Below are 57,671 nucleotides of genomic sequence, written 5' to 3'. Positions count from 1 at the left end.
CTATTATTGGGGTTGGTCTCCTGCTGCCAATGCTTGGATGATGCAAAACGTCTATGACTACTACAAATTCACCAAGGATGAAACTTATCTAAAAGAAAAGATTTATCCAATGCTCAAGGAAACAGCCAAGTTCTGGAATTCCTTCTTGCACTACGACAAGGCTAGTGACCGTTGGGTTTCTTCTCCATCTTACTCGCCAGAACATGGAACTATCACGATTGGGAATACCTTTGACCAATCTCTAGTTTGGCAGTTATTCCACGACTATATGGAAGCAGCCAATCATCTGAAGGTCGACCAAGATTTGGTGACAGAAGTGAAGGCTAAATTTGACAAGCTCAAACCACTTCATATCAACCAAGACGGCCGTATCAAGGAATGGTACGAGGAAGACAGCCCGCAATTCACCAACGAAGGCATCGAAAACCATCACCGCCACGTTTCTCATCTGGTTGGACTCTTCCCAGGTACTCTATTTGGCAAGGATCAACCTGAATATCTAGAAGCTGCACGCGCAACCCTAAACCACCGTGGAGATGGTGGAACTGGTTGGTCTAAAGCCAATAAGATCAACCTCTGGGCTCGTCTTCTAGATGGAAATCGTGCCCACCGTTTGTTGGCTGAACAGCTCAAATCTTCAACCCTAGAAAATCTCTGGGATACGCACGCGCCTTTCCAAATCGATGGTAACTTTGGCGCAACCAGCGGTATGGCAGAAATGCTCCTTCAGTCTCACACAGGCTACATTGCCCCATTACCAGCCCTTCCAGATGCTTGGAAAGACGGTCAAGTCTCAGGCTTAGTCGCTCGTGGTAACTTTGAAGTCAGCATGAAATGGAAAGAGAAAAATCTTGAAACACTATCTTTCCTTTCTAATGTTGGTGGAGACTTAGTCGTAGACTATCCAAATATCGAATCTAGTATTATCAAGATTAATGGCAAGGAAATTCAAGCTAGTCGCCTCAAAGATAACCGTATCCAACTTGCGACTCAAAAAGGTGATGTCATTACATTTGAAAACTTCCCTGGACGAGTGACTCGCTTATCAGCCCTTCGAAAAGATTCCGTCACAGCTGAACTCGACTTTAACACAGTTGAGGGAGCAACTCATTATGTCATCCGACGAGAAAGCAAGGATGAAAACAGCCAAACTCCTAGCGTTCGTGAGTTCATCACCAACCAAACTCACTTTATCGATCGCTCGATTGATTCTAGTCATGCCTATACTTATAGCGTTAAGGCTATGCTAGGGGATCGTACAACACCAGTTTCAGACGTTGCCTCCATCGATGCCTTCAGTGAGTTGATGGATGACCGTGACAAACGCATCCAGTACGGCTCTGCTTATGGAAACTGGGCTGACTCAGAACTCTTTGGTGGAACAGAGAAATACGCCGATATCTCAAATGGGAATTATTCCGATAAGGATGCGACTGCAACTATTCCATTCAATGGACCAGGTATTGAAATTTACGGACTCAAGTCATCTCAATTGGGACTTGCTGACGTTAAAATCGATGGTAAATCTGTTGGAGAACTTGACTTCTATACAGCAGGAGCAACTGAAAAAGGTGTATTAATAGGACGTTACACAAATCTTTCTTCAGGTTCTCACCTCATGACCATCACTGTTAAGCGCGAGCACAAAGGACGTACAAACGAGCGTGCAAAAATTTCTCTCGATTACTTCAAAGTCTTCCCAGGCCAAGGAGCAACTGTTGAGAAGATTGACGACCGTGACCCTCGTATCCAGTATGGTTCCATGTTTAAGGATTGGAGCGATGCAGAACTCTATGCTTCTACAGAAAAATACGCTGACATCAACGCTGATGATAGCCTTGCTTCTGAAGCCACTGCAACCATCCCATTCTCTGGAACAGGCATCCGAATCTATGGATTAAAAACGGCATCACTAGGCAAGGCACTTGTCACACTGGATGGAAAAGAGATGCCAGCCCTTGACTTCTACACTCCAGGAGCGACTGAAAAAGGAGCTTTGATTGGCGAATTCACCAATCTAGCTGATGGTGATCACGTCCTAACTTTGAAAGTAGATCCAGATTCTCCAGAAGGTCGAAAGAAAATTTCTCTTGATTCCTTTGATATCTTAAAGGCACCATCTGTGTCTCTCGATAATCCAAGCCTTGACCCTATTAAGTCCAAAGATAAGACTGTTACTTTAACCCTACCAACTGGTAATTGGGATGGAATCGCTGTGACCTTCCCTGGTATCAAGGATCCACTTCTACTCAGAAAAGTCGATGATGACCATCTTGTCACATCAGGTGAACAAACTGTTCTAACCATTAAGGATAACAAGGTCCAACTAGACATTCCTGAAACTACAGATCGTAAAGCTGGCAATCCGATAGAAGCTTATGCTATCCAAGGAAAAACAATAAGCAGCTCTGTTGTAACAGTATTTCCTAAGGATGAAACTAGTCCAGTGGAAGAAAAAATCCAAACAAGTAAAGGGGATGAGCCTGCTCCAGTAGTAACCATTCCTGAGTACACAGTTCCTATTGGTACTGCTGGTGAGCAGGAGGCACCTACTGTGGAAAGACCTGAATACACTGGTCCTATCGGAACTGCTGGGGATCAAGAAGCACCTACTGTGGAAATTCCTGAATACACTGGTCCTATCGGAACTGCTGGAGACCAGGAAGCACCTACTGTGGAAAGACCTGAATACACTGGTCCTATCGGAACAGTTGGGGATCAGGAAGCGCCTACTGTAGAAAAACCTGAATACACTGGCCCTGTCGGAACAGTTGGGGACCAGACAGCACCTACTGTGGAAAGACCTGAATACACTGGCCCTATCGGGACAGGTAGTGGTCAAGCCGCGCCAAGTAACACAGTTCCTGAGTTTAAACTCAAAGTATTGAAAGACAAGACTACAAGAGTTCAAGTTATTAGTGGAACAACTGAACTAGGAGGCGCAATCTTCCTCGATAGTCAAAAAGTTGAAAACAAAGAACTCTTGGGCAAGAAATACGATGCTTACACTCTTCAAGTCAAGGATAAAGATGGACAGCCAGTTCAACCAAAAGGTGCTGTACTCGTTCGACTACCAATTTCAGGTGATGTTCAAGAACTCTATCAATTAACTTCAACAAATGATTTAAAACCACAAGAATTCACCCTTCGAGATGGTATGATTGAGTTTATTACTTTTGACGTGAGCACCTACGCTATTGTTTACAAGACAGAAGGCTCAACTGTTAAACCTGTCCCAGCTCAAACGGAAGAAAGAAACCTAGAAACCACAAAACCATTGGTTGAAAGTAATGAAGCCAATGATCAGGTCTCTACGAATGACAAACAACTCCCAGCCACAGGTGAACAAGCTAGCCCTCTCTTCTTTATGGCAAGTCTCAGCCTAGCCTTATCGGCTACCTTCTTACTAAAAGGTAAGAAAGATTAATACTCTTCGAAAATCAAATTCAAACCACGTCAGCTTCGTCTTGCCGTACTCAAGTACAGCCTGCGGCTCGCTTCCTAGTTTGCTCTTTGATTTTCATTGAGATTAAATATTGTCCCCCTAGGAATATTGATTTATTCCGCTATAAAAAAGGATGGAAAATCATTCCATCCTTTTTCTATTTCAATAATATACTACAAACCAAATCCTGTTCACATCTTTTGCAAATGATTTGATGGGGTAGATAATCGGTAGAACAAGTCTTGATGTTCTATCGTTTTTTTCATCCACTACTTCCGTTTTCTTGCGATCAGATGAATCGGTGTTCCTTCAAAGACAAAGGCCTTGCGGATTTGATTTTCCAAGAAACGCAAGTAAGAGAAGTGCATGAGTTCTTCTTCGTTAACAAAGATAACAAAGGTTGGTGGTTTGGTTGCCACTTGAGTCGCATAGAAAATCTTGAGGCGTTTCCCTTTATCTGTCGGTGTTGGGTTGATAGCAATAGCATCCATAATCACATCATTCAAGACAGCTGATGGAATACGGGTATTTTGACTCTCGCTGATTTGCTTAATCATCTCAGGTAACTTGTGGAGACGTTGCTTGGTCAAAGCTGAAACAAAGATAATCGGTGCGTAAGGCAGGTATTGGAACTGCTCACGGATATCTTCCTCCCAGTTTTTCATGGTATGGTTGTCTTTTTCAAGCGTATCCCACTTATTGACCACGATAATCATCCCTTTACCAGCTTCGTGGGCAAAACCTGCGATACGCTTGTCATACTCACGAATACCTTCCTCGGCATTGAGCACCATCAAGACTACATCTGAACGGTCAATGGCACGCATAGCACGCATGACAGAGTATTTCTCAGTATTTTCATAGACTTTACCAGATTTACGCATACCAGCAGTATCAATCATGGTAAACTCTTGACCGTCAGCATCTGTAAAATGGGTATCAATGGCGTCACGAGTGGTACCAGCTACAGGGCTGGCAATGACGCGATCTTCTCCCAAAATGGCATTGATCAAGCTAGATTTTCCGACATTTGGACGTCCAATCAAGCTGAATTTAATAACATCTGGATTTTCTTCTTCAACTTCATGTGGGAGATTCTCCACAATAGCATCCAGCACATCCCCTGTCCCAATACCGTGCACAGATGAAATCGGTAGTGGTTCACCCAAACCTAGAGCATAGAAATCATAGATATCATTTCGCATCTCTGGATTGTCAACCTTGTTAACGGCTAGGATAACTGGTTTATGAGTTTTATAAAGTTTACGGGCAACGTATTCGTCCGCATCTGTAATTCCTTCTTTACCAGATACGACAAAGACGATAACATCTGCTTCTTCCATGGCAATTTCTGCCTGGTGCTTGATTTGTTCCATGAAAGGCGCATCGACATCATCGATCCCCCCAGTATCAATCATACTAAAAGAACGGTTAAGCCACTCACCCGTGGCATAGATACGATCTCGCGTTACACCTTCAACATCTTCTACGATTGAGATGCGTTCTCCCGCGATACGGTTAAATAGGGTTGATTTCCCAACATTGGGACGTCCCACAATGGCAACAGTTGGTAAGGCCATGTTTTCTCACTTTCTACAATAACTTCTTCTGCTCAAGATTTTCTCGAGTCGAGCTTGGTTCTGGATTGCCGAATTGCTCTGCCAAACGTTGACTCCAAGTTGTAGTCGCACGCGCACCTGCATATTCAGTCTGTACACGGTCATAGGCTTCGATTGCCTCAGTCGACTGCTCTTGGTATTCTTCCTCAAAAACAACATTCTCAAGTGGCAATCTTGGTTTTACATCATGCTTTTGATTTGGCACACCTAGTGCAATCCCAAATACTGGATAGGTATAGTCTGGAAGCTTGAACAATTCTGCTAATTCAACAGACTTGTAACGCACCAAACCGATAATCACTCCTCCATAGCCTAGGCTTTCTGCCGCAAGCAAGGTATTTTGCCCAGCAAGCGCAGCATCTACTGAAGTGATGAGGAGTCCTTCCACCCCTTGAGGTTGGAAAACATCCGTATGGAGACGAGCCCCTTTTTCTGCACGGTTTAGGTCACCGACAAAGAGGAGAAAGGCTGCAGACTGGCGAATCGCTTCCTGAGGAACTAGCTCAAATAAGGCATCCTTCTTTTCTTGACTTCTAACTACAATCACAGAATAGGATTGGAAATTTTTCCAAGAAGAAGCCATTTGTCCTGCAGACAAAATGGTATTTAAATCTTCTTGGGGAATCTCTTGCTCCTTAAATCTACGCACTGAAGTATGAGCCTTCATTAATTTGATTGTTTCTGTCATCGGCGGTTTTCTCCTTCAAGTCTTGTTTCCTCTGCTAAATAACGAATGCGTTCCATGACGCGTCTAGCTTCCCAGGTTTCGTCATTTCCATTTTTCCCTTTAGCAAAATGCTTCTCCAAATCTTCAAAGTTGAAGTTGGAGGTGAAAAAGGTCGGTAAATCTTCCTGCATGCGATATTGGAGAATGACCTGCAGAATCTCGTCACGCACCCAAGCTGTTGATTGCTCGGCACCAATATCATCTAAAATCAAGACTTCAGCCAGCTTAATCTCGTCTACCAAGGTCTTAACATTGCCATCACCGATGGCATTTTTGACATCGATGACAAAGCTAGGATAGTGGAGGAGAGTGGATGAAACACCACGTTTTTCTGACAAATCATGGGCTAGAGCAGCCACCATGAAACTTTTACCCACACCAAAGTCCCCATATAAGTACAGACCTTTTCGAATAGCTGGATATTGCTCCACAAAGGCTAGGAGCTTTTCAAAAACCGGCAAGCGCCCCAAATCATCTAAATCAACTTGAGCTAGACTAGCTTTTTTAAGACTAGCTGGAAGATTGATTAGCTTGAGACGGTTTTTAATCGCCGCTTCTTTTTCTGCCGCGATTAGCTCTGGAGTTTCTTCATAAGAGACATCTGCATAGCCATGGTTCATGACTAGGATAGGCTTGTAGCCACGCGCGATATAGTCTGTATCTCCTCGGAGGAACTTATCTCTCTCAGTGATGTATTGGTTAAACTTGGAAATACTTCGGTTCAACTCCTCCCGACTGAGAGATTCTTTCTGGATAAAGGCCGCAACATCAGGGTCTTTCACAATTTGCTGGACCAAATCCTGATACTGAAATCGGCTTGGTTGACGCTTGAGTACGTCTCCGACACTTTCCATCTAGTCTCCTCCTTTTTCTAATCGAGCTAACATTTCTTTTTTCTTACGTTCTAGTTCTAAGCGAGTTTCTTCGCTAGTTTCATTCTTATATTCGGGATTGCTCCATTTAGGCACATTGGTTTTTGCTGGGGCAGTCTGATTCTGTTTTTGCGTTTTTGCTTTTTGGCCACGTTCACGAATACGGAGGACAGCTTCCTCTGCACTACGGATATTTTGATAGGCGTAGTCATTAGACACCTTCATGGCGTATTTTTCATTGATATTGGCCGAATCAACCTTATTAAAGGTTAGGAGCAAGATAACATTGATCACTTCATCCAGCAAACCCAAGGCTGCCATCTGCTGGAGCAGGTCCCGTTCAGTCTGGGTAATACTTCCCTTGCGAGTCTGCTTGATTTCAGCAAGGAACTGCAAGGCTGTCTTTCTCTTAGCCTCTCGAATAATAGTTGCTTCCTTGGGACTAAAGTCAGAAGCAACAGGCTTTTGCGCTATCTTTTCACGGATGCGTTTGACAGAAATCACTTGCGACACTGCTGTCGCTTTGGCTACTTGATAGGTCTCAAACCAGGTCCACTTCTGCTCGTCTGCTATTGCAAACAAGGCCAAAACATCCGAAGTCTCATCTTGAAAACGAAGACCATCACGGGCCATGAGCTGACGGAAATGCTCCAAATCAAAATCATCTGCTGCTGGCTGACTGCTAGAGGTTTCTTGACTCGCAGACTCAGATAACTGAGGAAAGATTTGACTCAAGGCCACCGAAATCGGTTCCCCTTCAACACCTTCCTGCCTCATGGCTGCAACCGCACTATCCCCAATCATTTTTTCTAACAAAGTCCGATAAACTGTATGTTGTAAAAATTCTTGAGTTGATAAGGGAGAATGGAGTAACAAGTTATAGGCCTCTCCCTGCTGATAGAGGGTCACCAATTTCATGGCTGTCAGAGTTTTAAAAGCCTTTAAAAGGGTATCCATCCCAAAATTCAGATGATTGAGCATGGCTGCAAAGAGATGTTCCTTTTGACCACCATCCCAAAAAGTCACAGCATAAAGATAGAGGCTCAGCGCCTCCTGACCGATAATCGGGAGGTAGCACTGCACCATTGATGAGGTATCTTGCGACACCCGATTATTCTTTACAAAAGAAAAACGGTCATTTGGCTTCATTTATTTTTCCTTTTTCTTTTTAGAGGATTGTGTAATCTGCTGGAGTAGGCTTTCAAGCTCACTCACATCCTTAAAGCTACGGTAAACGCTGGCAAAACGTACATAAGTAATCTCATCTAACTCTGCCAACTCTTCCATAACCAAAGAGCCAATAACCTCACTCTGAATTTCATTTTCATTGCGACTACGGAGTTTTTGTTCAATGCGATTGACCACCATGCCAATTTCATCACTGGACACTGGACGTTTCTGGGCTGAACGAATAATCCCGTTAAAGATTTTATCTCTTGAAAATTGTTCCCGTGTACCATCTTTTTTGACTACAACTAGTGTTCTCTCTTCAACACGTTCATAGGTTGTAAAACGATGCTGGCACTCTTCACACTCACGTCTTCTTCTGATTGTATTTCCTTCTTCAGCCTGGCGACTATCGATCACACTTGATTTTGTAGCGCCACATTTTGGACAACGCATGCCTTTCCCTCCTTGTCGTTTTCTTTTCATTATACCATTTTTTAAGAGATTCCCAAAATAATTCTCCTTTTGGCTTGACAAGTTTTTTGTTTTGTTGTATTATTGAATTAACACAAAGGTAAACAGAAAGGAGATCGTGATGTCTTGGACATTTGATAACAATAAACCCATTTATTTGCAGATTATGGAGAAAATCAAATTGCAGATTATTTCCCATAAACTCGAGCCCAATCAACAGCTTCCAACCGTTAGAGAATTGGCTAGCGAGGCAGGTGTCAATCCCAACACCATCCAGCGCGCCCTATCGGACTTGGAGAGAGAAGGCTTTGTCTATACCAAGCGAACATCTGGACGCTTTGTCACAGAGGATTTGGACTTGATCCTCCAATCCCGTAAGCAACTGTCAGAAGAACAGCTGCAACAGTTTGTAACAGGCATGGTAGAATTCGGCTATGAAAAAGAAGAACTACCGACTGTTTTGAGAGATTATATTGAAGGAGTTTAAACTATGACCTTGTTAGCATTTGAAAATGTGTCAAAATCCTATGGAGCAAGTCCTGCTCTTACAAATGTTTCCCTTGAAATTCCAGCTGGAAAAATCGTTGGCCTCCTTGGCCCAAACGGTTCTGGAAAAACAACCTTGATTAAACTAATCAACGGCTTGCTACAGCCAGAGGAAGGGCGTATCCTTATCAACGACATGGAACCAAGCCCAGCAACTAAAGCGATTGTTTCTTATCTCCCTGATACGACCTACCTCAACGAGCAGATGAAGGTCAAGGAAGCTCTCACTTATTTCAAGACCTTCTACCAAGATTTTAATCTGGAACGTGCTCAAGGTCTTCTTCGTGACCTTGGCATCGATGAAAATAGCCGTTTCAAGAAACTCTCAAAAGGGAACAAAGAAAAGGTTCAGTTGATCCTTGTCATGAGTCGTGATGCTCGTCTATACGTGCTTGATGAGCCAATCGGGGGTGTAGACCCAGCAGCTCGTGACTATATCTTGAACACCATCATCAACAACTACTCTCCAACTTCGACTGTCTTGATTTCAACCCACTTGATTTCAGATATTGAACCAATCTTGGATGAGATTATCTTCCTAAAGGATGGAAAAGTCGTCCGTCAAGGAAATGTTGATGATATTCGCTATGAGTCTGGAGAGTCTATCGACCAGCTCTTCCGCCACGAATTCAAAGCTTAGATAAAGGAGATTATTATGTTTTGGAATTTAGTTCGTTATGAATTTAAAAATGTTAACAAATGGTATTTAGCCCTCTATGGTGCTGTACTGGCCCTTTCTGTCCTTATCGGGGCTCAAGCTAGTTCCCTAAAATCCATCGATACTCCCGATCAACAAATGATTATGTTAGTGTTTCTAGGTCTGGTTTTTGGTGGACTACTTATTACCTTGAGTATTTCAACCTTGATTTTAATCATCCGTCGCTTCAAGGGTAGTGTCTACGATCGCCAAGGCTATCTCACTCTAACCTTACCTTTATCTGAACACCAGATTATCTTAGCCAAACTCTTGGGAGCCTTCATTTGGTCTATAATCAGTTCAGCAGTTTTTTTCCTAAGTATCTACATTATCTTTGCAACCATTGACCCAAATATGGTTGATTCCTACTTTTTTGATTACTTATTCGTACATTATATCGAGAATTTCTGGTTAACCTTGATTTCATTTTTCATAAGCACTGTAGCAGGCATCCTTTGCATCTACTTGTCTATTTCAATTGGACAGCTCTTTAATGAATACCGTACAGCCCTCGCTGTCTTAGCTTATATTGTTATCCACATTGTCCTTGGATTTGTCGACATGTTTAGTCCAAGCTTGAATTATAGCATGATGATGTCCGCTGAAATCTTTAAAGACCTAATCCTCAGCGCAGCCTTCTATCTCGGAACCTACTATATCTTGAAAAATAAAGTTAATCTTCAATAATCAATCGACGGCTGGACAATAACTTAATTTTAGCAGAAAATGAAATAGATCTTTCTATGATAAAACGCATATTATCAAGTTTTTTCAACACTTGTTAATATGCGTTTTTTTGATTTTAAAGACTTTTATCCTAGCCTCTTCGTTGTCTAAATACAAAAAGTATACTTAAAACCTCTAACGGCTTTATTTTCGGACATCTTCACCCTAAAATAAAATCGATGCTCCCTACCATCCTTGGCATTTTCCTTGTTCAAGACAAAGTAGTTCTTTTGGTTGATGGCCATGGTTCGTAGAATGTCGTCAATTAGGAAAGTCAAGGGTACATTCATGGCAGAGTATTTTTGGAAATCTTCTTCAAAACGAATGTAGTCATCTGAGAAATAGTCCATCTGTAGTTTGTTTTCATAAAGCTCTTTTCTAGTCATGAACTTCCTCCTGACATAATTGGATTGCGAGAATATCATCTACCCTTATCAATCTATAGCCCTCATCCGTTTTAACAGAGACTTCTTGAGGAGATAATTCTCTTAATTCACCCAATATCGTGCTTTTATGATTTTTCTCCTTGACCACAAAAGAGCCTTTTAGTCGTCCGACGTAGAGCTGGGAAAGTAACAACAACTTCTCAACTGGATTCAAATCAGTCGACAAATCGACACGATTTTTTTCTTCACTGAGCGAGCTCGTATGCTCCGATAAGAAAAATCCCATCCACTTCTGCATTCCTGGATCCTGGTAGTCCCTCGCGGATTGAAAAGGTAAGTAAGAACGATCAATCATTTTAATCCATCTAATCCTCCAGCAGAATGCCCTCCGATCAGCTTACTTCTGGCAATACTTCTCGATGCATCCTCTAAGGCAGTCGCCTTCAAAAGAGAAGTAAATCCGAATTGCTCTCGAATAGAATCAATGGCCGTCTGGAGCCTTTCTTCTTTTTCTAGCTTATCAACATCATCAAAAAGGGAAATCAAAGCAAAGGATTCATCCATAAATCCTGAATAACTGATGGCAACACTCCTAACAGCACCAGAAGTGTATTTACTATGGAATAATTTCAATACATAGCTGACCAAAATACTGGTGTTATTGGTCGGCTCAATCTTCATCTGGGTATGGATGGAGCGTTTTTGTTCCTGCTTAGAAAAACCAAGATGAATAGATACCACTGTCGCCTTTTTACTAGCTCTTCGAAGCCTGATAGCCACCTGCTCAGCCATCTCTCGGAGTATAATTTCGATATCTCGCTGCTTGACATAATCTCTCGGTAAAATTTGCGAATTGCCTAGACCATGAGATTTTGGCTTATAGGGTTTATGAACATTACTCTCGTCAATCCCATTGGCATGAAACCATAAGCGAAGTCCAGCTTGACCAAGTTCTTTCTTCAGGACATCAGGATTGCTATTGGCTAATTCTTTAATCGAATAAATCCCCAGGTTATTCAAGCGCTTCTCCATCCGATGTCCAATCCCCCAAAAATCGGTCATCTTTGGAATGAACCAGACCTTATCTTCAACGTCTTGGTAAGACCAATTGGCTCGCATAGTCGGTGTGCGCTTGGCTTCATTATCCAAGGCCAACTTAGCAAGCAGAGGATTGGCATTAGACATGCCGACCGTCGAGTAAATCCCTGTCTGCCGCCAGATATCCCTCTGGATACGAGCCGAAAGCATATCCAGCTTATCTTTGCGAGCAATCTGCTGGTCTGGGACAAAATAATTAAGTGAACTAGTCAGATCGATAAAACCTTCATCAATAGAGTATGGATAAATATCATCTGGACTGGCATAATTCTGAAAAATTCGTTGGATTTCCATATTAACTGCGATATACTTATCCATCCGAGGAGGGACAATCACGGTCACTTGAGCCCAATCCTCGATAAATTTCACATAGTCTGGGTCTGTCCGTAAGCCTTGTTTCTTGGCATTGTAGTAGGAAAATTTACGCGTCTTGATATCAAAGGGTAGGTCATAGGCACGACCGACATTTGCTTTCCCAAAGACCTTTTTAAACATAGGAGAGGAGGCGAGAATAAGACCAATAGAATTATCCGCACGACTCATAACACAAAGGGAGGTTTTAAGGGGATGGAGTCCTCTTTCCACACACTCAACACTGGCATAAAAGGACTTCATATCGACAAAGACAATATCACTTTTGGGCTCTCTGGAATAATCAAAGTAGCCCATAGCCTATCCCTCCATCGGTAGAAAATTACCCACAATAATGCCCACAATCCGTGGATCTTCCTCATAGGAGATGAAAATGTCCTTGTATTTAGAATTGATGGAGACCAGACGTAAACCTTCTGCCTCTCGATAGACCCGTTTGATATAGGTCTGGTTGTTACAAACCACTGCATAGACAGCGCCATCATAATCAAATCCTGTCTCTCGAATAAGAGCCACGGAACCATTTTGATATTTGGGTTCCATAGAATCTCCAGACACCCAGGAAGCAAAATCGTGAGCTAGTTCCTCATTAAAGTAAACCGTATCAAAATTCCGATCATCATAAACCGAAGCTCCGATACCAGCTGACATGCGTTCATAGACATGATACTCGAAAAGTTTTTCTGGCATAGTTACCACCTTCTTAGCTTGTTCTTCTTGAACCAGGTTGCGAGCATAGACTACCACCTTTTCTTTCCCTTGGCTAGAGAGGCTATTATAGAGACGGACAATCTCAATTTGGGTGAAATAGCCTTCTGGTACTTTTAAGATTTCCTCTAACTGACGAACCTTTTCTTCAGAAGGCTCCTTGACACCACGTTCCCAAGCTGAATAAGCCTGAAAACTAATGCCAAGCTGCTCTGCAATTTCCTTCTGTGTTAGCTTTAGCTCTTTTCTCCGAGCCTTAAGTTTTTCTGGTTGGTACATGACTTCCCTCCTAGTGTGATGTTTCATCGTAGGTTGATTCTATTTCTAAATTTCAACCGTTTTGGTTTAGTTTTATTATATAAAAAAAGTAGACGAATGTCTACTAGAAATATTGAGGTTTGGCAAACGACTGGTAATGATGATGCTATAGATTCCTTGTCTCAAATACTGCCGTATGAATCCACTCGTTATTCATTTGAAAGTCATTTTCTATGATTTTACTAAAGGTAAAACCATTTTTTAAAAGCACTCTCTGAGAGGCCAGATTGCCTGTTGCCGTTCCTGCAATGATTTTATGTAAACCATAAGTAGTAAAGGCCTTTTCTAAAACGAGTTTAACCGCTTCACTTGCATAACCTAAATTGGTAACATTTTCTCCAATCCTATATCCAAGTTCTGCTGTTTTTCTATCCTTCCCTAAAACACTTAAATTGATTCTTCCAACCATAACACCTTGTGCATCTCTAATAAGATGCATATAGACATCATGATTCTCTTGTTCCCTTAACAATTCCCTTGTAATTTCTTTAAAACTTTCTGAATCAAAATAGTGAGCTGGTCTAGGAGGTAAACTTCGCTCAAAATACTCTCTATTTTCTTTTTCAAAAGAATAAACATCTATGCTATTTTCTTCAGACATCAACTCTAAACTTATCATTGTAAACCATCTCCTATCATTCTCTAAATTCAAATGTACTCATGTTCACACAAAGTGACATTTACAAAATTTAAAGAGATATCTTAATTTTTTCATATCGTATCTACATTATAACATACTTATGAAGAAAAATAATATCCATCAAGGACCTCATAAATTCCAACATCTTGCTAAACAAGCAGGTGTTTCTCTTGAAGCCATCTCAGAAGCTCTTACTCATAGTGATAAAGAAATTACAAAAACTTACGTTAATACAAAAGACAAAGTCAATCAAACTGTAGGTGATATTGCGTTTCGTAGTTTAAAAAATTGATGGGGTGAATTTGGGGTGAATTTTGGGGTGAACTTTGATTTTTTTAAACAAAAAAGACATCCAAGAGTAAATTCTTGAATGTCTGTAAACGTTGATATAATCGTGTTGATTAACGTTTTGAGGCAACTGACTTTGTCAGATTGCAGCCACATTTGTAAGCGACTAAAGTCGCAACAACTGTGTCAATTGCACCAATTTAGTAAGAAAATTTAAAAAAGAACACCCCGAAAGGTGCTCTTTGTAAGTATAGTAATTCTTTCGAATTAACGTTTACTAAATTGTGATGCTTTACGAGCTTTCTTAAGACCTGGTTGGGGCATCACTTATTTTATCCAATTTCAAAATGCTTTAAAATCAACGTTTTCATAAGTTTTTAAAAATTAAAATTTCAATTAAGTTCAATCACTTTCATTTAAATAAGGTAAACTTTCATTAAAAATAAGATAAAATCGAACCAGAATATCAAAAGTTTACCTTATTTGGTTTTTACAGATATAGTGAGCTCCCCATTCCAATAAAATGGTATATTGATTTAAAACACTTCCTCCCTGTCCGAATTTGGATAGGGCTTTTCATTATTTAAAACTCGCAGTAAGGTTTCAATACTTGCTTTTAAATGGAATAGTTCAACTTTCATATCACTATGAGAGTGGTTATTTTCTATATGGTAACAATGGCGTTTGATATGCCATAATGCTTTTTGAATGTTATTTTCTTTTATATTTTTCATGGTTATATCATATCAAAAGAAATTATGTGATTACTCTAGTAATTCTCAAATGATTAAAAACAACTCTGAACTGTATATACAGATTATAAACAAGTTTTTTAAAATGTTTTACGGATACAAAAAAACACTCGTATGCAGTGTTCTTATGAATTAAGCAAAGTTTTCCCTAATTTTCGAGTATATTATTGATAGCCATATTTTTTTAAAGCTTCTTGATAAGCCTTGCTATCTTTTTTATAGTAGTCGTGTTTCATCTGAAAATAGGCGTTATATTCCAATAGGATTTATGACACCGGATAATCTTTCTAGTGATGCTATACAAATGATTCCGAATGCCACACTCTACGACTTTGGTATTCTAACTTCTAATGTCCATATGGCATGGATGCGTACGGTTGCTGGTAGACTAGAAATGCGTTATCGTTATTCTGCGAAGATAGTTTACAACAACTTCCCTTGACCAGAAGTAACCGAAGCTCAAAAAGAGAAGATTTCTAAAACTGACCAAGCTATTCTTGATGCACGTGCATTATATCCCGATAGATCCTTGGCAGATCTCTATGATGAGTTAACCATGCCAGTCGAACTTAGACGAACTCACCAGGCTAACGATAAAGCAGTTATGGAAGCTTATGATATGACAAAAATCGTAGACGGAAAAAGAACTTGGTTAACAGAAAGTGAAACAGTAGCAAGACTATTTGAGATATATGAAGAGATAACAAAATAGACCTAAATTAGGTCTATTTTTTGTTTCCTTACCTCTGGACTATATTTTACACATCTAAATATATAGAATCAATATAAAACAAAGATAGAATAAAAAGCAGGACTAAAAGTCCTGCTTAAAAAATGTTATTCTAAATGATCTATTGCATACTGAGCCTCTTCATCAGTAAATTTGTCAAACTGTGTCAACTGATTTTTTAACGCTTCATTTGATAAACCAGCAGTTTTTTGATAACTTTTAGCTTTTTCAACTGCTTCTTGTTTCCAGTCGATACCAGCATTTTCAGCTGCATATTGAGCTTCTTCATCAGTAAATTTGTCAAACTCTGTCAATTGCTTAACCATACCTTCTTTTGAAAGATGAACTGTTTTAGAATAAGACTTAGCTTTTTCAACTGCATCTTTTTTCCAGTCGATACCAGCATTTTCAACTGCATATTGAACAGCATCTTCAGGGAATTTGTCAAATTCTGTCAATTGCTTAACCATACCTTCTTTTGAAAGATGAACTGTTTTAGAATAAGACTTAGCTTTCTTTAAAGCAGCCTTAAACTCAGAAGAAACATTTGGATCTTCTGTGGCAGTTGATGAAGAAGATTGTTCAGTTTTTGCTTCAGAAGCTTTTGAATCTTCTTTTTTCCCAGTATTTGATGAACAAGCAACCAAAGCAATCGAAGCTAATCCAACAAAAAGAATCGTTGTAATTTTTTTCATTTTTTAATCTCTCTATCAGCTTTTAACGTGGCTCAGTTTTTTTGCACGTTTCTTTATCTATTTTACTATATGTTGTTTAAAAATGCAACCGCTAACATCTTAATATTTCCAGTTTATTTCTTAGATTCAAGAACATCTTTATCAAATTTTAGACCTGTAATTTTTAAAATCAAACTCTATTTTTTTGTATAACGGACTCCAATTTGCGTTTTTTCATACAAAAAATACGTATTTTTGATGCTGACATGACAATTCTGAGCGTTTTTCAGATTTCTTCGTAATTAACTTATCGCTAAAAAACCTAGAGCCTCAAGGATATACGCAATTTAATTAAAATAACTTTCCGAAAAATACTTATTTTTCTGAAAGATATCTAATAATCTTTTTTTACTTTACTTATTTTAATTATTTTTTCCGAATTTCATTTTAAACCCCTTATATATTTTTCGTAAAATTCTTTTCTTATAAAAAGTAAACAGTTTTATTAATCCTTTCTAAGTAAAAAGTAGTTATGGATAAACTGATTTAAAGTGAAATAGCTACTGTTTTAAGTGATTTACTTATTATAAAAATATCTCATACCCCAGATGTATCTAATAATTCAGACTTCAATTCAGTTATTACTTTTTCTATTTTATTAATATTACTAGTGTTTCTAACAGTTCTTTTTTTCATATTCAGAATATCTAGATATAATTCTTTGTTGTTTATTGAGTCTTTTGTACTCAGTAAGTCGTCTACTGAATATCGGTTGATAACATCCTTATCAATATTATCAAATTTAGAATGTTGGTTAATGTATTTTATTAGTGAATTTTTTTTGTATTTTCTTTTATCGGAATTTCTCTTAAGTGTCTTTTTTTTGGGAATTTGAATCAGAGATTTCATCTTATCATTTTTTAGAGTTTCGATATTAATTTTACTTGAAAATGAATCCTTGTAGTTTTCGAGTAGTTTTTTAAATGATATTAAGGAAATGGAAGATTTATTCAGTTGTTCGGTGATAAAATCTTTATCTAAAGTATTAAATATTTCTTTATAATGGTTTCTAGAAATCTCACTTTGAACATTAGTTAGCTCTTCCCATAAAATGTTAGGGTTGAAAATATTAAACGGGATTTCTTGATCATCTTGCTTCTTGTAGGCACTTATTATAGATTTGAAAGAACTACTATTAGAAGTAAGGTATGAAATATAAGAATTGTCTCGGGACTCATTGTTGTACGACTCGAAAATACTTTTTGTCATATATAGATTCTCTATTAATAAATTTTTAGCATCTTCGGTATTTAATTTATCATAAATATCTTTATAGCTATCCAATTGTTTATCCTCTAAAATAGATAGAATAGACAAAAATGTAACACTAGTAAATTTAATCTTTTCCTTTTTCCATAAAATCTTGTAAAATTCTTTTCGATTTAGACTAAGTTTCTTGAAATTATTTTGATGAAATATTCTGTTTATTTTATCTATATTATTTATTTTATCTAAAATTAAATCTAATAATTTCTTTTCTAGAGTCTGTTTATCTGCTTCCTTGGAAATATTCTGTATTCTTTCAAGAAGAGTATTAACCCTGACGTCTAAATTGAATGCAAAATCTAAATTTATTTTTTTATCTAGAATTAATAATAGTAATTTTACATCATCATTTATGCTATCGCTTATTTGATTATCTGAAATATAGCTCTTCATTTTGGTGAAGAGATGATCTTCTTGTGGATTTACCAATTTATTATAAAGTATTCTAGATATGCTATTTATATTTAGTGTAATTTTTTGAGGGTCATTGACATCATGAAGGAAGATTATTTTTTTAAAGTAATTTTCTATACCTTTAATAATATTTTCATTGTTATCATAAATTGATTTATTAAAATAATCATAAATTGCTTCATTAAAAAAATTATCAACAGAAAAGTGATGATCAGATAATTTTAAGAAGATTTCATAAATTTTATCCTGTTTGAGAACTTTTATTTTTTTTAATTCTTCACTATCCTTTAATAATACAGACACTAAAAAATTTTTTTCATCTCCACTAAGTCCATTTGGGGATTGTCTAACAAGGTAATCTGTATATGTTTCATTGATAAGATTATTTTTTATCAAAAATTTTGCAATCTCACTCATCGTTATCCTCCAATGATTTTTTTATCTGAGTATACAACTCTCCTTTAGATTTAACTAGATCGTTAAAGTCACTGGAGTTTAGTGTTTTATAGACTATTAGTGCAAGTAGTTGTTTGTAATCTTTTTTAATATTATTTTTATGAATTTCTTTGTAAATTTTAAATTCATTTACTATATTTTTAAGCACTCTAAAGTCATCAATAAATATGGAAATTTGATATAAGAAAGTCTCGAAATCATTTTTATCAGTAATTTCTAGTTCATCTAGTAACTTTGATTTTAGGTAGTCAAATGAATTTGTATTGTTGACAATAGGGACAATTGGAATAATAACATCAAAAAATTTTGTCTTCTCTGTTGCTGAAACATCTTTTTTTCCAGAAAACACTTCATCACTTATTACATAGAAAAACATCAATTTCTTATCGTTTGCAGAATTCCTTCTTTGGTTAGCCATTAAGTTAATTTCTCTTAATTTTTCGAATATTGAATGGTCGTTAAATCTATCTAAGTCTTCAAAAATTACAAAATCTGCATCAGATTCATCAAAAAGATAAATAACATCAGATAGAAAATTATCAAAATATGAGACTGAAGAAAAGTCTTTATTTTCCATGTTTACGTTAATTCCCATACTATTTATTGTTAGCTTTGACCAATTTCCTTTATATATTATGTTCTTAATTGTATTTGATAAAAGGTAGTATAAAATAATTATAGCTATGACAGATATAATGATGAGAACGTAATCAATAAATTCAAGATTAGGTGGGAAATTTTGGATGCTATATGTAATTTTTTCAGTTATAACTGGTAATAAAAATTTAAAATAAAGGATTAAACAAATAATTGATAGTGAATAAGAGATGATTTTATATTTTTTGATATTTTTTTTGGCTAAAAAGTTTGCTTTTGGTATTTTATCTGGTTCGATCTGATTTACTAATTGGTTGACAATTTTCATCTCTAAAATGTTGTCTATCTGACTATTTATTGTCTTATCATCTTGGGGAGTATGAATAGTATTTCCTGCTAAACTATCAAAATGTGCTAATGAGATATAAATACTTGTTTTACTCTTTAATTCATTAAAATAACTATGAATTATTGAGCTTTTTCCAGTTCCATATCCTCCAGTTACCCCAACATTTTTTATAAGCTTATCTTGAATTACACTATTCAATACATCTTTATAAACTTTATAGTAATTTGTTTCAAATTCATCAGAAGCAATTTGAGTGTAGTTTATTGGAGCTAGACTTTCAAGTTCTACACTCGAATTGGGAATATTATCCTTGTTAGAAGGTTCATTTTTATTACCCTCGTTAGAAGGTTCATTTTTATTACCCTCGTTAGAAGGTTCATTTTTATTACCCTCGTCAGAAGGTTTTTTTTTATGAAATAGAGAAGTTAATCCATTGAGCAAATAATTTTCCATTTATGTTGTCCTTAACTAATATTCTTATAGTTAATTATATCATACAATAAGTTGCTAAAGTTATTGTAAAATAAGTTGTGTAGACACAAAAAGAAATTTATTCATAGACATATTATTGACTCAATGAAATCTTCAGAAAGAGAAATAGATGAAGTAGTTGTTGTATATAATATTGCAAATGGTTATGAGATATACTATAGTGATGGGACCTTTAATAGGACATAAACTGATTTAATTTCTTATTAAATTATAAGTTGGGTAAAAATTTTTGTAAGATCTGATTTTATTTAAATCTCTATCTATTTTTCTAAAACTATGGAAAATCTGATATAATAAGATTTATAGGTGAATTATATTTATACTTACAAAACTAAATTATTTCCCTATTTTAAATCTATTAATTCATATTTTATGAAATCAATTAGTAGATATCGTTCTAAAAATCCTTGATATTGCACTGTTTTTAATTCAATTAAAATATATACTTCTCAAACCAGGTTTTAAGTTTATGAAGAATTTTTGGAAAATCTAGATACTGTATGAATCTCTACCTTTTTCTCTACTTTTTTCCGCAGACGGTTATAAAGTCTGACATAATAAGCTTTGTAGGTGTAGGAGTTGATTTTTACAGAAGTGAAATAGTGGGTCATTACGTTTCAGTAGAAACGAACAAACCTTGATTTAACGCGATTCTTGAATTTTCAAATTTCAATGTGTTGCAATAAAAATCAACCGAATGACTACATTTTTTGTGAAATAAATTAGATGTTCAGATATATAGAAAACGCTCTAGTCATATTGTCTAGAGCGTTTTTTGTGTTATTTAAGAAAATTAGACGGAGTATTAGATAATTACATATATTAGAGTGTTGAAATTCAGACTTATGATTTCACTCAACGACTATTCATTTTTAGAAATTTTTTTAGAAGGGAAAAGTTATTTGTAGTATTCTTTTAATTCATCAAAAGTTATATCTAGTCCAACTTTAGCTAGAGCAGCTTTTCTCTCATCATATAACTTTTTAAGAACAGGAGTTTTATCTTCAGCTCTTCCATAGTGCAGTAAATTATGACAGTGACTACATAGAGATACAATGTTTTCCATAGTATCTAAACTACAATTCTCATAGTCAAAATCATTGAATTTACTAATTGGAATTAAATGGTGTGGTTCAGTGTAGCCAATACCTGATTTTCTCAAGAATATTCTATCATTAACATCCACTTCGCATTTATAATCAGCTCTAGCTAATGCATCGGCAGCTACTTTTGGATCTCTTTTAGGTCTAAGTTTATTTGTAGATACAGACATTGTCATTTTCTGACCTTGTTTGATACCGGTCCAACTAGGTCTAACACTAGTATTTGCACTTTCAACTTCAATTAAATTATCAATTTCGTCTTTTTCTACTTGATGATATTCTCCTGACTCATCTTCTCGGATATCAATTAGGGCATCATTTAGAATCTTTCTAGTTTCTTGTGTAGATTGTAGTTTAATAGCTTCTTTTAATAAGTAAAGTGCATGTTGCTCAATAATAGTACACATATACTGTTGTTTTCCTGTTCCATCTCTAGTAAATGCACTTTCTTTACTATAGTGTTTCTTCAGCCAATCCTTATATTTTGCTAATTTGATCGGATTATCTAGCAATTTATAGTCGCAATCAACTCTATACCCATCATTGCCCCAACTGTTTCCTGCTCCTACTTTATAAGATGGCTTATTTGAGTCATAGCAATCGGTTTTAGCAAGACTTATAGCTCTTATTTCACCATTGCAATGATGAATAATAAAGTCCCCTTTTTTTATTTTAGTCATAGTGGAAAAACCTCTGTTTTCTTCCCCTTTTTTATTTAATTTAGGGGACCAAACAAAGCCACCTTCAAGTTCTTCGTTGAAGGTTGATCCTTGGTATACATAAAAAACACTCATAAAAATTCTCCAATATTTTATTATCTTACCATATCATTGTATCATATTTTTAAAATATATCTTACTTTTATTTTCAAACTTATATTTTGTAAAAATTGGATTAACTCTTTAGAAGTTTCAATATTCATAACTTATCACCTTATATTAAGTATACCATATAAAATTAATGATGCCCGATTCAGTGTTGGTAAAGTAAGATACACTATATTTCCATGGCACTTGTGTAACCATAGTTAACATCAAATATTAAGCCTACAAAAATCTTAAAAATGATAATTTATGGAACATGAATTCAATAGTTTAACTCTAGAAATTCAGTTCCCCATATTCCATATCTAACTCTTGATAGATATAATATCTTAGAATTTCTTGAAGAAGTACTTTTGTGTTATACATCTCATTAATATCTGTTATCATTTCTGGATATTTTTCCTTTCTATCACCATGAGTATGATAATTACGAGTTTGAGTCAATTTAGTTATTAATAAATCTCTATCAATATTTTTAGGAAAAATTTTAGTTTTATTATTTTCATCAATTAAATCAAATAAATTTTTTAAACGTTCAGACAGTTTTGGAGTTCTTGACTTAAATTTTAATTTATTCCTTAGTTTTTCTCTATTACTTTCACAGATAGACTCCTCTATAAAATTATATATCGCTTCTCTAGATTGTTTTTCAGAATCAGAAAGACTTTGTGGAATTTTTAATTTTATAAAATTTCTGGAATAGACTTCTAAATTTCTAATAGCATCAACAAGCTGGTCTTCCAAATATAAATCTCCATGAAGATTTTTTGAAAATTGCCTTACTATAAATTCGAGTTTTTCTGATTTATCAAACCAATTATTTAAGATTTGTTCAAAATCATCTTCTAATTTTCTTAAAGAAATATTTTGTTGAGAATTTTTATTCCATTTTTTAAACTTTCTAGCATGCTGAACAAAGAATTTTCCTCTTATAGTCGGCCAACGTTTTCCATTAATTATTTTATCATCGACAAGAAATTCAATGTTTGTATATGAAATTGGTACATTTGACAGAATCTCGATAAACTCATTAAATTTACGTGAAGCGTTATAAAACTCATTAAAATGTTTTTTGTTTGAATCAGATGGGGTAAATTTGATAAAGTAATCACTTCTAAATGATGTAGTTGTATAAGAGGAATGTAGTATGGCTGTATCTTCAAAATTCATTGCCAATGACTTTATTAATACTCTTGTTGTTCGATACTCATTTACTGTACTTTCGAAAATATCTTGATTCTCCTGATGCTTAAAAGTTACCAATGATTTTTCAATCCATTCTTTAATATGTTCAAAACTGAATTTATATTCTTTAATCTCTTCAGTATCTAATTTGCTAATTAAATTTTCAAAAGAATCCGGACTAGACTCAAAGTTTTCAATTTTGTTATAGGATACTTTATAAATTTTAAAATTTTTGACTCTATATTTAGTGATAGGGAATCCTGGAGATGAAGAAATACCCATTGGTTCCCCATACGTATTTAAAATCAAAATATTTCCATGATTTGAGAAACCATATATCTTCTCTAAATATTTACCAAAACTAAATGAAATATCATCCTCGTCTTCGAAAGCACCAAAAAGTTCTAGTATAATTTCACTGGGTGAATAATGTAAAATCCCACTCAGTGGGTTATTAATAACATCCCCAGGTAATTCTGAAAAATAGCCTTTTATTTCAAATTCTTTATCCCAAGTATAATCTTCAAATTTCATATTTTTCTCCCGCTGAATGTTCTACTGACATTCTTTTGTGTTGTTACAATTTCACATTAAGTAAATCTATTAATCTTTAAAGTATTTATTTTGAAAATCACTCGCTTTCTTAGTTAGTCTGTGTTTCTCTTCTACAATTTCAAACTCATCTTTACTAGTTTCCATTTTGGCATCAAATATTAAGTGCGAGTCATTCAAAAGTATTTCTTCAAATATTGGTTCTCCGTCCATCAAATATGACTTGAGTGAACACTGCATAGAACCTTTTTCAAATTTCATATTTTTGTCATTATATATCTTCTCTAAAGTATTTTTTAACAATGAGTAATCTTCTTCAAGATTTTGTGAAATTCCCTTTTCTCCTATTTCTGAATAGGCTTTATGTATTGGGTTTAACTCAAGATCAACTGATTTATTCTTATATAAAATTAATGTCCAAAATTGATTATAGAACGCTTCTAAATAATTTTGAGAGTTATCTTCATTTCTTTTATTTAAGGAATTACAGATATTTTGACATTGCTGTCTAAAAAACTTTTTGTTTTTAAAGAGAACTTCCGTTGATTTAAACCAAGCCTCAAAGTCATCTTTGTTTAAAAATGAATCTATAAATTCTTTTGAGAGGACAAATAAAGAATTGTTGTTCAGAATATAATCTTTAACAAGTTCAAAATTTTCTCCAGAGTGTATATAATTATTTAATAACTTATAACCATCATCAATTTTTTCTGCAAATTCATAACAATATTCTACTGTATCTAATTTCTGACCAAGCATGCCGTGCATAAGTATATTGATTCTTTCTTGCTGAACTTTTTTATACAACCAATCTAAGAAACCATCGCCATTTTCAGTAACTTCAAATGCTTTTGCTAATAGCATGATACAATCTCTAAAAATTATGGTCTGTACTTCATTTAAATCTTCATTATCGTTAAATATTAGATAATTATCTTCAATGATTTTAGATTCTAGGTTGTTTTCATATCCAGATATTTCAATAAATTTTTTAATTCTATTGAAATAATCTTGTTGAAATTTCTCTAAATTACTGCTCAAACTCGGACTATCTATAAACATAGATTCAAAATCATGAAATTTATATTCACGCAGAGCAATTGAAATATCTGAGTTTAAACCAAGTAATTTTCCAATTTGAATTAGACGTCCAGGACTTGGATAATCATTTCCGTTTTTCCAGCGGGAGATTTGAGCTTCGCTTACATTCAATATTTTTGCTAAGTTTTTTTGAATAGTTATTCTTCCATTTTGATTTTTAGTGATTAATTTTAACTCTAATAACTTATCAAACATTTCTCTTTTTTGATAACCTCTTAATTTTAAATCAATGGATTCATTCTCATCATATTCTGAGTCAAATAGCTTTGCAACATAAGATAGAAAATCGATTAAATTATTAAAGCTCTTTTGAAAGCTACTTTTCCGTTCTTCCAGAAGTTCTTTTTGATTTGAAATCTTATATGGATTAGATTCATCAAGTAATCGATCGAATTCAATAGATAATAAGTTATCAAGGTCTTCCATTAAGTTTGAAAAATAGTAGTCTTTACTTATATCGTAAGAGTATTTAATTTTAAAATCACATACATAAGAGTAAAGTTTCTCTATTGAACCTGTATTTGGATTGAAATATCCTTTTCTCCAATTTGTCAATGTATTTTTAGATATCTCTAGCTCATTTGCGAGAAGTTTGGATGTTATACCAAACTTTTTTTTGATGACTTGTAAAAATGAGGATAGTAATGTAGAAAGTTGTTCTTTATCATGCATAATTTCATTATAACAAAAAAATCCCAATTATTTTACAATTTACTTAATTTTTATTTTTGAGACTTGATAATATTAACTTGTAGAAAAAAATCTACAAAATAAATAATAGTCCTTCATGATGCGCATCAAATGGACGGATTGAAACTCAGAACATAGTTACATCATCAGGTGTAGACTGTGCCAACTGTTTCGCCGTTTCTTTGGTGTGCATTTTTTCATACTCAATTCGGCAAACTACTGTGTTTCTATTCCGTCCTAGGACGGAAAGGAAACTTTATGACTAACAAAGTCGAAGATAAACGTGAACGCAAGATTGCAAATGCTGTTAAGAGTGGCGATTGGAGCGGAGTTGATAAACTGCTCAGTCAAGCAATGGATAACCTTGAACGCAAGGAACGCTATTATGGCAAGACTAGTCTAAATGCTACTGTTACGAACGAAGGACGAGCAACGGAGCTTATGGATTTATATCCTGATAATACTTATAACCCCATTGAACAGTTACTTATCAAGGAGCGTAATGAACAGCTCTACAATGTCCTCTCTAAGCTTCCAGAAGTTGACCTTCATATTTTCTTAAAAATTGCACTCTATGGCACTTCTGCACTACAACTGACGAAAGAGACACCATTCAAGAGCCATAAAACCGTTAAAAAGCATTATGAGGACACCCTTAATATCTTAAAAGAAGAACTCGGAAAATATTTCTAAAAAACTTTTAGCAGGAACTACCAATTTCCTGCTTTTTTCTCCTTATAGATAAGGAGGTAAGAAATTATGACCTAACACGAGTCCAGCTCAAGACTAAAAAGGAGCACATCGACCTAACTCTACAAACACAATGAAAGATAAATGGTAAAAACTATGAAAACTCGTAATCGCAAAGGTGGCTACTCAGCCAATACAGCAACTGAATATATTGACATCAAACAAGCAATTCATTGCTTGAGCACTGAACTTGAACCTCAAATGAGATTTGAAGACGGTCAGCCAACAGGAGAAATTATTGCTCATAAAGCTTGGTTCTCTCAAAAAGGACTTCCCCCCTTCCAAGTAAAATTTGAATCTGAGCTAACACTGCCAGCCTATATGACTATGGTTGAATTTGAGAACCTAGAAGCTTGTGAAGTTGGCTATAATGTCTATTTCCGCGCTACTAGTATTAAGGAGGTTAAATGATGACGAATAAAGAACTAGCTCAATACCTGCTCCAAAGTCTCAATATGGGACTTGGAACCCTCATGCAGGGGGAAAGTAGCTATTCCAACAGCTTTGATACTAAGATTATGTCTGACGGCTTTCTGTTTATTCCTCGCTTACCTGCAGGTTATATCATTGATAATGAACTCTATCAGAAAATTTTCTTGATTGCCAATGCTGCCCTTTACCCACGTTATACCCTCTTAAAGCAAAATTCAGCCTATTTCATGGCATTAGATACTGATGACATACATGTTCAGCGAGGGCTTTTCTTTCCTTGGAAAAAAGGTGTTTCTGAGCGTTTAGTCATCTCAGATTTAGAGGAATTTTCAAAAATGCAGGAAAAAGATATTCTTCCAATTATGAAAAATCTTACTCTAAACTTTAATAAGGTCACTTCTCTAGCAATTGCTGGTAATAGTGGCTCTGGGAAGTCATATGCTCTTACCTACTTTCTAAGTTTATTAAAAAATTTTTCTGAACTTATCATTGTAGACCCAAAGTTTGATACGCCGTCTCGCTGGGCTCGTGAAAATGGTATTGCCGTCATTCATCCTCAAAAGAACCGTTCAAAATCAGATTTTGTTTCGGAAATCAATGAAAATCTCAGTAATTGTCTAAATCTCATTCAGCAACGCCAAGAAATCCTTTACGACAATCCTGAACATCAATTTGACCATTTGACAATTGTCATTGATGAGGTACTTGCCTTGAGTGAAGGAGTAAACAAGACTATTAAGGATTCATTCTTTTCACTCTTGTCTCAAATTGCTTTACTTGGACGTGCCACTAAAGTCCACCTATTTTTAGTCAGCCAGAGGTTTGACCACAATACAATACCTGTATCAGTTCGTGAACAGTTGAATGTACTGGTTCAAATAGGGAATATCAATAAGAAAACGACACAATTTCTCTTTCCTGACTTAGACCCTGAAGGAATTGTTATCCCAATAGGTAAGGGAACAGGACTTATCCAAATCATCGACAATGAACATCCCTATCAAGTTTTTCCTCTTCTTTGTCCTACCTACTACACTAAGAAAGGTATACTCTAAACATGAAAAAGACTTTCTTTCAAAAATCATACAATCTTATTTCCTTCCTTCTTTTCGTTGGGCTAATTAGCTTCATACTCAGTTTCGCTTTCAATCTGCTTGTAAAATTATTTGGAGATTTTGATATCCCATCTTTGAATAGTTTTATCATCATTATCCAAAATAAACTTAGTCTTCTAGGAAGCTACACAAGCCAAATAGCCACCATACTTGTACTAGTTGCTGTTTCTCTGATTATCGTTGAGTTAACCCAACGAATGATTAGTGATAGTATTTTGAACTACTTCAAGTCTATCTACCAGACGATACGCCTACGACAATTTCTCAGACAAGATGATAAATCAGAGTCTGCTATCACGATTGATAATCAGACAACCATAACAAAATTCAATCCAATTCTTAAAAATTTCAACCAAACAGTAGGAAAAGCAACTGTTGATGTCAGAAAAAGCACTATTGTCGTCTTTCTCAAATATCCAAGGACACAACAAGCTCAGAAACTTCTGAGAGATATGGAAGCTCATATCAAGGAAGAAATTTCTAGCCGTAATCCAAATTATTATTTTTCTTCACCTAATCGGGAAGGAAATAAGCTCTGGTTTAAAGCTACAAGAAGATAAGGAAAGGGCGGTGCTTGGCTCACAAAGTGAAAGACAAAGGCACTGCCCTTTCAAACTTTCTAACTTAGCTATGTAATGGGGCTACTACGACCCCCATTACACCAATAATCAATAATCACAGTTTTGAAACAAGACTACCAAAATCACCCTAAAATTCTCCTAACAGATAAGAACTAGAAATGAGGTACCTGCCTATGGCAAAAGAAAAACGTTCTAACAAATGGGCTTTCCTTCTCTATCAAGAGAGTACTCCTGAAAACTATTTGGAAATCCTTGAAGAGATGCACGTCCCCTTTGTGCTCAGTCCATGGCATGATAAAGATGTCAATAGACAAACAGGTGAGTTTAAGAAGTCGCATAAACATGGCGCTTTATTCTTTGACTCACTTAAAAGCTACTCGCAAGTCTCAGAACTTTTGACAGAGAAACTAAACACACCTAGTCATGTTGAAATCGTCATGTCCCCTAAAGGTATGTATGATTACTTTATCCATGCTGAAAATCCTGAAAAGACACCTTACGATATCGAGGATATTGAATCAGGGTGTGGCTTTGAACTTGATAAATTTCTTATAAGCAATAACAACGATGAATTTCTTTCGACTGTGATTGATACTATTGAGGAGCATAATTTTACAGAGTTTAACAATCTTGTCATATATGCTCGTGAGGAAAACCCATTACTACTGAGTGTTATAGTTGATAAAACCTACTTCTTTGCGAAATATCTTGACTCACGCCGTCATTCTAGATATGGGACGGAGGATAAAGAATGCAAGTAATCCTACCAGATGAACAAATTCACCAAATCCAACTATTACTATCTAATCTTATTCAAAAAGAAATTAAACAACAATTAGAAAAAAATCCTTTAAGTTGTCCCTATTTGAACAAACAACAGACTTGCGACTATTTGGCAATTTCCAACAATACTCTTGATTCATGGATTCAAAGGGGGCTTCCATCAATCAAAATTGGAAAAACAATTCGATTCAACAAAGATGCTATTGACCGCTGGCTAAACAGTAACAACTAGAAAAATTAAGATTTTTATTTTATAATGGTCATGATATTTTCTGGTTCGATATAAAGGAGAATATCATGACTATCAGTAAGACAAAAAACGGAACTTACCGCTTAAAAGTCTATATACCATTAGAAGCACGAATGCCTCTTGGTATCGTTAACAATAACTATTATGATAAAAGATTTAAAACAAGAAAGGAGGCACGACAAGCAGAGATAGACTTACTTACGAAGCTAAACCAAATTGAAGACAACGTCTTTTCAGGACTAGGAAAAGAAGATATTTTTTTCTCAGACTTCTATAATAATATTTGGTGGGAATCCTACAAAGCAGGTCAAACTACATCTACCTCTAAGCCACCAAGCAGGTCAACAATCGCTAATACCAAAACATGTTTTGAAAAGCATATACTACCACTTCTTGGCAACTATACGATTCAATTTTTAAACCAAAATAAACAGGTTATTCTAAATTTGATGACGGCAAAAGCTAACGAATATGCCAACTTCAAAACTTTACGAAGTTACGTTATTTCTATTTTTGATTGGGCGGAAGAACTTGAGTATATTGAAGCAAATAGAGTTGCAAAAACTTTAAGACGAATTAAGGCTGTCAAAAAAATTCAACTTGCAGAATCAAAACGTGATGAAGATTTATATTTAACTCATGAGCAACTCCAAGAATGGTTCTCAGCTTTTAAAAAAGATTTAGAGAACGATAAAATATCACTCAAAGATTACGTCCTTTTTTATCTTACCTTTTTCCTTGGAGATAGAAAATCAGAAACATATGCTCTTCAGTGGAAACATATCGATTTTTCAAAATCTCAGATTCAGTTAATTCAGGCTTTAGATAGATACGGACAAGTAAAATCTACCAAAGGAAATAAAAAAACTATCTTTTCTATTTCTAGCGACTTACTTCAACTTCTGACTTTATGGAAAAAAGAACAAAAATATGAACTGGCAAAGTTTGGTATCATCAGCAATCCAGAACAATTCATCTTCACTTATATAGATACCAGAGGGAATATCAATAAACCTTTACATGCTGATTATCTTAATAATAAGATGAAAACTATCAAAAAGCGACACCCAGAGCTTACACACGCTACGCCACACAAACTACGTCATACGGGAGCAACGCTCGCTAAACAGGCAGGAATGAGCTTAGAAGCCATTTCCGAAGCTCTAACACATAGTGACACAGGTACAACACAGATTTATGTCAATACTTCTAATGTAGTCCCTATGGCAGTCGGTGAATTTGCCTTAAAGTCTCTAAAACAATAAGGTGAAAATAAGGTAAACTTTGAGGTGAACTTTTTCAAAAAACATAAAAAAAGCACCCATGAGGTAAACTCTTGAGTGCTTTGAAACGTTGATATAATCGTATTGATTAACGTTTTGAGAATTGTGATGCTTTACGAGCTTTTTTCAAGCCTGGTTTCTTACGCTCAACTTTACGTGAGTCACGTGTAAGAAGTCCTGCGCGTTTCAATGAATCGCGGAAGTCTGGGTCTACTTGAAGAAGGGCACGAGCGATACCGTGACGGATAGCTCCCGCTTGACCAGCGTATCCACCACCTACAACGTTAACGAAAACGTCGTATGAACCTACAGTTGAAGTAACTGCGAATGGTTGGTTGATTACAAGACGAAGGTCAGCGTGTGGGATGTACTCTTCAACATCTTTTTTGTTAACAGTGATTTTACCAGTTCCTGGAACAAGGCGAACGCGTGCAACAGCGTTTTTACGACGTCCAGTACCTGCATATTGTGCTTGTGACATACTTTATTGTTCCTTTCCTTAGATAAGTCCTGAAATATCAAGAACTTCTGGTTGTTGTGCAGCGTGAGTGTGCTCAGCTCCAACGAATACTTTCAATTTCATACCTTGAGCGCGGCCAAGAGTATTGTGTGGAAGCATACCTTTAACTGATTTCTCGATCAAACGTACTGCATTTTTAGAACGAAGTTCACCAGCAGAGATTGATTTCAATCCACCTGGGTGGTTTGAGTGAGTGTAGTAGATCTTATCAGATGCTTTTTTACCAGTCAATTTAACTTTTTCAGCATTGATAACGATTACGAAGTCACCTGTATCAGTGTGTGGTGTGAATGTTGGTTTGTTTTTTCCGCGAAGTACGCTAGCAACAACTGCTGAAAGGCGTCCAAGAGGTACATCAGTTGCGTCAACAACGTACCATTTGCGTTCTACTTGGCCTGGTTTAGCCATGAATGTAGTTTTGTTCATGATTTCTCCTATATGAATATCGTTTTTGTTTACAGGGCGGATGTTCCGGTCCGCAAGTTATTTGAAAGGTTCCGGGGCCTTACAAATGGGGTAAACAATACCGTCTACTATTGTATCAAAATTCTCAGATAAAAGTCAAGAGATTGGGAAAATATTTTTTTATTTCTGCCAGATTCTCAACCTTTTTTCTTCCTGTTCCTGAAGGATTGTCTGAAAAATTTTAGAGACTATATAAATGGCACAAGTCAGGAATAGCGTAACCACTAGATAATTGATCAAACGACCGTGGTCTCCAACCAATGGCGGTTTTGTCAAAAAGCCATAATCTCCACCCGTCATTAGATTAACCACAAAAATCACAGCATTAAGCGAAGATGTGATGATTAGGGTCCGTTTGAAGTCCAATAAGCTAGCATCGTAGTCCTTCAAGAGATAAATCAAGGAATTTCCAAGAAGGGCTAAGTGTCCGAAAATAAAGGACAAAATGGCAATGTGGGGGAAGGGATAGGGATCTGGCACTGGATAAATAAAAGCTGCCAAAGTTCCAAAGGTTCCCAGCACAGCAAAATACTGCTTGACTCTAGAGACACCTGGGGTCAAAAGCACTATAAACATTGCTAAGCGACAATGATAAAAGGGTAGACTTTCTGTCAAAGGCATCTGATTTACCAAATACCAACCGTAAAGTAGAATTAATTGAACGGCCTGTAAAATCTGGAAAAATCGTTGGCAAACTTTTTTCTCACCATAACGATAGGCAAGAAATACAGTCAATGCTAATAAGGTAAATAGACTTCCATACCAAAGAAGGTCAAATTGGGGTGGCTCCGTCGGCTGCGTGCTAAATAAAGCATCCCAAACATTCATGTAACTTTCCTCATTTTCATATAAGCAGGCCTCTTACTCATCTCTATAGAGCCTAGCTTACATTTATTTCATATAATTTTGTGTAAAAGAAACTGTCGATCTTAATATAAAACAAAGCTTCTAATCGACATATTGTTCCCGCTCACCCTGATAGACCTGCCATAGAATTTCCATTTGTTCTTGGGTTATTCGTTTTTCAGATAGGGGTGGGAGATTCTTGATATCAAAAAATTCAAGTTCTGCAATTTCTTGATTTTCTTGAAAGTGTCCATCCAATAACTGACAGTCAAAGACGAACTTTGCATACTGCTTGTTCTGAAGTTGAAAGCGATTGGTATCAAAAACCGCTAATAAAGAGCCTACTTCTGCAGAAAAGCCTGTTTCTTCCTGAACTTCTTTTCGGATATTTTCCTTGGGAGAATATCCTACCTCGCCAAAGCCACCAGGTAATGCCCAAGTATCCTCTCCTTGCCCTCTAACCAGGCAAATCTTCTGATTTTGAACAATCCATGCCCTTACATCCATCAAGGGAGTTGCATAGCTACCTGTTGGTTTTAAAATTGCAGTCAATTCCTCTTGATCGAGCTCCGTTTGATCCTGCAAGACACTCCATAAAATCTGACGTAAATCCTCATAACGTTCACGGTCATAAGGATCCTTTGAATAGGTCAACCCAGTATCAGTGATAGCTAACATTCTCTGAATAGCTTTGGCGAAATCAGTTGTGCTCATTTTCTAGGCTTTCTACTAACTTGGCTAGATTCATAGAGTTCGAACCTTTAAGCAAGATTTGGTCATGTGCTCCAAGACTTTCCTTGACCTGCTTGACCATAGCTTCAAACTGGTCTTCTTCAGCAGTTTTCTTGAAGTAATAAACATGGCCGATTGGGAACATTTGACTGGCTAGTTGAGCCAAGTCAGCGATGTCTTCGCCATAGAAAATAACGGTATCAAGGGCATCGGGTGTAATGCTCAAAATCATTTGATTATGGAGTTGAATAGACTGGTCTCCAAGTTCTTTCATGTCCGCCAGAACTGCGATTTTCTTCCCACCTTCATTAGCTGGAATAGCAGAGAAAGTTTCTAAAATCAACTTCATAGCTGTTGGATTAGCATTGTAAACATCTGATAGGATATCTGCTCCATTGGCAGCTTTTTTCCACTCGGTACGATTGCGGGTCAATTCTAGATCCTGGAAGGCTTGACCAATCTGCTCCTCAGTCACTCCTTCTTGCAGGGCAACATAAGAAGCAATCATAGCATTAGTCGCATTGTACTTACCTGTTACTGGCAAGTCAAGAGCCTGCTCTAAGAAATTGGCCTTGAAGGTTAAGCTATCCTTACGCTCAATCAATTCTGTAATTTCTAGTTCTGCACCTGGACCAAAACGAACCACTTTTTGTTCGGTAGGTAGATAATCCTCTACAATGGGGTCAGCTGGCGCTAAAAGCAATCCCCCTTTCTCCATACCATCAGCGATTTGCAATTTCCCTTTGGCAATCTCTGAACGGTCCTTGAAGAAGGCCAAGTGTGCCTCTCCGACCAGAGTCACAATAGCTGTCTTTGGATGAGCCAATTCAGACAAAAGATGGATATCTCCTAGGTGATCCTGCCCCATTTCTAAGACCAGCTTTTCAGTATTATCTGGCATATGGAGAACCGTATAAGGGAGCCCAATCTCGTTATTGTAATTTCCTTGAGTTTTATACGTTTTAAAAGTCGTAGCAAGTAAATGCGCCAGCATGTCCTTAGTCGTTGTCTTCCCATTTGAACCTGTAACAGCAAAGACATCTACTCCTGTCTTTTGAAGGTAATAAGCTGCAAGAGCTTGAAAGGCTGTCAAAACATCCTCTACTAAAATGTAAGGATGACCTGCTACTGCCTTCTCTGACAGGGTTACAGCAGCACCGTTTTCAAAAGCCGTCTCAATAAAGTCATGACCATCACGCGCCCCCTTGAGTGGCACAAATAAATCCCCAGGTCCAATCAAACGACTATCAAACTCAGCCTTGACGAGCGGGCTATCCGCATATCCTGTCACATCATTTTTTGCACCGACGGCACGCGCAACTTCGTGAATCGTAAGTTTCATGTTTACTCCTTTAAAAAGGGGCAGGGAGTCTTGCCCCGCCCTTATAGCTGTCTTTACAATAGGTGTACTTCGCGCTTATTAAAGCTTTCCTTCGCAAGATCAACCAAACGCTCGATTAGTTCTGGATAGCTAATCCCCATATTGTCCCAGAGCAAGGGATACATAGACCACTGGGTAAATCCTGGCATGGTGTTGAGCTCATTTAGGAAAACTTCTCCCTTATCTGTATAGAAAAAGTCACAACGTGAGAGCCCAAGCCCGCCAATCGCACGGAAGGCAGTTTCTGCATTTTTACGCATAAGAGCTATTACATCATCGCTAATCTTAGCCGGGATATCCATGGTGATCTTGTTGTCGATATACTTGGCATCATAGTCATAGAAGGCTACGTCTTTGACAACTTCACCAGGAAGAGTGCTCTTGACATCATAGTTCCCTAAGAGACCAACCTCGATTTCACGGGCATTTACCCCTTGTTCTACCAAGACACGACTATCGTACTTGAAGGCAAGCTCTAAAGCTTGGCGAAGTTCCTCTTTATTTTCAGACTTAGAAATACCAACACTAGAACCCATATTGGATGGTTTGGTAAAGACTGGGTAACTTAATTTTTCCTCAACTTCTGCAATCTTAGAGGCCAAGTCATCCCCTTCAACAATCGCTACGTAAGGAACTTGGGCAATCCCAGCAGACTCCAAAACACGTTTGGTAGTAATCTTATCCATGGCAAGGCTTGAAGATAAGATATTGCAACCGACATAAGGCATTTTCAAGACTTCTAAGAAACCTTGAACGGAACCATCTTCTCCCATAGGTCCATGAAGAACTGGAAAGACAACGGCTCCTTCTTCGTAGATAGCACTTGGAGCAATTTTCTTGTCCCAATCAATAGTCGCATTGGTCATGAGACGTTCATCTTGTCCAGGAGTTTGGGTAAATTCTTGGGTTTTGATGAAATCACCGGACTGGCTGATAAAGAAGGTTTTGACTGCGAAACGATCATAGTTAACCGCACGCATGACACTCTCAGCCGACAATACAGACACTTCACGTTCTGCACTGCGTCCACCATATAATAAAATTATTGTTTGTTTCATATGATTGTCCTATTTCTACTAGAATACTTGCTCTTTAGTATATCACATTTGTCTCTTTTTTTAAACTTGAATAGCAAAAAAGAGACTAGATTAAAAACAAATCCAGTCTCTATGTTTCTTAAAATCTTATCTACTAGCTAATTGCTTCTATCATTAATCTTACAGACTAAAGTTCTGTACGATTTTCGATTGCTCTTAAGAGCGTTACTTCATCCGCATACTCGATATCAGCTCCGACTGCTAGGCCTCGTGCTAGACGAGTGACCTTAATCCCTGCAGGTTTGAGAAGTCGAGAGATATACATGGAAGTCGCCTCACCATCAGCAGTTGCATTAGTGGCTACGATGACCTCTGAAACCTCGCTATCCATGAGGCGCGTCATGAGACTCTTGAGATTGATGTCATCTGGGCTAATCCCATTCATAGGGGAAATGAGGCCATGTAGGACATGATAAAGCCCATGGTATTCCTGGATATTTTCCATGGCAGCGACATCACGACTATCCTCAAGGACCAGAATCGTTGACTGATCTCGGCTAGGATCGGTACAGATAGAACAAGGATCATCATCTGTCAAGCGTCCACAAATAGAGCAATAGGTCAATTCTCGCTTGGCTGCAAGAAGATTTTTGGCAAATTCATTGACATCGTCATCCGACATCCCAATAGTATAAAAGGCTAGACGGGTTGCTGTCTTAATCCCAATACCAGGAAGTTTGGAATAACTGTCAATCAACTTAGCAATAGGTGTTGGATAAAGCATGGCTTCCTTTCTAATTCATTGGATGGTGTTGGTTGTATAGATTGATAATGTCGCGAGCAATTGCTGGCCCAACATTTTTGGTTAAATTGGTATTATGAGGAAAGACTACTGCAACTGCAATTTGAGGATTTTCTGTTGGAGCATAGGCCACGGCATTGGTATTATTAGCTTCTTGACCACCAGCTACATAGCTTTCACCTGTACCGGTCTTACCACTGATAGAAACAGTGGCGCCATCTGAAAACGCCCGTCCTGTCGTAAGGGGACTAGTTCCATGCGATACTTGGTAAAATCCTTGGTGCAAGATTGCCATATCTGATTCAGAAATATTGACCTTGTTGATTTCCTTGGTATCAACAGTTTGGATTAAGTCCCCTAAGCCTCCTTGTTCATTGTTTCCATAAATCCCCTCGACAATGTGAGGTGCAATCCGAACACCGTTGTTGGCAATAGTTCCAACGTACTGGGCCAATTGCATTGGGGTGTAGTTATCAAACTGACCAAATGCATTGGTAATGTAATTAGCGAAATTATACTCTTTTGGTATAAAACCAGTTGACTCATTTGGAAGGTCAATGCCTGTTGAGGCTCCAAGACCATATTCAGCAAATGTCGAACGAAGTTTTCCCATAGCTGTTTCCAAATTGCTGGTTCCAACAAACATATTTGGTTGATAGGTCTGGCCCATGATTCCAAGAGCGGTTTGAACCACGTAAGCATTAGATGAATACTCCAAGGCTTCCACAGCTGTAATAGGAAAAGATCCATATGCCAATTTATACCAAGAATAAATTGGAGCTGAACCTTGGAAAACAATAGGCTGATCTGTTAAGGTTTGGTTTCCTGATAAAACACCATTTTCCCAACCTGAGCTGATGGTAGCGGCCTTAACAACCGAACCTGGGATAAAGACATTGGTTACCGTTCCCAAGGAATCAGGAGTCAACTCTCCCGTTTTCAGGTCATGTTTGAGTCCTGACATAGACAAAACAGCACCTGTTTTGGGGTTAAGGGCGACTGCATACACACCTTCTGAGTATTTAGCACCACCATTTGCAAGTTCTGAGTTGAAATAACTCTTTAAGAGGCTGTCTACGCTATCTTGGAAGGCCAAATCAATGGTTAATTTGATGTTTTTTCCCTTGCTACCTTCTTCGATATTTTCTACACTCTCCATGTCTCCATGCTTGTCCAAATGGATTTCCTTGACGGTCCGTTTCCCTTGCAAGACTTCTTCGTATTGTTTTTCAAGATAGGAAGTCCCGACGCGATCATTGAGCGAATAACCTTTTTTCAAATAAGCGTCTACTTCTTCTGCTGGAAGACCTGATTTTTCACTAGAAACAGTTCCGACAATAGATGAAAGAGAAGTTTCTAAGACCTTTCGATCCCATGAGGTAGAGATAGAAATACCTGGCAATTCCTTTGAAGCAGAAGCAATTACAGCTACCTGTGTATCACTCAAAGGATCTGTTTGAATATTTCCTGTAGCAAAATTTCCAACTGCATTGAGCTGGCTAAAGAGATAGATGGCCTTCTTTTCATCCTCGGAATAGTCCATCTGATTAGCTGCAATACTATTAGCAGCGTTGTTATAGAGTTCAGATTCAGAAAGTTGATTGCCATCTGAATCAAAACGCTTATCTTTGGGTAGGGCCTCTACCGTTTTTTTATAAACTGCTGGATCAGCTAGATAATAGTCAGCAATTTGACGTTCTGTCAAATCTGGAGAGGATACCGTCACATAAGTTAATAGTTTAGCAGAAATATCCTTTAAATCTGCAGCCGTCATCTTATTGCTTCGTGTGAAAGCAACTACTTGTTTAACCGTATTTTCTACCAAAGGTTTTCCAGCTGCATCATAGATTTCTCCACGGGCAGAACCTGTTGTAACCCGCGTCTGGCTAGCAGAAGCGAGTTTATTTTCATAAAAATCCTTATGAAGAACTTGCATATAGAGCAAGCGACCAATGATTGTCATGAAGAGCAAAATAACGATCGCAAACAATAAATTAAGCCGAGTCGGTATCAAATGGCTGTTGAATTTTCTCATACAAATCAGTCTCATTTCTAATCAAAATCTCAATCTCCATTGTACCATAATTTGAAGAGAAAATTATGGAAAAAGAAAAGACTTTTCCTTTTTATCCCAAAAACAAAGCATCTATGGTATAATAGAAGTAAGCGCTATATTATTTGCTGGATTTTTTATCAATAAAATTTGACAAATAGCTACAAAGGAGTCCCATGAACAAGCAAGACATCTCTACGATTATTGATCTTCACTTTGAAGAAATGACCGATTTAGAGCAAGAGATTGCCCGCTATTTTTTGCAGGCAGATACCATTCATGATGACTTGTCTTCTCAGCAGGTCACTCAAAAACTTCATATTTCTCAGGCGGCTCTCACTCGTTTTGCCAAAAAATGTGGCTTTACAGGCTATCGGGAATTTATTTTCAAATACCAACAACAAAAGGATACCCTTTCCGTTCCACAACAGGATATGAATCCTTTGACACAAAGAGTCTTGAGAAGCTATACAAATATCCGAGAAATGACACAAGAATTGATTGATGATGACCAACTGGAGCGCATTGCCCAAATGATTGATCAATCAGAACGCGTCTATTTTTTTGGGACTGGAAGTTCTGGCTTCGTTGCGCGTGAGATGAAATTGCGTTTCATGAGACTTGGAGTCGTTTGTGAGGCTTTGACAGATCCAGATGGTTTCGCCTGGACAACCAGTATCATCGATGAAAAATGTTTGGTCTTTGGTTTCTCCCTTTCAGGAACAACTCCATCCATCATTGACAGTCTACTAGACGCTCAAGATATGGGGGCTAAAACTGTTCTTTTTACTAGTACGCCTAGCAAGGAAACTCAGGCATTTACAGAAACTGTACTGGTAGCAAGCCAGAGTCAGGCTTCCTATATCCAACGTATTTCTGCCCAACTTCCTATGTTGATCTTAATCGATCTACTCTATGCTTATTTCCTAGAAATTGATCGTGAAAGTAAAGAAAAAATTTTTAACAGTTATTGGGAAAATAAAAAACTAAATGGCTATCGTAGACATAGAAGGTCTAGATAAGCCCTCATCCCTTTCAAGTGAATAATCATATGAGTAACCAGCGATTAAAGTCGCTGGTTTTTATACTCTTCAAAAATCTCTTCAAACCATGTCAGCTTCACGTTGGATTATATATGTGACTGACTTCGTCAGTCTTATCTACAACCTCAAAGCAGTGCTTTGAGTAGCCTGCGGCTAGCTTCCTAGTTTGTTCTTTGATTTTCATTGAGTATTAGTTTGCTCAAGTCCTATAACTGATGACTTATACACATAGAACTCTACACCTGATTCTTGATATAAAAAAGCGAACAAGACGGAATTCTGACTCTCAGAAAACTCATTTTGTTCGCTTTTTATAATTGAGATTAGTTATTGGTTTCAATCTCTAAAGTTTGGACAGTTATTACAGCAGTTTCTTTAATATTCTGCAATAATTTCCACAAAATCTATACTTCCTCAACAGTATTTCTTGAGTTTGACAGATTCTATTCGTCTTCTTTTTTCTTTCCCATTGCAGCTAAACCAAGAAGTGCTCCTACAGCTCCCAAGCTTGCGAGAGTAGCCGTTTCTTTAGCGCCTGTTTCAGGGAGACCATTTTGACGATTTGCAGGTGCTTGATAAGTCTTATCTTGTGATATAGCTTGAACCACATGTGACTGCTCATCCTTGTGTGTAGTGACTTCATGGTTAGTTGCTTCAGAACCATTTACACCTTCAGCAAATTCAGGTACTTGATGAATAGGTGCTTGTCCACCAGGAACTCCTCCTTCAAAGTTTGGAACTCTGTGGACAGTTGCTTCAGAGCCATTCACACTACCGGTAAACTCTGGTACTTCATGGATAGCTGCTTCCAAACCATTTACACCACCAGTAAACTCTGGTACTTCATGGATAGCTGCTTCCAAACCATTTACACCACCAGTAAACTCTGGTACTTCATGGATAGCTGCTTCCAAACCATTTACGCCACCTGTAAACTCTGGCACTTCATGGATAGCTGCCTCTGTTTTGCCTGATTCTTCTTTCTTAGTTCCGACTAGCACAATCTCATCTTGCGCCACTTCAACAACTTCACGCAATTTTTCAGTACGGCTTCCATCTGGTGCTACTTCTGTTAAGATACGTTCCTTGCCTGCGCGACCTACCTGAGTTACGCGAGTTTCACCTTCTGGAAGAGTTGGATCTTCTCGTTTAACAGTCTTGAAGTTGAGAGCTTCTTCTACTACCTCAAGGCTTGGTTGACTAAAGCTCAATTCTTTAACACCTTCAGTCGGAAGATTTGAATGTTTTACTTCCTCTTTCGGAGTCGCTTGAAGTTGGTTGATAGAAGTTAAAGCTGCTTGCAAGGCTTTGTCTACCGCATCCTGAGTCTTGGCTGCTTCGATCGCTGCGATGGCTTGCTCTGATAACTCGACTAGTTTCTTCTTAGCTTCTTTATCGCTACCTAATTCCTTAGTCTTGTTTTGAATAGCCTCTGCCAAGCTTGCCATTGCCTTATCGTAGTCAATCTTAGGCTCTTCTGGTTGGGCTGGTTCCTCTTTCGGAGTCGCTTGAAGCTGGTTGATAGAAGTTAGAGCTGCTTGCAAGGCTTGGTCTACTGCATCTTGAGTTTTGGCTGCTTCGATTGCTGCGATAGCTTGTTCTGACAACTCAACTAGTTTCTTCTTAGCTTCCTTATCATCACCTAGTTCCTTGGTCTTGTTTTGAATAGCCTCTGCCAAGCTTGCCATTGCCTTATCGTAGTCAATCTTAGGCTCTTCTGGTTGGGCTGGTTCCTCTGGTTTTGGTTCCTCTTTTGGAGTCGCTTGAAGCTGGTTGATAGAAGTTAGAGCTGCTTGCAAGGCTTTGTCTACCGCATCCTGAGTCTTAGCTGCCTCAATAGCAGTAAGAGCTTGCTCTGATAACTCAACTAGTTTCTTCTTAGCTTCCTTATCATCACCTAGTTCCTTGCTCTTGTTTTGGATGGCCTCTGCCAGACTTGCCATAGCCTTATCATAGTTTGGCTCTTCTGGTTGGGCTGGTGTTTCTTCGACACCGTAGTTTTCTTCCTTATCAAGGATCGTTTGTAAGGCTGCAGCTGTTTTGAGAACTTCTTGTGCATTTGCAGAACTTGCTGAAAGTTGTTCTGATAATTTGTCCAAGTTTGACTTAAAGGCTTGACGCGCCTCTGGAGTATTTTTCAAACTTGTTTGGTCAAATTTAACCAACTCATCCTTCCAATTCTTCATAGCTTGGATCAACTCTTCTTTGGTATAAAGAGCGCTACCTTCACCACGAGTGATGAACTGGTCAACTTGGATACCAATGTTTCTCGTAATATCATTACGTTTTGGATCCAATTGCAAGGTTACAGCATGCCATCCTTCTTCAAGTCCTGTTAAACGAACGAGAGTCTGATCACCTTGACGTGTGGCAGCTGTACCACTGAAGTACTTCTTACCGTTGTATTCAGACGCATTACCTAGACCATCTTGATACTCGACTCTTCTACCATCTAACGTCACCTTGTAGATACCATGACCTGGGTCTACAAAACCTTTAATTTCGAGACCTGTACCGTAGAAGTAGGCTGTTACGCTAGCATTTTTCTTCTGCTCATCCGTTAAACGACCAAATGACGCCCAAGATTCAGTGTTTTGGTATTTACCTGATGAATTGGTTTCATGGTGCCAACCTGGGCTATAGTCAAGTTGACTGGCCTGATCATCATGACTGACTTGATCTTTTTGAAGCAATTCAGCTTTCATCACTCGAATCGTTGCTTCTGAAGCAAAGCCAAGCAAAGCTTCATCTGAAGCACTCGTCATTTTCACTTTGAAGTCAAAGATAGAGTCAGCTTGCTCCGTAAAGTCAATTGTCGGAATGGTCAACGTTTTTTCTGTTTCCCCTTCTTGGAAGGTCAAATCAGCTGTTGTATCCTTGTAAACCTTACCGTGAACCCCTGTTCCTGGTTCAGTCACGACATGGACTGTTGCAGCTCCTTTGCTACCACCAACACGTTTAATGGTTACAGTAACTGGTTGGCCTTTTTGAACTTCATAGGTAGTTTTTTTCAACTCAAACATACCTTTACCAGCATTATTGAGCGTGTAGATACCTTCAGTTGCAATAGCTTTGCCAGTTTTGTTGACGAGTTTGATGGTGTGTTCACCTGGAGCCAAGTCATCTGTTTCATAAACCATCTGGCTACGTTTACGAGCCGCATTATTAGTCTGTACATCTGCAACCTTTTGACCATCCACATAAACTGACATTTCTCCGTGATTTGGATCCACTGTAGATACGACATAAGCCTTAGTTCCATTGAAGCGGTAGGTTACGCTAGCATCTTTTTGATTGGTCCACATGGATGTTCCACGAACGCCTTCAGATTCGTCATACCAGGTTGTATTTGCTTTATCAGCTGTTGTATTTGAATGGTAATCCAAGCCTAGAGGATAGCCATCTGTTTTTTCGATACTACTTGGTGTCTTATAAACAGAGAAGTTTGTCAAAATAGGAGTTGCTTGTGAATTCGTGATAGTCACACGAATCTTTTGTGCTTCCACAGGTTGACCTTGGACGAGACGACGATAACCAACAGTCGAACCTTCTCCATATGGAACCCAGCGACCATTGAGCTCAACTTCAACCTTAAATCCAGAGATACGTTGACCTTTAGCAATATCTTCTTTGAGTTCGACTACGTCAAAGCGTCTCTTTTGACCGAGATCCACAGTGAATTCACCTGTCTTGGCATCATTTGACAATGCCCAACTAGTATCATCCTTACCATCGGTTAGGTTGCTTGCTTGGTACAAGTGATTCTTACGAGTAGAGCTTGCAGTTACAGTTGCGCCTTTAGCGAAGTCAGTCGCATACATTTGATCCAAGGTTGCTCGGAATTCTTGCAAGCGAGCGACGTCTGCGTCTGCGAACTTACCTTCTTTATTTGGTGGAATGTTGAGTAGAAGTGGCGTTCCACGACCAACAGACTTGAAGTAAATATCCATCAAATCTTTGATTGATTTTGGTTGTTGATTGTCATGGTAGAACCAACCTGAACGAATAGAAACGTCTGCTTCACCGACAGAGTACATATCCCCTTCTGGGTCTCCATGGTTAAGATATTCATTCTTCACATCGTCAGTGATCTTAGCTTTCTTAACCTTATGCCAAACGGGATCTCCAGCGATACCACGTTCATTACCGATCCAACGGACACTTGTTGGTTGAGCAGAGAAGATAGCGATATCTCCTTCAGCTTCCTTGATGTACTTGAACCATTCGTCAAAGGTGTAGGTTACTTTTTGAGCTCCGCTACCACGCGCACCGTCCATCCAAACTTCGATAAATTTACCATTATTTCCGTATTTTGGATTGCCAAGGATTTCTTTCAGTTGGTTGAGGTAGTATTCGTTGTACTCTTTTTCAGTTGAAACATGATATTTAGGGTTATTGGCGTCCCATGGCGATAGGTAAACACCCATATTCATGTCATATTTCGTTGCTGATTTAGAGATTTCTTCGAGAAGGTCACCCTTACCGTCTTTCCATGGACTTGCAGCTACCGTATGGTCTGTGTATTTAGATGGATAAATCACAAAACCGTCGTGGTGTTTGACAACCATGATTGTTCGTTTGAACCCAGCATCCTTCAAAGTCTTAATCCACTGGTCTGTATCAAGGTTTGTTGGATTAAAGTTTTGAGGATTTTCTCTACCATTTCCCCACTCAGAGTTAGTGTAGGTATTCATACCATAGTGGATGAAGGCAGCTAATTCTTCTTTATGGTAGTCCAATTGAGCCTTGCTTGGAAGTGGTCCATAGTTTCCAATTTCTGTTTCTTCGTCTTTTGGATCCACTACTGGAGTTGCAGGAGTTACTGGTTTTGGATCTTCAATTTTTTCGTATTCAAAAATAACTTGGTTCACTCCTTTATGTTGGATTGTTGCTTCTTGGCTTGCGTTGACTGCACGGTAGCCTGCAATTTCTTTGGCTTGGAATCTATGAACAAAGGAAACTTCATATTCTTTACCATCGTTATTATCCACAGTCGCAGTTGCTAATTCTTGGTCGGTACCTTTCAAACGATAATGAACGTCAAAGGAACCTTTATTGACCTTATAAACAACCTTGATAACGCGAGTTCCCGCAGGAGCCTTGCTCACAACGCTATAATCATCTTCCCAAGCGTCTTTTAGTTGCTTGTTGACAGCTTTGCCGTCAATCGATACAATCTCATATTTTTCTTTATTCTTCTTGAAGAAGTCAGTCTTTTCAATTTCTGTTTTATAGTTATAGTCGAACTGAGTTCCAACTTCTGTCTTTTCAACAAAAGTATCGTTTTCTTTGACTGGATTATCATTTTGGTCTAGGTGTTCGACAACAACTCGTCCATAGTCAACACCTTCAAGGAGAGTTGCTACACCACTTTCATCGAAGGAATATTTGTTTTCACCGATAACAGCTGTCTTATTTCGAAGCATTTCTCCCTCTGGAGTGAAGTAATAACGATTGCCGTTATCGCCTTGATACCAACCTTTGACACCGTACTTGTCAATGATTTCTTTGACCCATGCCAATTGTTCTGGCGAGAGGACAAGCCCTCCTCCAAAGCGATCTTTTTCAGCAATGTTTGCATTATCGACAGTTCCACGTTGGTGAATCCCAATGACCTTACCGTCACCATTGATAATTCCACCACCAGAAAGACCAGAAACAGAAGTCAAACGATAAGTGACACCAACTGTTCCCTTATCATCATACTTTTCAGTACCTTTAACAACACCGTCCGCCTTATACAATTGACCTGGAACAATTGGTTCCTTCAATTCTGGAGATGTTGAATCAGTAGGGTAACCGATGGTGCTAACAGGTTCCCCAGCTTTGTATTCTCGATGTTCTGCTAAAGGAGTAAAGGTAGCTGCCTTATTTGGACTTGCAATTGAAAGTGGAACTGGAGCTACAACCAAGGCTAGGTCATTCTTATAGCCTTCACCGAATTTTTCTTTATTCCAGAAATGAATATCTTTTTCCTTGAACAAAACAGTATTTCCTGAGCTTGGCAAAGAATTATTCTTAGCAGTATTTGAACCTACATTGTAATAGAACTTAGCCGTATCACCACCACGGATAGAACCCGCATTAGTATCCGCATCCTTGACCAAGAAGTTGTGGGCCACTGTCAAGATGACATTTGGAGCAACAAAGATACCTGAACCTGAGTTAAGGTATCGCTGACTACCGCCATTTGCCAGAGGTGAGCTAAAGATTGAATAAACCATAGTAGCAGATGTAGCTGGTTGACCTTCATAATTGATATGCTTAAGGTCTTGTCCGCCATTGATAATAGCTCTATTTTCTTTTTCGCCTTCAGATGGAGCTGCTTCTGTAGGTTTCAAAATGCTCTTAGTCTCTACTTGTGGGCTATCTTTTTCTGATACAATAGCTGCAGTATCCACTTTTTTCACTGGTGTATCAGGATAAGCACGATCAGGGATTTCTTCAGGGAGTATATCGCCAGCCACTTCAGCAGTCTTTCCTTCCTCTGCTACTTTCTCGATAGCAGGTTCTGTTTTTTCAGTTACTTCTTCTTTAACTGCTTCTTCTTTTTCATGATCTACATCTGCCACTTCTTTTGCTTGACTATCTACTTCAAGTTTTGGTTCCGTCACAAGTTCACTAGCCGCAACATTACCAGATGCAAAAAAAGCAAGACCGACTGCTACAGAAGCAACACCAACAGTCAGTTTACGAATACTAAATATTCGACCTTTTTCTAAAAAATATTGTTTCATCAAATACTCCTAATCTTCTAGAGCAGTCAGCTACTGCCCGAGCCCAGTGTTATCTGGCGACAATTTTTGTTTGATCTCCTAGCTTAAAATTCTTTCTCTGAGCTATTTATTTTGAGTAAATATAAGGTTATAGAAATCGCTTACATTTCCAAAAAATAAAATAATGCTTCCATTAGCAAGAATTTTTCTAGAGTTTTCGCATTATTATAAATATACTATGTTATATTAAAAAATGCAAGGGTTTTCAAAGTTTTAACTAGATTTTTACTAAATGATTATTTTACTGTTTATGACTAAAAAATCCTAAATTGGCAAGGCCAACTTAGGATTGTTTTGTTTTGAAGTGATAGTATGCACCAAGCATACCTGCAGTATTTTGATGATGCGCAAATTCTAATCTTGTTTTTTCCGCTAGACTTGGAACAAGCGCATTTTTTAGAGCTTTACGAATTTTTGGTTTCAAAATCGCTTCCTGCCCCATAATACCACCACCTAGTATAACAACCTCAGGATTGGCAACATAACAAATGTTAGCAAGACCTTTCCCAAGATAGTCTACCATACGGTCAATTCCCTCCATACAGAGTTTATTACCTTCAGTAGCTTCCTTGAAGATTCTGCGACCATTCCAATGGTCCACTTCCTCATCATGAGCCTTGGCTACATACTCAACCAAGGCAGTTGTAGAAGCTAAATCTTGGAAAGCCCCATCTTGCATATGCATATAGCCAACTTCACAGGCAGAATTACTAAATCCATGGAAAATCTGGCCGTCAATGATTAAGCAACCGCCGATACCTGTTCCGATGGTCAAACATAGCGTTATTCCTGCACCTTTTCCAGATCCAGAAACCGCTTCTGCTAGCCCTGCGCAGTTGACATCATTCTCAATTTCACAAGGAATGTTAAAGCTTTCTTCAATTTCCTTTTTAAATTGAGTTCCTGCATAGTTTGGAATTTGTGGACCAGCATAGAAAATCTCACCCTTATCAGGATCAACCATTCCCGCAGAGGAAATGGCTACACCTGACACTGGTCCTTTTTCTAGATAGCTAGCGACGATATCTTTTGTCTTTTGTAAGATGTGTGGACCACCCTTATGCGCCTCAGTCGCTACTTCGTGAGACTCTACAAGTTGTCCATCCTGATCAATTAAACCATATTTGATATTAGTTCCACCAACATCAATTGCAACGTAATTAGTCATAAAGCCTCCTATTGATTAGAGGAAACGCTCCTTAGTTTCACGAATCAATGCCGCAGCTGCTTCTACAACTGGACGATCTTCTTCGGTCACTGGTGTAAGTGGAGAACGAACTGATCCGATATTAAGTCCTTCATTGATTTTCAAGACTTCTTTGATAACGCCGTACATATTCCCATGAGCTGCAGTCAATTTACCGATGATAGCGTTGATAGCATATTGCAATTCACGCGCTGTTTCTAGGTCTTTATCTGCAATCAATTGGTTGAGTTTCAAGAAGAGTTCTGGCATAGCGCCATAAGTACCACCGATACCAGCTTTTGCACCCATGAGACGTCCACCTAAGAATTGTTCGTCTGGACCATTAAAGACGATATGATCATCACCACCAAGACTAACAAAAGTTTGGATATCTTGAACTGGCATTGAAGAATTTTTAACACCAATGACACGTGGGTTTTTCAACATTTCTGTGTAAAGACTTGGAGTCAAGGCAACACCTGCCAATTGAGGAATGTTGTAGATAACATAGTCTGTATTTGGTGCTGCTGCACTGATGTCGTTCCAGTATTTAGCAACTGAGTACTCAGGCAAACGGAAGTAAATTGGTGGGATTGTTGCAATAGCATCTACCCCCAAGCTTTCAGCATGGCGAGCAAGTTCCATACTGTCTTTAGTATTGTTGCAAGCCACATGAGCAATGATGGTCAATTTACCTTTAGCAACTGCCATGACTTCTTCCAAGATCAATTTGCGGTCTTCTACACTTTGGTAGATACATTCACCTGAAGAACCGTTGACATAAAGTCCTTGAACACCTTTATCAATAAAATATTGCACCAAGGCACGAGTACGTTCTGGGCTTACTTCGCCCGCATCATCATAACATGCGTAGAAGGCAGGAATGACACCTTCATATTTTTTTAAATCTGACATAGATTTCTCCTAAGATTTCTTATTATCTGCTCTGAGCAGATGATTTTTTACTATTTTAGTATACACCTTGTAAAAAGCGCTTTCAATACATCTAGACCACTTAGATTTTAATTTCTATTCATCTTCCATAGCTTTTCATGTTTGAAAGTAGTTTCATATCATTTTCAATCTGCTTGATATTTAGCAAACAATTTTTCCATTAATCCAGCTTGGCAAAAGGCAAGAAGGCCAAAGCCAAAAAGTAGAAATGCTGAACCACCAAGCACTAGAGTGAAGCCTGATAGATAGAGAAGCATCATGATTAATAAAATAATTGCAAGCATCAAGAAGAACCAAACGAAATTAAAACTTACCAAAAGTAAGCCCTTTTGGAGCACTTCTTTCCAAGTTAATTCATAGCGTGCAGCAATTGGATAGCTAGCCAACATAACTAGGGTTAAAAATATCAGAATTCCCAAGCAAATAGCTTTAATGAGCTGAAAGCCTAGGCTGGTTTGCCCCCAGAATAGTGATAAGTCAACAACGCTAATCAGAAAAATTCCTAGTTCCAACAAACCTAACTGGAGACCTAATTTCAAATTTTGCTTAAAGGCTCTCATATAAGTTTTAAAAACAGGAACACGTCGACTACTCTTAACTTCAAAGATTGTCTGATAGAGACTGATTTTCGCTACTCCGATCGTCACAATTGGCAAACAAGACACAACAAAGAGTAGATTAACCGTCACAATATCTAAAACTTTCTCGCAAAAACGCATCAGAAAGTTATCCGTATCGAATGCCGCTTTTATCAATCCAGATCCTTTATGTGCCATTGTTTGCTCCTCCTAACTGACTAATCGATTAAAATTTTAAATAAGTATTTGCGAACTTTATCTTCCATACCTGCATAGCCATTAGGCTGATGAGGTTCACCTGGGAAAAAGACTGCAAAATTGTGATAACCCAATAAAAGTGGGTATTGTTCATGACAATGAACAAAGCCGATATCACTAGCTTCGTCAAAGGCTACAGCCTCGTCTTTTACACGAGAACCGTAACTAGAATACTCATGTCCTTCAACTAACAAATGCAAATCTGCATAGTTTTTATGATGCTCAAAGCGATCATTTTCATCTTGGTTGAGAACATTTTCCTGTACAACTAGAAAGACTTTATCTCCATCAATCTCGTATTTGCCTAATTCAAAACTATCTTTACGATGCTCATAGAGATAATCAATAGCCTTATCGAGATTTGGATGAATTCCCTTGTAAAAGCTAATGTTTTTTAAATCATCAAAAATCATAGTAATTTCCTTTACCTGATTGTTACCTTCAGACATACAATGTCTAGCCAGTAAGTTTATAAGTGTCTATCAAAACTTCATGAAGTAAGCAACTCCTCTCCATTTTGTAGACACTTATATATCCTGTATTCTCTTAGTCTATCAACTATACTGCTGCATACTGATAAACAGTTTGTACGATATTCAATTTTCGCAGAGTACTATCCTTTGACAGCTCCCATAGTAATCCCTTGAGTGAAGGATTTTTGGAAGACAAGGAAGACTGTTACGATTGGCACAGCTGCAAGGGCAGCCCCTGCCATGATCAAACCATAGTTAGTTGCCATCTCGGCTTGCATAGTCGCAACCCCAAGTGAGATGGTCAAGTTTTGACGTGAAGTCAACATTACCAATTGCATGAAGTAGTCATTCCAAGTATTGATGAAGGTAAAGATTGCAAGAGCTGCAAATCCTGGTTTCACAATAGGGAAGGCTACGCTCCAGAATGTACGAATCTCACCGCATCCATCGATTTTAGCAGATTCGAGCAATTCTGTAGGAATGTTTTCACTGAACTGTTTCATAAGGAAGACCCCGAATGGCCATCCGATTAAAGGCAAGATAACTGCCCAAAGAGTATCATGGATTCCCATGAAGTTGACGATACGTACCAATGGTACAAGGACAACTTGTTTTGGAAGAGCCATGGCAGCGATAAAGATTGCAAAGAGAATGCGTTGACCATAGAAACGTTTCTTTGCCAATACATAACCTGCTAGTGAAGAGGTTGCACAAACCAAGAACATGGTTACTAAAGAAATGAACACTGAGTTCCACATCCATTGCAAGGCTGGGTTTTGCACCATCAATTGTTGGAAGTTCTCCATTGTTGGAGCTTTAGGGAACCATTGTGGTGGAATCATAATGGTATCCGGTTGTGATTTGAATGCACCTGTCAAGATCCAGTAGAATGGGAAGATAAACAGTACAGTCAACAAGAGCAAAATGATTGTTGAAATAACAGTAAAGGCTGTTAATGGTTTCTTTTGTTGTGTAGGTTGCATAGCTGTCTCCTTTCCTTAGTATTCTACATCGTTTCCGAGGATCTTGAATTGAGCGAAGCTGACAAGGGCAATCATAACTGCCAAGAATACACCAATAGTATTGGCATAGCCATATTCAGTCAATTGGAAGGCTTTTTCGTAGAGGTAGTACATAAGTGTACTTGTTGAGTAGTTTGGACCACCAGATGTCAACAATTGAATCAAGGCGAAACATTGGAATGAGTTGATGGTTGTGATGATTGCGATATAGAGAGTTGTTGGAAGGAGGCTTGGCCATTTAATCTTCCAGAATACTTGGAACTCAGTCGCACCGTCAACACGAGCCGCCTCTACAAGTGAGTTATCAATATTACCCATTGCAGCGATGTAAAGAATGATTGGTTGACCAACTGATGTTGTCAAAAGGATAATCATAATCGCCATCAAAGCCCAGTTTTTATCTCCCAACCAAGAAATGTTTTGGCTGATGATGTGGCTTGACTTAAGCACGAAGTTCAAAATACCTGATAGTGGATCGTAGATCCATTTCCATACTACTGTTACGGCAACACTACCTGTTACTACAGGAAGGAAGAAGACGAAACGGTAGAAAGATCTAGCGATGGCATTTTGTTGGTAAGTTTGTGATGCTACAAAGAGCGAGAAGAGTACAACGACTGGTACAGACCCGATAACCAAGATTACGGTATTAATCAAAGATTTTGTAAAGACAGGGTCTTTAAACATACGGATGTAGTTGTCCAAGCCCACAAACTCAAAGCTAGTCATCGAATAGTTGAAGAAACTAGTGATGAAGCCCATGATCATTGGAGCTAAAACGAAGACGGTAAAGAAGATTAATACTGGTGCTAGGAATGCGTAGGAAATAATAGTTTCCCGCATGCGAATTTTATTGATTTTCACAGTCGGCACCTCACTTTCACATAGTTTTATTTTTTTGACTGTTATCTGACCCTGATCTAAAATCAAAATGAAATTTTTCTAAGATTCGTCAATGTAAAAACTTCATTTTAATTTTGACCTGTCAGTTGCTTCTATTTCAAACAAAAGTCCCCCTTTTCATACACAGATATGCTCAGGGAAAAGGGGGGAACTCAGTTTTTATTTAGGGCTTATTATTTAGCTGCTTTTTTGATTGTTTCATTCGCTTTTTCAGTGAATGCTTTCAATGCTGCAGCAGGTTGTTCGTCACCATTTGATACAGCTTGCAACATTGGGAACCAAAGTGTTCTCATTTCAGCAAATCCGTCGATTGTGTTGTAATATGGTGAGTAGTATTGAGTCCAGCTACCGATTGTTTCCATACGTTTGTCATCATAAAGTTTTCCAAATGAAGTACGAACTGGGAATGCACCTGTACGAACTACGTCTTTAGGACCCCATTCTTTGTCATCTGCGATGAATTGGATGAATTTCTTAGCTGCTGCGACTTTCTTTTCGTCTTTGTTGTTAAATACTGCAAATCCGTTTACAAGGTATTCAAGAGCTGGTTTACCTGAATCAGATGGGAATGGTACTTCTACCACTTCAACTTTACTTGATTCCAAAAGTTTAGCTTGGATACCATTTTGAGCTGGTGCCCAAAGGATTGTGTAAGAAGTTTGACCGTTTGCAAAGTTTTGGATGTCTGCTCCACCGTCAAATTGTGAACCATTGTTCAACAAACCGTCTTTGATCCAGCTAGATGCTTTTTCAAGACCTTTAACGAATTTAGGATCGTCAGTTGTATATTTAGTTACTTCTTTATCAGTTACAGATCCGCCATAAAGGTTAGCGATGAAGGCACGTGTTCCTTGGTCTCCCCCTTGACCTGAGCTGAACAATGAGCCTGGTGTGTAGCCTTTATCTTTAAGCGCTTTCAAAACTTTTTCAAAGTCATCAGTTGTCCAACCTTCTTTTACAAGGTTTGCAACTCCTGCATCTTCCAACATTTTCTTGTTCATAGCCATGTAGAATGGTGCAGAACTGATTGGATACATGTAAGCTTTATCACCAGCTTTACTTGCTTGGATGATGTTTTCGTTGTTGACATCTTTCACAAATTCGTCTGTAAAGAGGTCGTTCAACTCAGCCAATTTACCATTTTTACCGTATTGGATGATACGTCCTGGTGCGTCAAAGAGAACGTCTGGCGCAGTTCCTGCTTCGATTGCTGTTGTGATTTTTTCTGGACCAGATTTGAAGTCGATTGTTTCTAGTTTAACTTTAACATCTGGATTTGCTTTTTCGAAAGCTTCGATGATAGATTTTTCATAAGTTCCTACACCATCGCCAGTTTTTTCTTGAGTAAAGACTGGGAATGCCCACCAAGTGATTTCAGTTTTTCCACTGTCACTACCAGAGCTAGCAGCATCTTTGTTTGCATCTGATTTGCCACAAGCAGCAAGAGATAGAACCGCAGCACCCGCAAGTACTGTACAAGCTAGTTTTTTAAATTTCATTTGTATTCTCCTAAATGATGATAAGCGTATCCGAATCGGATAATGAGCAATGTCGACTTTGTATACGTTTTCATTTTTTCCTACTAATCAACCACTCTCCTCGTTTTTTTATATTGTGTTATTTAAGACCCGCAACAAATCGTTCCGTAATCTCTTTTGGTCTAGTAATAGCGCCACCAACTACGATACCTCGCACTCCGTAACCTAGGATTTGCTTAGCTTGTTCTGGTGTGTGAATTTTTCCTTCAGCGATGACGTCCACCCCTGCATCACAGAGTTTCTTGATGAGTTCAAAGTCTGGGCCATCCACTTTTGGACTGTAAGAAGTGTAACCTGATAAGGTTGTTCCGACAAAGTCAATTCCCGCTTCAACTGCTGTTAGACCTTCCTCAAAGGTACTTGTATCAGCCATCAAGAGTTGATTTGGATATTTTTCTTTGATCTGACGGATAAATTCTTGGATCTCCAAGCCATCATGACGTTCACGTTTGGTACAGTCAAGAGCAATGACTTCGATGTCAAGAGCTGCTAGTTCATCCACCTCTCTCATAGTCGCTGTGATGAATGGTTCCTGTGGTGGATAATCACGTTTAATAATTCCGATAATCGGAAGTTTAGTGACCTCTTTAATTTCCTTGATATCTCGAACACTGTTTGCTCGGATACCGACTGCGCCACCTTGTTCAGCTGCTTTCACCAACAAGGGGATAACTCCTCCCGCTTCTGTATAGAGCGGTTCATGAGGAAGTGCCTGACAAGAAACGATGATTCCATCTTTGATTTGTTCAATCAAGGCTTCTTTACTAATTTGTGGCATCTACTTTCCTCCTTTTCTTTTCCTTTGTGTTTATGTGACTATTATAGCTTATTATTAAAGCGCTTTCAATAACTTGTGCTAGAATAGATTGGAGTTTCAAAACAATTTTATGCAACAGTTTCTTCTGAAAGTAGTTTCAGGGACCTTGTGATTTGAATATTCTATAGGGATTTATTATACCGATTGAATCACTCTATCTTTTTTTACAAAAAAGTGTATAATAAAATCAATTATAATGATTGGAAGTGATTTATAATGGATGAACTAAAAAAAGTTATTATAGATTTAATTGGCAACGACGCTGTGGATTCTTTCCTCCAACAATTTCCTAACTATTTTGCAAATATACAAAATAATCCCTATTTTTTAAATATAGCTACAGGATTGATTGTCAACGCTATTTGGCAAGCTTTTCAAAATAAAAATGGTGATTTTAAGGTTAACGATGTAATTTTAGAGGAAAAAATTGTTCACAAAAAAGACGTAGTAGCTTCAATACCTCTAGGAAATTATGCATCACTTCCAAAGGGGAATCACACTTTTCCATATTTTGCTTTTTCAGAAATAGGTAATCTTCAATTCACTACAAATCAAAACACAAAATTGAAAAATGTGAAATTAATTTATTCAATAGATGATCAACTTGAAAACACCGATAACATTGAAAATTTGACTAATATACTTAAATTTGAAAAATTAAAGAAAAAAAGTAAGAAAAATGAAAAAATTTTTCGTTCCGATTGCCCACTAGTATTCTCGTCTGAAAATGAATTTCGAATAAAAAATTTTCTTGTCTGCGTAGATGCAGGAAAAAAAGGCTATGATTGTTTTGTCATTCAAACATTTCAGGCAGCACTACTCGAATATTTCGTATCATGTAAAATTAATTCCAATTTAGAGTGTGAAAATTTCGGAGTTATATTCCCTGTAGATCCATTAAAGAATAGATTCAAAATGCAACATAGAATTATACGATTAAATAATTTGGATTCACTGGTAGATGATTTTATCATTGAGGGGAATGCCTACAAAACTGGAATACATACGGTTCATTTTAAAAATTTTGTAAAATTTTTTTACGACGCATATAACTTTCAAAAATATGAATAATTTAAAAAGAGGTAGTGTGATTTTATTCCCATTACCTCTTTCTATTTTTATAAAGTCAAATGATTAGAATTATTTTCTCAATCTTCTTTTCTCTTCCCCAAAGCAAACATACCAAAGAGCATCCCCACAAGCCCTACTGATGTAAGGACAGTGGCATCTTCACTTCCTGTCTTAGGAAGAACATCTTGACGAACTGCAGGTGCTTGATAGGTCTTATCCTGTGCCATAGCCTGAGATACAATAGACTGCTGACCTTTGTGATCTGGATCTTTATGGCCTGCTCCTTCTGAACCTTTGGTACCAGCTGTAAATCCTGGTTTTTCTGTTAGCGTTGGTGCGACGTCATTCTTCACACTGCCCGTGAATGCTGGGACTTCATGAACAGCTGGTTCTAGACCATTGACACCACCCTCAAATCCTAGGTTTTCAGGAGTTACAGGACTATCAGCGCTTACTCCGCCTGTGAATTCTGGCACTTCATGCACAGTAGCTTCACTACCATTGACTCCGCCTGTGAATTCTGGTAATTCATGCACAGCAGCTTCTACACCATTCACACCACCTGTGAATTCTGGTAATTCATGAACAGCAGCTTCTACACCATTAACACCACCTGTAAATTCTGGAACTTCGTGAACAGCAGCTTCACTACCGTTGGCAGCTCCAGGAATACCTGCTCCTTCAAGACTCACTGGAAGATTGTGCATACTCTCGATTGTTCCAGAAGCAAGTCCAGTTATTTCTTGACCAAGATCTGACTTGTCTATTGTAAATAGCAAAGTCTTAGTATCATACTGGGTCATGAAGTTTACTTTTTTACCATTTGCCAACTGAAGTGTTGGGACTTTGTTAACCAAAACTTCTGAATCAAATTCTACTGCAAGAATTCCCGGCCATTTTTCAATAACATTTTTAACTTTGGCTTCTTTAGGAGAAATTCTTTCCTTCGTTAAGAAATCCCAGTTGAATTTCTTGAAGGATAGAGTATAAGGATTGCCGCCAGCTTCATGATGTTCATACAAGAGACCAAATTCTTTTGGTCCGATCTGTTGAAGTGAGTTATAGGCATATTCCCCTTCTTGAATCAAATGATGATGCAGCCAAGTCAACTCGCCATCTTCTTCTACGCGAGCCACTCGAATGTAACCATTCTTACGACCCGGGCCATTGGCATTTGCTAGAAGGATATACTCCTTACCATCTTGAACCGTATGAGTCGCTGCCATTTGAACATAGACATCTGGTACATCATAGCGTGCTACATAGTTGTCCCATGTAATACCACCATCATTACTTGTCGCAACTTGCAAATCACCAGTCAAACCACGCATAAAGAGTTTCAACTGACCATTGTTCAGCTGAACAACAGAAGATTCCGTATTTTGAGCGTAGTAATTGTTCATGATACTTGAATCAACTACTGTACCATCATAAAGTGTACGGTTATCATTGACACCGCCACCCATATGCCAAGTCTTACCATGATCATCTGAGTAGATGATACGAGATGATTGAGATCCATTGAGGTGGTTTGTTCTATTCGTCGTATAGACAGGAACGACAATACGACCTTTATGAGGTCCATTCTGGAGGGTAATGCCCACTCCAGGTCCCACACCTAAGAATTTCATCCAATCAGCTTTGATCATTGGAGTAATATCTTGTGGTGCAGACCAAGTCTTACCGTCATCATCACTGTAAGACATCCATAGGTAGCTATCTTTAGCAATTCTAAATGGAGAGGTTTTATTGCTTGTAAAATAGATATTCCCTAGTAGCTGCTCACCTTGATAAAGGTCGCCTTTATCGCTATAAGCAGGCTTAACAGGATTTACAACAACACGGTAATCCGTTGCCTGACCATCTGGTGTGTAGACAACACCATTTTCACGAATGGTATAGGCTCCATTTTCTCCTTCACGGTAGAGAATTTGGTAGGTTTTCCCATCAATTTCTTTATAGGCTTCCTCTTTTTCAGCTGACATCCCAAAGATACCTTTTCCTTCTGGGAACATATCATAGACTGAAAAGATGCGTTTGGTTTCAGTATCTTGGGCTAAAACCATATCGATATTTACTGGTGAACCAACAGATGGATCAGTAGCTTTAGGATTGTCGCGTAGATTCGTAAGTGTGATACGATCGCCCCATGTTTGACCCTGATCTTCACTTCGTTTGACGACCATACCGATATCGCCCCAGTCATAGTGGTGCAAACGACGTTCATCAGCTCCAGCAATCAAAGTTCCCTTGTCAGTCTTAAGGAGGGCTGGAATACGATAGTTATTAATACCATCTGGATTTGACTGCCCATTTTTACCAGCTTCAAAAACATCCTTTTTATCTGTTATCTCAGCTCCTTCTGGAAGCTTTTTCTCTAATTCGGATCTTTCAAAGAGGTAGCTACGATTTTGAACTTCTTCTGGATTCAAGGCACGATCATAAACAGTTAGATTACGAACTTGTAAACCTGCCCCCCAAACCATACTTCCTGCACGATTTGTGGTACCAATTTGCATATGATTCACATCAGGCATATCTTTGATAAAGCGTCCTGATTTCTTACTTGTTCGTGATAAGACTCCGTTTACATAGAGACGAACTTGCCCATCTGGAGAATCTGCACTTGGTCTTTCAACTGTAAAGGTTACTGAGTTCCACTGACCTGGTTTGACTGTTAATGGTGCGTCTGTG

General features: G+C 37.8%; 50 protein-coding genes and 1 pseudogene (2 of these 51 cut by a window edge). 16 read left to right on the top strand and 35 right to left on the bottom strand.

What is annotated here, in order from left to right; genetic code table 11:
• Nucleotides 1-3,427, top strand: the 3' portion of a protein-coding gene (locus PCY08_RS04405) for an SIALI-17 repeat-containing surface protein (RefSeq protein ID WP_301559540.1). It extends 1,727 nt beyond the left edge of the window; the window shows 3,427 of its 5,154 coding nt (coding positions 1,728-5,154); its start codon lies beyond the left edge, outside the window; it ends in the stop codon at nt 3,425-3,427.
• A gap of 287 nt (nt 3,428-3,714) precedes the next feature.
• On the opposite strand, the gene der is transcribed toward PCY08_RS04405, so the two are convergent.
• The 5 genes from der to nrdR are packed head-to-tail and all read right to left on the bottom strand — an operon-like array spanning nt 3,715 to nt 8,286.
• Complete coding sequence (gene der, locus PCY08_RS04400) at nt 3,715-5,025, bottom strand: ribosome biogenesis GTPase Der (RefSeq protein WP_045762664.1); 1,311 nt, start codon at nt 5,023-5,025, stop codon at nt 3,715-3,717.
• A gap of 13 nt (nt 5,026-5,038) precedes the next feature.
• Nucleotides 5,039-5,752: an NADPH-dependent oxidoreductase gene (locus tag PCY08_RS04395; RefSeq protein ID WP_049527729.1), complete on the bottom strand. Its 714-nt coding sequence runs from the start codon at nt 5,750-5,752 to the stop codon at nt 5,039-5,041.
• Nucleotides 5,749-6,645 carry a primosomal protein DnaI gene (dnaI, locus tag PCY08_RS04390; protein ID WP_301559539.1) on the bottom strand — a complete coding sequence of 299 codons (897 nt, stop codon included), beginning with the start codon at nt 6,643-6,645 and terminating at the stop codon, nt 5,749-5,751. Before dnaI ends, PCY08_RS04395 begins: the two co-directional genes overlap by 4 nt.
• Nucleotides 6,646-7,812, bottom strand: coding sequence for a DnaD domain protein (locus tag PCY08_RS04385; protein ID WP_301559538.1), 1,167 nt, complete (start codon nt 7,810-7,812; stop codon nt 6,646-6,648).
• Nucleotides 7,813-8,286 carry a transcriptional regulator NrdR gene (nrdR, locus tag PCY08_RS04380; RefSeq protein WP_001203674.1) on the bottom strand — a complete coding sequence of 158 codons (474 nt, stop codon included), beginning with the start codon at nt 8,284-8,286 and terminating at the stop codon, nt 7,813-7,815.
• 139 nt (nt 8,287-8,425) lie between these two features.
• Here nrdR and PCY08_RS04375 point away from each other — a divergent pair, with 139 nt between their 5' ends.
• From PCY08_RS04375 to PCY08_RS04365, 3 genes are read left to right on the top strand one after another with little or no spacing between them, the layout of a single operon-like run.
• Nucleotides 8,426-8,791: a GntR family transcriptional regulator gene (locus tag PCY08_RS04375; protein ID WP_000119157.1), complete on the top strand. Its 366-nt coding sequence runs from the start codon at nt 8,426-8,428 to the stop codon at nt 8,789-8,791.
• A gap of 3 nt (nt 8,792-8,794) precedes the next feature.
• Nucleotides 8,795-9,490 (top strand): ABC transporter ATP-binding protein, encoded by a 696-nt coding sequence (locus tag PCY08_RS04370; protein WP_301559537.1) that lies wholly within the window; start codon nt 8,795-8,797, stop codon nt 9,488-9,490.
• Nucleotides 9,491-9,505: 15 nt separating this feature from the next.
• The gene (locus tag PCY08_RS04365; RefSeq protein WP_301559536.1) at nt 9,506-10,234 is read left to right on the top strand and encodes a hypothetical protein; all 729 of its coding nucleotides are present in this window, start codon (nt 9,506-9,508) and stop codon (nt 10,232-10,234) included.
• A 146-nt stretch (nt 10,235-10,380) separates the two neighbouring features.
• Here the strand turns inward: PCY08_RS04365 and PCY08_RS04360 are convergent, their stop codons facing one another.
• The 5 genes from PCY08_RS04360 to PCY08_RS04340 all read right to left on the bottom strand — a co-directional run bounded on the left by PCY08_RS04360 (nt 10,381) and on the right by PCY08_RS04340 (nt 13,774).
• Nucleotides 10,381-10,659, bottom strand: a complete 279-nt coding sequence (locus PCY08_RS04360) for a DUF5960 family protein (RefSeq protein WP_223140154.1) — start codon at nt 10,657-10,659, stop codon at nt 10,381-10,383.
• Nucleotides 10,652-11,014 carry a hypothetical protein gene (locus PCY08_RS04355; protein ID WP_301559535.1) on the bottom strand — a complete coding sequence of 121 codons (363 nt, stop codon included), beginning with the start codon at nt 11,012-11,014 and terminating at the stop codon, nt 10,652-10,654. Before PCY08_RS04355 ends, PCY08_RS04360 begins: the two co-directional genes overlap by 8 nt.
• Nucleotides 11,011-12,426, bottom strand: coding sequence for a Y-family DNA polymerase (locus tag PCY08_RS04350; RefSeq protein WP_301559534.1), 1,416 nt, complete (start codon nt 12,424-12,426; stop codon nt 11,011-11,013). Before PCY08_RS04350 ends, PCY08_RS04355 begins: the two co-directional genes overlap by 4 nt.
• A 3-nt stretch (nt 12,427-12,429) precedes the next feature.
• A complete protein-coding gene (locus PCY08_RS04345; RefSeq protein ID WP_301559533.1) occupies nt 12,430-13,116 on the bottom strand; it encodes an XRE family transcriptional regulator in 687 nt (228 codons plus the stop codon).
• A 145-nt stretch (nt 13,117-13,261) separates the two neighbouring features.
• Entirely contained in the window at nt 13,262-13,774 is a 513-nt protein-coding gene (locus tag PCY08_RS04340) for a GNAT family N-acetyltransferase (RefSeq protein WP_301559532.1), read from the bottom strand.
• Between the two features lie 121 nt (nt 13,775-13,895).
• On the opposite strand from PCY08_RS04340, the gene PCY08_RS04335 reads away from it, so the two are divergent.
• Nucleotides 13,896-14,087, top strand: a complete 192-nt coding sequence (locus PCY08_RS04335; RefSeq protein ID WP_301559531.1) for a site-specific integrase — start codon at nt 13,896-13,898, stop codon at nt 14,085-14,087.
• 532 nt (nt 14,088-14,619) lie between these two features.
• Here the strand turns inward: PCY08_RS04335 and PCY08_RS04330 are convergent.
• Nucleotides 14,620-14,817: a hypothetical protein gene (locus PCY08_RS04330; protein WP_128861608.1), complete on the bottom strand. Its 198-nt coding sequence runs from the start codon at nt 14,815-14,817 to the stop codon at nt 14,620-14,622.
• 286 nt (nt 14,818-15,103) lie between these two features.
• Here PCY08_RS04330 and PCY08_RS09970 point away from each other — a divergent pair, with 286 nt between their 5' ends.
• On the top strand, nt 15,104-15,277 hold the full coding sequence (locus PCY08_RS09970; RefSeq protein WP_367316840.1) for a type IIL restriction-modification enzyme MmeI: 174 nt from the start codon (nt 15,104-15,106) through the stop codon (nt 15,275-15,277).
• A 21-nt stretch (nt 15,278-15,298) separates the two neighbouring features.
• Nucleotides 15,299-15,547, top strand: a pseudogene (locus PCY08_RS09965) (type IIL restriction-modification enzyme MmeI); the annotation flags it as partial.
• A gap of 125 nt (nt 15,548-15,672) precedes the next feature.
• Here PCY08_RS09965 and PCY08_RS04320 read toward each other — a convergent pair.
• The 6 genes from PCY08_RS04320 to PCY08_RS04295 all read right to left on the bottom strand — a co-directional run bounded on the left by PCY08_RS04320 (nt 15,673) and on the right by PCY08_RS04295 (nt 25,310).
• Nucleotides 15,673-16,260 (bottom strand): Ltp family lipoprotein, encoded by a 588-nt coding sequence (locus tag PCY08_RS04320; RefSeq protein WP_301559530.1) that lies wholly within the window; start codon nt 16,258-16,260, stop codon nt 15,673-15,675.
• A gap of 576 nt (nt 16,261-16,836) precedes the next feature.
• Nucleotides 16,837-18,396, bottom strand: coding sequence for a hypothetical protein (locus tag PCY08_RS04315; RefSeq protein ID WP_301559529.1), 1,560 nt, complete (start codon nt 18,394-18,396; stop codon nt 16,837-16,839).
• Nucleotides 18,389-19,834, bottom strand: coding sequence for a hypothetical protein (locus tag PCY08_RS04310; protein ID WP_301559528.1), 1,446 nt, complete (start codon nt 19,832-19,834; stop codon nt 18,389-18,391). The genes PCY08_RS04315 and PCY08_RS04310 overlap by 8 nt, the downstream gene beginning before the upstream one ends.
• A 937-nt stretch (nt 19,835-20,771) precedes the next feature.
• Nucleotides 20,772-21,770 (bottom strand): hypothetical protein, encoded by a 999-nt coding sequence (locus PCY08_RS04305; protein WP_301559527.1) that lies wholly within the window; start codon nt 21,768-21,770, stop codon nt 20,772-20,774.
• 306 nt (nt 21,771-22,076) lie between these two features.
• Nucleotides 22,077-23,519, bottom strand: coding sequence for a HEPN domain-containing protein (locus PCY08_RS04300; protein WP_301559526.1), 1,443 nt, complete (start codon nt 23,517-23,519; stop codon nt 22,077-22,079).
• Nucleotides 23,520-23,588: 69 nt separating this feature from the next.
• Entirely contained in the window at nt 23,589-25,310 is a 1,722-nt protein-coding gene (locus PCY08_RS04295; RefSeq protein WP_301559525.1) for a helix-turn-helix domain-containing protein, read from the bottom strand.
• Between the two features lie 276 nt (nt 25,311-25,586).
• Between PCY08_RS04295 and PCY08_RS04290 the strand changes: the two genes are divergently transcribed.
• The 7 genes from PCY08_RS04290 (at nt 25,587) to xerC (ending at nt 30,504) form a co-directional block, all read left to right on the top strand.
• Nucleotides 25,587-26,021, top strand: a complete 435-nt coding sequence (locus PCY08_RS04290; protein ID WP_301559524.1) for a sigma-70 family RNA polymerase sigma factor — start codon at nt 25,587-25,589, stop codon at nt 26,019-26,021.
• Nucleotides 26,022-26,174: 153 nt separating this feature from the next.
• Nucleotides 26,175-26,489 (top strand): hypothetical protein, encoded by a 315-nt coding sequence (locus PCY08_RS04285; protein ID WP_025170996.1) that lies wholly within the window; start codon nt 26,175-26,177, stop codon nt 26,487-26,489.
• Nucleotides 26,489-27,565 (top strand): cell division protein FtsK, encoded by a 1,077-nt coding sequence (locus PCY08_RS04280; RefSeq protein ID WP_301559562.1) that lies wholly within the window; start codon nt 26,489-26,491, stop codon nt 27,563-27,565. The genes PCY08_RS04285 and PCY08_RS04280 overlap by 1 nt, the downstream gene beginning before the upstream one ends.
• A 2-nt stretch (nt 27,566-27,567) precedes the next feature.
• Nucleotides 27,568-28,185, top strand: a complete 618-nt coding sequence (locus PCY08_RS04275; RefSeq protein ID WP_301559523.1) for a hypothetical protein — start codon at nt 27,568-27,570, stop codon at nt 28,183-28,185.
• 194 nt (nt 28,186-28,379) lie between these two features.
• On the top strand, nt 28,380-28,967 hold the full coding sequence (locus PCY08_RS04270) for a replication protein (RefSeq protein WP_301559522.1): 588 nt from the start codon (nt 28,380-28,382) through the stop codon (nt 28,965-28,967).
• On the top strand, nt 28,958-29,221 hold the full coding sequence (locus tag PCY08_RS04265; protein ID WP_301559521.1) for a helix-turn-helix domain-containing protein: 264 nt from the start codon (nt 28,958-28,960) through the stop codon (nt 29,219-29,221). The genes PCY08_RS04270 and PCY08_RS04265 overlap by 10 nt, the downstream gene beginning before the upstream one ends.
• A gap of 65 nt (nt 29,222-29,286) precedes the next feature.
• On the top strand, nt 29,287-30,504 hold the full coding sequence (gene xerC, locus PCY08_RS04260; protein WP_301559520.1) for a tyrosine recombinase XerC: 1,218 nt from the start codon (nt 29,287-29,289) through the stop codon (nt 30,502-30,504).
• 106 nt (nt 30,505-30,610) lie between these two features.
• Here xerC and rpsI read toward each other — a convergent pair whose 3' ends face one another.
• The 8 genes from rpsI to pbp2b form a co-directional block, all read right to left on the bottom strand.
• Nucleotides 30,611-31,003: a 30S ribosomal protein S9 gene (rpsI, locus tag PCY08_RS04255; protein WP_000075969.1), complete on the bottom strand. Its 393-nt coding sequence runs from the start codon at nt 31,001-31,003 to the stop codon at nt 30,611-30,613.
• Between the two features lie 18 nt (nt 31,004-31,021).
• The gene (gene rplM, locus PCY08_RS04250; protein WP_001044622.1) at nt 31,022-31,468 is read right to left on the bottom strand and encodes a 50S ribosomal protein L13; all 447 of its coding nucleotides are present in this window, start codon (nt 31,466-31,468) and stop codon (nt 31,022-31,024) included.
• Nucleotides 31,469-31,627: 159 nt separating this feature from the next.
• The gene (locus PCY08_RS04245; protein ID WP_301559519.1) at nt 31,628-32,335 is read right to left on the bottom strand and encodes a TIGR02206 family membrane protein; all 708 of its coding nucleotides are present in this window, start codon (nt 32,333-32,335) and stop codon (nt 31,628-31,630) included.
• A 120-nt stretch (nt 32,336-32,455) separates the two neighbouring features.
• Nucleotides 32,456-33,067, bottom strand: a complete 612-nt coding sequence (locus PCY08_RS04240) for an NUDIX hydrolase N-terminal domain-containing protein (protein ID WP_061863823.1) — start codon at nt 33,065-33,067, stop codon at nt 32,456-32,458.
• Nucleotides 33,054-34,427 carry a UDP-N-acetylmuramoyl-tripeptide--D-alanyl-D-alanine ligase gene (murF, locus tag PCY08_RS04235; protein WP_301559518.1) on the bottom strand — a complete coding sequence of 458 codons (1,374 nt, stop codon included), beginning with the start codon at nt 34,425-34,427 and terminating at the stop codon, nt 33,054-33,056. The genes PCY08_RS04240 and murF overlap by 14 nt, the downstream gene beginning before the upstream one ends.
• A gap of 53 nt (nt 34,428-34,480) precedes the next feature.
• Entirely contained in the window at nt 34,481-35,524 is a 1,044-nt protein-coding gene (locus tag PCY08_RS04230) for a D-alanine--D-alanine ligase (RefSeq protein WP_301559517.1), read from the bottom strand.
• Nucleotides 35,525-35,690: 166 nt separating this feature from the next.
• Complete coding sequence (recR, locus tag PCY08_RS04225; RefSeq protein WP_000966747.1) at nt 35,691-36,287, bottom strand: recombination mediator RecR; 597 nt, start codon at nt 36,285-36,287, stop codon at nt 35,691-35,693.
• A 10-nt stretch (nt 36,288-36,297) separates the two neighbouring features.
• The gene (pbp2b, locus tag PCY08_RS04220; protein WP_301559516.1) at nt 36,298-38,355 is read right to left on the bottom strand and encodes a penicillin-binding protein PBP2B; all 2,058 of its coding nucleotides are present in this window, start codon (nt 38,353-38,355) and stop codon (nt 36,298-36,300) included.
• Between the two features lie 179 nt (nt 38,356-38,534).
• Here pbp2b and PCY08_RS04215 point away from each other — a divergent pair, with 179 nt between their 5' ends.
• Nucleotides 38,535-39,380, top strand: a complete 846-nt coding sequence (locus tag PCY08_RS04215; RefSeq protein WP_301559515.1) for a MurR/RpiR family transcriptional regulator — start codon at nt 38,535-38,537, stop codon at nt 39,378-39,380.
• Between the two features lie 464 nt (nt 39,381-39,844).
• Here PCY08_RS04215 and PCY08_RS04210 read toward each other — a convergent pair whose 3' ends face one another.
• The 9 genes from PCY08_RS04210 to PCY08_RS04170 all read right to left on the bottom strand — a co-directional run bounded on the left by PCY08_RS04210 (nt 39,845) and on the right by PCY08_RS04170 (nt 53,867).
• Nucleotides 39,845-46,138, bottom strand: coding sequence for an SIALI-17 repeat-containing surface protein (locus PCY08_RS04210; protein ID WP_301559514.1), 6,294 nt, complete (start codon nt 46,136-46,138; stop codon nt 39,845-39,847).
• 322 nt (nt 46,139-46,460) lie between these two features.
• The gene (locus PCY08_RS04205) at nt 46,461-47,345 is read right to left on the bottom strand and encodes an ROK family protein (protein WP_301559513.1); all 885 of its coding nucleotides are present in this window, start codon (nt 47,343-47,345) and stop codon (nt 46,461-46,463) included.
• A gap of 15 nt (nt 47,346-47,360) precedes the next feature.
• Nucleotides 47,361-48,278: a dihydrodipicolinate synthase family protein gene (locus PCY08_RS04200; protein ID WP_301559512.1), complete on the bottom strand. Its 918-nt coding sequence runs from the start codon at nt 48,276-48,278 to the stop codon at nt 47,361-47,363.
• Nucleotides 48,279-48,442: 164 nt separating this feature from the next.
• The gene (locus tag PCY08_RS04195) at nt 48,443-49,093 is read right to left on the bottom strand and encodes a YesL family protein (protein ID WP_301559511.1); all 651 of its coding nucleotides are present in this window, start codon (nt 49,091-49,093) and stop codon (nt 48,443-48,445) included.
• A gap of 20 nt (nt 49,094-49,113) precedes the next feature.
• A complete protein-coding gene (locus PCY08_RS04190) occupies nt 49,114-49,566 on the bottom strand; it encodes a YhcH/YjgK/YiaL family protein (protein ID WP_301559561.1) in 453 nt (150 codons plus the stop codon).
• A 200-nt stretch (nt 49,567-49,766) separates the two neighbouring features.
• Nucleotides 49,767-50,609, bottom strand: coding sequence for a carbohydrate ABC transporter permease (locus PCY08_RS04185; protein ID WP_001183246.1), 843 nt, complete (start codon nt 50,607-50,609; stop codon nt 49,767-49,769).
• Between the two features lie 15 nt (nt 50,610-50,624).
• Entirely contained in the window at nt 50,625-51,491 is an 867-nt protein-coding gene (locus PCY08_RS04180; RefSeq protein ID WP_075227343.1) for a carbohydrate ABC transporter permease, read from the bottom strand.
• Nucleotides 51,492-51,724: 233 nt separating this feature from the next.
• Nucleotides 51,725-53,050, bottom strand: coding sequence for an ABC transporter substrate-binding protein (locus tag PCY08_RS04175; protein WP_049502843.1), 1,326 nt, complete (start codon nt 53,048-53,050; stop codon nt 51,725-51,727).
• A 118-nt stretch (nt 53,051-53,168) separates the two neighbouring features.
• Nucleotides 53,169-53,867, bottom strand: coding sequence for an N-acetylmannosamine-6-phosphate 2-epimerase (locus tag PCY08_RS04170; protein ID WP_001135656.1), 699 nt, complete (start codon nt 53,865-53,867; stop codon nt 53,169-53,171).
• A gap of 255 nt (nt 53,868-54,122) precedes the next feature.
• Here PCY08_RS04170 and PCY08_RS04165 point away from each other — a divergent pair, with 255 nt between their 5' ends.
• Nucleotides 54,123-54,977, top strand: a complete 855-nt coding sequence (locus PCY08_RS04165; protein WP_070460768.1) for a hypothetical protein — start codon at nt 54,123-54,125, stop codon at nt 54,975-54,977.
• Nucleotides 54,978-55,054: 77 nt separating this feature from the next.
• Here the strand turns inward: PCY08_RS04165 and PCY08_RS04160 are convergent, their stop codons facing one another.
• A protein-coding gene (locus PCY08_RS04160; RefSeq protein ID WP_301559510.1) for an SIALI-17 repeat-containing surface protein crosses the window boundary here: on the bottom strand, nt 55,055-57,671 show its 3' portion. Its footprint extends 653 nt past the window's final position; 2,617 of the gene's 3,270 nt are visible here — the last part of the coding sequence; its start codon lies off the right edge, out of view — the gene reads right to left on this strand; it ends in the stop codon at nt 55,055-55,057.

This window comes from Streptococcus sp. SO4 (assembly GCF_030440055.1).
GTDB classification, from domain to species: domain Bacteria; phylum Bacillota; class Bacilli; order Lactobacillales; family Streptococcaceae; genus Streptococcus; species Streptococcus nidrosiense.
The sequence above is the reverse complement of the archived record's forward strand: the minus strand, read 5'-3'. Positions and strand labels throughout refer to the sequence as shown.

Coding starts and splice junctions, on each gene's coding strand:
- der (WP_045762664.1), bottom strand. CDS start 5,025: ATGGCCTTACCAACTGTTGCCATTGTGGGACGTCCCAATGTTGGGAAA.
- PCY08_RS04395 (WP_049527729.1), bottom strand. CDS start 5,752: ATGACAGAAACAATCAAATTAATGAAGGCTCATACTTCAGTGCGTAGA.
- dnaI (WP_301559539.1), bottom strand. CDS start 6,645: ATGGAAAGTGTCGGAGACGTACTCAAGCGTCAACCAAGCCGATTTCAG.
- PCY08_RS04385 (WP_301559538.1), bottom strand. CDS start 7,812: ATGAAGCCAAATGACCGTTTTTCTTTTGTAAAGAATAATCGGGTGTCG.
- nrdR (WP_001203674.1), bottom strand. CDS start 8,286: ATGCGTTGTCCAAAATGTGGCGCTACAAAATCAAGTGTGATCGATAGT.
- PCY08_RS04375 (WP_000119157.1), top strand. CDS start 8,426: ATGTCTTGGACATTTGATAACAATAAACCCATTTATTTGCAGATTATG.
- PCY08_RS04370 (WP_301559537.1), top strand. CDS start 8,795: ATGACCTTGTTAGCATTTGAAAATGTGTCAAAATCCTATGGAGCAAGT.
- PCY08_RS04365 (WP_301559536.1), top strand. CDS start 9,506: ATGTTTTGGAATTTAGTTCGTTATGAATTTAAAAATGTTAACAAATGG.
- PCY08_RS04360 (WP_223140154.1), bottom strand. CDS start 10,659: ATGACTAGAAAAGAGCTTTATGAAAACAAACTACAGATGGACTATTTC.
- PCY08_RS04355 (WP_301559535.1), bottom strand. CDS start 11,014: ATGATTGATCGTTCTTACTTACCTTTTCAATCCGCGAGGGACTACCAG.
- PCY08_RS04350 (WP_301559534.1), bottom strand. CDS start 12,426: ATGGGCTACTTTGATTATTCCAGAGAGCCCAAAAGTGATATTGTCTTT.
- PCY08_RS04345 (WP_301559533.1), bottom strand. CDS start 13,116: ATGTACCAACCAGAAAAACTTAAGGCTCGGAGAAAAGAGCTAAAGCTA.
- PCY08_RS04340 (WP_301559532.1), bottom strand. CDS start 13,774: ATGATAAGTTTAGAGTTGATGTCTGAAGAAAATAGCATAGATGTTTAT.
- PCY08_RS04335 (WP_301559531.1), top strand. CDS start 13,896: ATGAAGAAAAATAATATCCATCAAGGACCTCATAAATTCCAACATCTT.
- PCY08_RS04330 (WP_128861608.1), bottom strand. CDS start 14,817: ATGAAAAATATAAAAGAAAATAACATTCAAAAAGCATTATGGCATATC.
- PCY08_RS09970 (WP_367316840.1), top strand. CDS start 15,104: ATGACACCGGATAATCTTTCTAGTGATGCTATACAAATGATTCCGAAT.
- PCY08_RS04320 (WP_301559530.1), bottom strand. CDS start 16,260: ATGAAAAAAATTACAACGATTCTTTTTGTTGGATTAGCTTCGATTGCT.
- PCY08_RS04315 (WP_301559529.1), bottom strand. CDS start 18,396: ATGAGTGAGATTGCAAAATTTTTGATAAAAAATAATCTTATCAATGAA.
- PCY08_RS04310 (WP_301559528.1), bottom strand. CDS start 19,834: ATGGAAAATTATTTGCTCAATGGATTAACTTCTCTATTTCATAAAAAA.
- PCY08_RS04305 (WP_301559527.1), bottom strand. CDS start 21,770: ATGAGTGTTTTTTATGTATACCAAGGATCAACCTTCAACGAAGAACTT.
- PCY08_RS04300 (WP_301559526.1), bottom strand. CDS start 23,519: ATGAAATTTGAAGATTATACTTGGGATAAAGAATTTGAAATAAAAGGC.
- PCY08_RS04295 (WP_301559525.1), bottom strand. CDS start 25,310: ATGCATGATAAAGAACAACTTTCTACATTACTATCCTCATTTTTACAA.
- PCY08_RS04290 (WP_301559524.1), top strand. CDS start 25,587: ATGACTAACAAAGTCGAAGATAAACGTGAACGCAAGATTGCAAATGCT.
- PCY08_RS04285 (WP_025170996.1), top strand. CDS start 26,175: ATGAAAACTCGTAATCGCAAAGGTGGCTACTCAGCCAATACAGCAACT.
- PCY08_RS04280 (WP_301559562.1), top strand. CDS start 26,489: ATGACGAATAAAGAACTAGCTCAATACCTGCTCCAAAGTCTCAATATG.
- PCY08_RS04275 (WP_301559523.1), top strand. CDS start 27,568: ATGAAAAAGACTTTCTTTCAAAAATCATACAATCTTATTTCCTTCCTT.
- PCY08_RS04270 (WP_301559522.1), top strand. CDS start 28,380: ATGGCAAAAGAAAAACGTTCTAACAAATGGGCTTTCCTTCTCTATCAA.
- PCY08_RS04265 (WP_301559521.1), top strand. CDS start 28,958: ATGCAAGTAATCCTACCAGATGAACAAATTCACCAAATCCAACTATTA.
- xerC (WP_301559520.1), top strand. CDS start 29,287: ATGACTATCAGTAAGACAAAAAACGGAACTTACCGCTTAAAAGTCTAT.
- rpsI (WP_000075969.1), bottom strand. CDS start 31,003: ATGTCACAAGCACAATATGCAGGTACTGGACGTCGTAAAAACGCTGTT.
- rplM (WP_001044622.1), bottom strand. CDS start 31,468: ATGAACAAAACTACATTCATGGCTAAACCAGGCCAAGTAGAACGCAAA.
- PCY08_RS04245 (WP_301559519.1), bottom strand. CDS start 32,335: ATGAATGTTTGGGATGCTTTATTTAGCACGCAGCCGACGGAGCCACCC.
- PCY08_RS04240 (WP_061863823.1), bottom strand. CDS start 33,067: ATGAGCACAACTGATTTCGCCAAAGCTATTCAGAGAATGTTAGCTATC.
- murF (WP_301559518.1), bottom strand. CDS start 34,427: ATGAAACTTACGATTCACGAAGTTGCGCGTGCCGTCGGTGCAAAAAAT.
- PCY08_RS04230 (WP_301559517.1), bottom strand. CDS start 35,524: ATGAAACAAACAATAATTTTATTATATGGTGGACGCAGTGCAGAACGT.
- recR (WP_000966747.1), bottom strand. CDS start 36,287: ATGCTTTATCCAACACCTATTGCTAAGTTGATTGACAGTTATTCCAAA.
- pbp2b (WP_301559516.1), bottom strand. CDS start 38,355: ATGAGACTGATTTGTATGAGAAAATTCAACAGCCATTTGATACCGACT.
- PCY08_RS04215 (WP_301559515.1), top strand. CDS start 38,535: ATGAACAAGCAAGACATCTCTACGATTATTGATCTTCACTTTGAAGAA.
- PCY08_RS04210 (WP_301559514.1), bottom strand. CDS start 46,138: ATGAAACAATATTTTTTAGAAAAAGGTCGAATATTTAGTATTCGTAAA.
- PCY08_RS04205 (WP_301559513.1), bottom strand. CDS start 47,345: ATGACTAATTACGTTGCAATTGATGTTGGTGGAACTAATATCAAATAT.
- PCY08_RS04200 (WP_301559512.1), bottom strand. CDS start 48,278: ATGTCAGATTTAAAAAAATATGAAGGTGTCATTCCTGCCTTCTACGCA.
- PCY08_RS04195 (WP_301559511.1), bottom strand. CDS start 49,093: ATGGCACATAAAGGATCTGGATTGATAAAAGCGGCATTCGATACGGAT.
- PCY08_RS04190 (WP_301559561.1), bottom strand. CDS start 49,566: ATGATTTTTGATGATTTAAAAAACATTAGCTTTTACAAGGGAATTCAT.
- PCY08_RS04185 (WP_001183246.1), bottom strand. CDS start 50,609: ATGCAACCTACACAACAAAAGAAACCATTAACAGCCTTTACTGTTATT.
- PCY08_RS04180 (WP_075227343.1), bottom strand. CDS start 51,491: ATGCGGGAAACTATTATTTCCTACGCATTCCTAGCACCAGTATTAATC.
- PCY08_RS04175 (WP_049502843.1), bottom strand. CDS start 53,050: ATGAAATTTAAAAAACTAGCTTGTACAGTACTTGCGGGTGCTGCGGTT.
- PCY08_RS04170 (WP_001135656.1), bottom strand. CDS start 53,867: ATGCCACAAATTAGTAAAGAAGCCTTGATTGAACAAATCAAAGATGGA.
- PCY08_RS04165 (WP_070460768.1), top strand. CDS start 54,123: ATGGATGAACTAAAAAAAGTTATTATAGATTTAATTGGCAACGACGCT.